This window comes from Duganella qianjiadongensis (assembly GCF_009857915.1).
GTDB classification, from domain to species: domain Bacteria; phylum Pseudomonadota; class Gammaproteobacteria; order Burkholderiales; family Burkholderiaceae_D; genus Rugamonas; species Rugamonas qianjiadongensis.
Genome location: NZ_WWCM01000001.1, coordinates 514,396 through 568,769, shown reverse-complemented (window position 1 = coordinate 568,769; position 54,374 = coordinate 514,396). Strand labels below are relative to the sequence as shown.

The window sequence follows — 54,374 nt, the reverse complement described above, 5'->3', positions numbered from 1 at the left end:
TGCTGGTAGTTGTCCAGATAGCGCAGTGTTTCCACGTTCTGGGCGAGAAACGGCGATTCATAGGTTTCTATCTCGGTGTGGAAATTGGTCAGGCGCGGCTCAAGGCCGCTGGCACTGATGCGGTAGGACAGCGTACGTATGGCTTCCAGCAGGCCGGGCAGCATCAGCTGTTCGGCTGGACCGGCATGGGCGGCGCACAGCACATCGAGCAGGGCCAGCCAGTCTTCGGCCGGCACGGCGGCTATCCACAGCTGGTCGCTGCGGCGCAGCAGGATGCGGTCCAGCGCATCGCTCAGATAGTCCTCGCCCAGTGCCGGTGGCAGTATGCGGTAGGACACGCGCCGTTTGAATTCGCTGAAAAAGCCGTCGTTGGACAGCACACCCGTTTCCGTGTACAGGCTGGCATGGCGGCGGCTACGCAGCAGATTGCAGGCGTACTGGTAGAGCGCGGCAGCGTGGCGCGGGTTGCCTCTGAGTAGCTGGCACAGCGTGCGTACATTGGCCACGGCGCTGGCATGGTCGCTGGCCCGGCGCGGGCGCAGGGTAGCGACCAGCTGCACCATCAGGCCGATGTCGCCGCTATCGCCGTCTAGGCGTTCAAGTATCTCTAGCATGGTCGGGGTAATGGTTGGGGATGCTGCAGTCTAGCTCTCTGCGCCGGCTAAGTATGTTCGCTAGCGAACATAGGCAAGGAGGGGCGGTGGCTGGCTGGCACGGATGGCCGGGTGCCGATCCGTGCTAAATTGTCTCTTTTCAAGATAATCGGGAACGCGTATGTATCTGACTTATTTCAACGGTGGCTGGTCCGAGGGCAATACGCCCCTGTTTGGCGCGATGGATCACAGTGTCTGGCTGGGTTCTTCCGTGTTTGACGGCGCCCGTGCGATCCGTGGCCGCCTGCCGGACTTACGCCTGCATTTGCAGCGTGTAATCAATTCGGCGGAACGGGTAGGGCTGGTGTGTCCGCTGACGGTGGATGAAATGGAGCAGCTGGTGATCGATGGCGTGGCCAAGTTCCCGCCCGATGCGGAATTGTATGTGCGCCCGCTGGTCTTCGGTACCGACGGTCTGCTGGTGCCGGTGCCAGCCAAGAGCGCGTTTGCGCTGACGCTGTTCGATGCGCCCATGCCCAAGTTCCACGGCTTTTCGGCCTGCCTGACGGCCTTGCGCCGGCCCGATCCTTCGATGGCGCCGACCGATGCCAAGGCTTCGGCCCTGTATGCGAATTCCTCGAAAGTGATACGCGAAGCGCAGCAGCGTGGTTTCGATACGGCGGTGGTCTGCGACAGTCTGGGTAATGTGGCGGAGTTTGCATCGGCCAATCTGTTCCTCGTCACGCCCGAGGGCAAGGTGGTGACGCCGGTAGCGAATGGTACTTTCCTGTCCGGCATCACGCGGGCGCGTGTGATCGCTTTACTGGCACAGGAGGGGATAGCGGTGGAAGAGCGTACCGTGCGGCCGGATGAGCTGGAGACGGCGGTGGAAATTTTCAATACGGGTAACTACGGCAAGGTGTCGCCATGTACCCGTTATGAAAACCGCCCGCTGGCCATAGGCCCGATGGCATCGCTGGCGCACGCCCGTTACATGGCGTTTGCCGGTCTGGCCTGAGGCCGCGGCGCGTCACCCTAAGGGGGGGCGGAAAGTCTAGAGCCCCCGTCCGTTAATCAGGCGCAGCAGCACCATGATGATGGCGATCACCAGCAACACATGGATGAAACCACCGATGGTGTAGGACGTTACCAGTCCCAGCAGCCAGAGTATGATGAGTACGACGGCAATGGTGTAGAGCATAGCGTTCTCCTTATTCAAGTGAGGCCGCCGGTGGCAGTGCTGCCGTGGCGACGCTTGCCTGCATTCTCTCTAGCGCAGCGGTGGGTGTCCGTACGCTAGCGTACTTAATTAGCGCGCAACTGGCCGTTGACGATGCGCACGGCATCGCCTTCGCGCCACTGCGGCTGGGCCTGCTGGTGCAGCACGCGGCGCGCACCGTTATCCATCTGCACCGTGATCTCCCAGCGCTGGGTGGTCTTCATATTGCCTTCGACCTGATTGCCCGCTACCGCACCGCCCACGGCGCCGGCCACGGTGGCGAGCTGGCGGCCATGGCCGCTGCCGATCTGGTTGCCCAGCAGGCCGCCCAGGATGGCGCCGCCTGCGGCACCGACACCTGTGCCCTGGCCACGCTGCTCGACGCTGCGGACGCTGCTGATCACGCCGCAGCTATTGCAGACGGCGGCGGCTGGCCGTTCCGCAGTCTGGCCGGGCGCGGCGCTACGCGTGCCATCGACCGCAGCGTAACGCACGGGAGCGGTGTCTGTTGCGGGACGTGGCGCGTTATCGCCGCTGGCAGCCTGTAGCGTTACGCTGTCGCGGGCGTGGGTATCGGGCAGCCAGCCCATGATGGCCGCGCTGCCCACGCCGCAGAACAGCACCACGGCAACGGCGGCGCTGAGGAGCATGGGATGCAGGGATTTGCCGGAAGCTGTGCTGTGAGTGTCCATGATGAACTCCTTGAAAGGTGAAAGATGGGCTGATTTTCCGCTAGGACATCTTTTGCTTCCGTGCGTCAGCGTACATACAGCACATCATTGCGCCACTACGCTGCTGGTATGCTTACCTACGCCGCCACCGACGAACAGCACGGCGCAGCGCGCCTGCCGCAGAACCTGCTGCTGGCTGCGCTGCCCGAACCTGAACGTGCGCAGATGCTGGCCCAGTGCGACAGCGTGCGGGTACAGGCAGGGCAGGCGCTATTCGAGCCGGGGCAGATGCCGGGTTGCATGTATTTTCCGATCGATACGCTGGTGTCGCTGCTGGCCGTAGCAGATGGCCGCATGATGCTGGAAGTGGGCGTGGTGGGGCGTGAAGGCATGCTCGGTGCTTCCGTTATACGGCCAGACCGGCCTGTGCAACTGCGTGCCGTGGTGCAGCGAGCAGGGCGTCTGCTACGGGTGGATGCGGCCTGCTTCGGTCGTCTGTTCGAGGAAATGCCCGTGCTGCAGCAACTGCTGCAGCGCTATACCGATGCCTTGCTGGCGCAGGTGATACAGATCGCCGTGTGTAGCCGCTTTCACATGCTGGAGGCGCGGCTGGCGCGCTCCCTGCTGATTACACGCGACCGTCTTCAGTCGGAGAAATTTCATCTGACCCACGAATCGCTGGCCCAGATGCTGGGGGTGCGGCGGGTAGGGGTAACGAAGGCGGCCAGCGCCCTGCAGGAGAAAAAGCTGATCGGTTACAGCCGCGGCAATATCGAAATTCTCGACGGCGGGGGGCTGGAGCAGGTTTCCTGCCGTTGCTATGGTTTGGTGCGCGATGATGGCGTGCTGGGGCTAGGGCAGGTGCTGCGCTAGTTCCTGCACGCCAACAGAGTGGTGGCGGGGCGGGAAAATTAGCGCGGTGGCTTGTTGACCTGATTGCCGATGACGCCGCCCACAGCGGCACCCCCTACCGTACCGGCCGCACTGCCGCCCGTCAGCACGGAGCCAGCCACGGCGCCCAGACCGGCGCCTATCGCCGTGTTCTGGTCGCGTGCCGACATATTGCTGCAGGCGCCCAGCGTCATGCAGGCAGCCATCAGGGCGCTCAGGCCCAGTATGCGGGTGTAGTGTTGCATCTTGTTCTCCTTGATCTGGTCAGCCCTATGGGCAAAGTATGGTGGGAGCGCCAGAATGCGGCGTAGTCCGCCCACCAGCTTGCTGCCAGATTAGTCCGAGTATCGACTTAGCTCTGTTCGCTAGCGCACCTTGCGCGCCGGATCAGGGGGCGTGCTGTGTTGCCCTGCCTTGGCCAGCAGGGCAACACAGCCGGCATCGTCGCTACTACCTGCCGTCATCAGCGGCAGGATGGCGGTGATGGGTGCAACGGCCGCCAGCGCGAGCGCGCCGCCCGCACGCAGGGCCAGCACTTGCTTGTCGATGCTGATGTCCGGCTGTTTAAAGCTGCCACGCAGATAGATGGGGGCACGCAGGGAAATGATGCGCACACCCTTGGCCTGGGGACGCAGGGTCAGGTCCAGCTGCTCCTTGCGCAGGCTGACCTGTCCGCTGACATCGATGCGCGCGTCGGTGGTGTCGGCAGCGAATAGGCGCGTCTGCATCAGACCGTTGGTAACGCTGAAGTCGCTGATCAGGCAATTCAGTTGCACCTGCTTGTCGCCCACCAGCCGGGTCAGCACCACGCTGCCCAGATTCAGTCCCATTTCTTCCAGCAGCAGCTTGCTGATGCTGCCTTTGCTGACCACGCCACGCAGCTCGCCATTCGAGGCGCCCAGCAATTCCGCGACGGAATTGCCCTGTGCGTTCAAGGCGATCTCGGCATTGATTTCGCCTACCGTGGCCTGCATGGCTTCGATACGGGGGAAGAGCTGCTTCAGATGCAGGTGGCGCGCGCGAGCCTTGAGGCTGGCGGCTATGGCGTCCGGCAACTGGTGGCCACTGCCATCGAGTTTGACGCTGGCATCGAAGCTGCCGCCCGCGATCTGGAATTGCAGCGGTTCAAGGCTGAGGATCCCGTCGCGCAGCAGGATGCGGCTATCGACCTGTGTGATGGGCAATTCCTGCTCCCGCGTAATGCGCGCCGCGCTGAAACGGACGTCGGCATCCAGTGCCGTCCAGCGTGTCTTGCGGAAGGCTTCCACCGGCAGCACCTTGTTCTCTGGCTGCACGGCTGGCATGCCGCGTGCCTGTTTGCTGCGGTTGGAATCGGCCCCTATCAGCGGCCCCAGATCGCTCAGACGCAATAGCTGCGCCTGCACGGCGCCCGATAGCTGGGGGCGCTTGAGTGCCCGGCCATAGCGGTATTCGAGATTGCCGCCGATATCGGACTGGCCTACCCGCCCCATGAAGTTCTGGTATTGCCAGCGGCTGGACTGCTCGCCCAGCTCGCCATGCAGGTGACCGGTCGTGCTGAAGGCAGGCGTTTCCGGCAGCAGCACGCCGGTCAGGCCATACAGCCTTGCCATGCTGGCGCCGGACAGGCTGAGCTGCAGATCGAGGCTGGTAAGACGGGCAGGCCGGGTCAGCGTGCCGTTGATGACGATGCGGCTGCCGCCGACATCGAGCAGTGCTTCCAGCGGATAGGGCCGGGTCTGTTCCTGCAGGCCCAGCACGGCGCCGGCCTTGCCCTGTCCCTGTACGGGCTGCTGCTTCCAGTGACCCTGCAGCTGCCATGCTACGCCGTACAGTGGATCGCCCTTGAGCGTCTGCATGCTGGCGGCTAGTTCCAGTTGCTGCACGGCGTCGCGCAGCTGCACCTGGCCGTTAGCGAGTTCCAGCGTGTGCAGTTCCAGTTTCCATGTGCCCGGCTGGCGCGGCGGCGTCCATTCCCAGTTGCTACGTCCGTCCGCGCGGCGCATGAGCAGGATTTTCGGCTGCTCCAGCCGTAGCAGGGGGATGGATAGGCGGTTCTCTAGCAGCGGCAGCAATTCGATTTCGATCAGGGCGCTGTCGATGTGCGCCAGTTCGCCCTGTTCCGTCATGAGGGCGGGATGGGCCAGATGCAGGTCGCGCGCCAGTAGGCGCGGCATCGGCAGGTAGGCGCGCCAGCCCTGCTGTCCCGCGCGGCTGGCGGACCACGACCAGTGCAGCGTTAGATCGCCCCGTATCGCAAACGGACGCTGCAGGGCTACGCTGATCTTGTCATTCAGCCATGGACGGGCGCGGTTCCAGTCGGCGTGAGTCAGCAGCAGGACGATGCCGGCCAGCAGTGCGGCCAGTATGCCCGGCACTGCCAGCAGGAAGACGGTACGGCGGCGTAGCGGCATGGTGGCATTCCTCGCTCAGGTCAGTGGCGCTAGCTTACACCGTTGCTGGCGCGATCGCAGTGTGCTGTCGCACGGACCGTAGCAGGCGAGGCTTGCGTGCGTCAGCGAACTGAAACTGTTGCGCCACAGGCCTATAACGTCTAGCTATCGACAGGCTTTTCAAGGAGAGAGAGATGAAGCGATCCGAAAACAATAGGCCCCGCCGTCTGGCACTGGCATGGGCGATGGCACTGGCGGGACTGGCTGGCTGTGCGAGCGAGAAAACGCCCGCGACGGCCGATGTGGCGGTGTCGCGTGCGGCGGTCGATGCCGCCGCCAGTGCCGGTGCGGCGGAAGTGGCGCCCGCTGAAATGCAGTCTGCGCGGGACAAGCTGATGCGGGCCAATCAGGCGCTGGCCTCGCGCGACTATCAGGCTGCGGCCGACTGGGCCAATCAGGCCGAGGCCGATGCCCGGCTGGCTCAGAGCAAAGCCAATTCGGCCAAGGCGACGCTGGCAGCGGAGGAAGTTCAGCGCAGCATACAGGCGCTGCGCGACGAGCTGTCACGGAATACCTCATCTGTCACCCGCTAGGAGGGACTATCATGTACATCAAGAAAACATCCTGCACGCCCGCTACGGCCTTGCTTTCAGTACAGCCGCCAGAACGCCTGCCAGCCCAGCTGCTGGCATTTCTGCTGGCCTTGCTGCTGGTATTCTGGCTGGCTGCCTGCAGCACCACGCCCATCAGTACCAGTCTGCTGGAGCAGACCCGCAATGACTATCAGGCAGCGCTGAACGATCCCTTGGTGGCAAGCTACGCTGCGGCGGAATTCAAGGATGCCGGCGCCGCACTGGACCGCGCTAATGACGCGGCCGGACGGCGCGACAGCAGCGAGCAGATCGATAAGCTGGCCTATCTGGCTCGGCAGAAGATCGCTACGGCGCAGGAAGTGGCGCGTCAGAAACATGCCGAAGCCAGCGTGGCCCAGGCGGGACGCGAACGTGACCAGCTGCGCCTGCAGCAGCGCACGGCGGAAGCCGATCAGGCCCGCAGCGCGGCCCAGCGTGCCCAAGCGCAGGCCGATGTGGCAGCCAGCAGCGCGCGCGAGGCGCAGGCGCGCAACGCAGCGCTCCAGCAGCAGCTCACCGACCTGCAGGCAAAGCAGACCGACAGGGGCATCGTCATCACGCTCAGCGATGTGCTGTTTCAGGTGGACCGGGCCGAACTGAGTACGGACGGTATGCGTACGGCACAGAAACTGGCCGATGTGCTGATGCAATCACCCCAGAGTGTGGTGCTGATCGAAGGCTTTACCGATAGCACGGGTTCGGCCGACCACAATCTGCAACTGTCCCAGCGCCGTGCCGAAGCCGTGCGCAGTGCGCTGATAGCACTGGGCGTGGGCCAGGACAAAATCACGACGCGCGGCTATGGCGAGGCCTATCCGGTGGCCAGCAATGCCGATGCAGCCAGCCGCCAGCTGAATCGCCGCGTTGAAATCGTGCTGTCGCAGAACGGCGCACCCATCGCCAGCCGGCGCTAACAGCCAGCAATAAGCAAGGAGAACATCATGTCCGAACATTCGCTATCTCATGCGGGCGGTATCGACGTTGCTGCCATTCGCGCTGCGGCGCGCAATCTCAAGGATGGTCCCGTCACGGCCGGCTATCAGGGCGACCGGCAGGCTGTACTGGCCATGCTCAACGATGCACTGGCCACGGAGCTGGTCTGCATACTGCGCTACAAGCGCCATTACTATACGGTGACGGGGCGCGAGCATGCGTCCATCAAGGCCGAGTTTCTCGAACATGCGCTGCAGGAGCAGGAGCATGCCGACTGGCTGGCCGAGCGCATTGTCCAGCTCAATGGCGAGCCTGATTTCAATCCAGCAACATTGCTCGCCCGTAGCCATGCCGAGTATGATGTCTGTGTAGACGTGCAAGCGATGGTGCGCGCCAATCTGGTTGCCGAGCGGGTAGCGATAGAATCCTACCGGCAGATGGTGGCGCAGATAGGCGATAGCGATCCGACGACACGGCATTTGTTGATTCGTATCATGGCCGTGGAGGAGGAACATGCTGATGATATGCGCGATCTGCTCGAATAAAATGTTGTACAGTTAAGACTTATCCCACCAGAACAGGAGCTTAATCATGCTGGAACAAAACTTCAGTACCGTGAACAACGATGTGAAAACGCTGGTGAAAGATGCGCAGGCATTGTTCACGGCCGCCACGGCGCTGACTGGCGAAAAAGCCGAAGAACTGCGCGGCCGCGGCATGCGTGCGCTCGATACCGCACTGGCCAAAGCACAGGAAGCCCAGCAGAGCGCTATTGCTGCCAGCAAGGAAGTGGCGAAACAGGCGGATGAATACGTCAAGGAAAACCCATGGCGTTCGATCGCTGCGGCAGCCGGCATAGGCCTGCTGATCGGTGTGATCATTGGCCGCAAGTAAGCCATCGTGACGGATACTCCGCAACGCCCGCCCGGTCTGATTGCATCGCTGGGCAATATCGCCCGCAATAGCATAGGGCTGATTCTGACGCGGCTGGAACTGGCCGCGCTGGAATTATCCGAGGTGCGCAATCACCTGCTGCAGCTGGTGCTGGCGTTTGCACTGGCTGTGGTGGCGGGCTGTTTCGCGCTGGCCTATGCCACTGTGACCATCGTCTATCTGGCGTGGAATGCCATGGGCTGGCTGATACTGCCGCTGATGACAGCCGTGTTTGTAGCGCTGGCGCTGGGCCTGATGGTCTATGCACGGCGGCTGATCCGTAGCGGCAAGCTGTCCATGCCTGCCACGATGGCCGAGCTCAAGGCCGACCGTGACATGCTGCTGTAAGGAGGGCGACGATGAGTAAAGAAGCTGAACGCGCCGCCCTCGAAGCGGATAAACAGCGGCTGATACGCGAAGGCGAGCTATACCGGATCAAGGTAGTGCATGCCAAGGCTCTGGTCGGTAATGCGCTGCAGCCCGATGCACTGGTGCAGGGCGTGGTGGAACATGCCGTGGGGCTGGCCCAGTCGCGGCTCGGTGGTTTGCTGCAGCCCGGTGGCCTGCAGGGCATGGACGTAAAATGGCTGATGCCGTATGCCGTGACAGTCGGTTCCTTTCTGATGCGCAAGCGTATGTTCAAGCCTATGCTGGTGCTGGTGGCTGCGGCGGGCCTGGGCGCGGCGTGGCTGCGGCGCCGCCGAACTGTAGAAACCGAGCAGGAATGATGCCCTGAACGCCGCACCTTGCGGCGTTTTTTACTTGGGAGTAGATGGATGAGCAAGCTGGGACAGAATCTGAATCCGGCGCGCATGCGCGTGGTGCTGGTGCTGCAGGGCGGCGGTGCGCTGGGCGCCTATCAGGCAGGCGTATTTCAGGCCATGCACGAACATGGTCTGGCACCGGAGTGGATAGTGGGCACCTCGATCGGTGCCATCAATGCGGCTATTTTGGCCGGCAATCCCCATGAAACGCGGCTGGAGCATCTGCGCGCCTTCTGGCAGGGCATCGCCCATCGCGACAGCTACGATATGCGCCGCGTGCCGGATATGCAGCGGCGCTCGAATGTTCTGCTGCAAACCTGGGACACCTTGCTGCGCGGCGTACCCGGCTTCTTCCGGCCGCGCTGGCCCAGCGCATTTCCGCTCGGCATAGCGGTGGCGCCGGAGCAGGCCAGTTTCTACGATACCAGCGAGCTGGAAACTACGCTGAACCGGCTGATCGACTGGGAATACCTGAACCAGCCGGGCGGCATGCGCCTGACTGTGAATGCGCTCAAGGTCACCTGCGGCACGCTGCGCAGTTTCGACAATCGCCAGCAGACCATCAGCGCCGACCATATCCGTGCCAGCGGCGCCTTGCCACCGGGCTTCCCGCCGGTGCGCATCGACGGCGATCTGTACTGGGATGGCGGGCTGTATTCGAATACGCCGCTGGAAACTGTGCTCGACGATAACGAGCATATCGATACCTTATGCTTCATGGTGGACCTGTGGAGTGCCGACGGGCGCGAACCAAGCACGCTGGACGAAGTGCAGACGCGGCAGAAGGATGTGACTTTTGCCTCGCGTTCCCAGCGCCATCTCGATGATTACGTCAAGCGCCACCGCATGCAGCAAAAAATCCGCGATCTGTATCTGGCCTTGCCCGAACACGCAAAGAGCGAGCAGGGGGCACGCGATCTGGCCGAGCTGGGCTGCGGTTCCACGCTGCACGTGGTGCGCCTGCCGTATGCAGGCCGCGACTGGAATATGGCGGCCAAGGATATCAATTTTTCCCAGGGTTCGATCGAATGGCGCTGGCAGCAGGGTTATCAGGATGCCTTGCGCGCCATCGAGGTAGCGGGCTGGCTCAGCCAGGTGAGCGAGGATACCCCGCTGGTGGTGCATGAACTGCCACCTCTTCCGCACGGCGCCGATAGCCGCGCTGCATGAAGCGCGGCTATCGGCCAGACCTCGTCAGTCCGGCGCTGCAATACGGGTATCAGCGCTGCGCTAGCCGCACTACTCAATAGCGATACACGCGCCCATCGATCAGGCGCACGCGGTTGCCCACGCGCAGATCGTCGAGCACATCCTGATTGATGATGCGGTAGTCGCCATTGTCCATGCGCACGCTGATCTGGTATTGCTGGCGCGACTGGGCCTTGCGCTGGCTTTCGATATTGTTGCCGACCAGGGCGCCGCCTACCGCGCCGGCGACCGTGGCGGCGGTGCGTCCGCTACCGGAACCCACCTGATTGCCCAGCAAAGCACCGACTACGCCACCCGCCACGGCACCGGTACCGCTGTTGCTATCGTTCACGGCAACCATCTTGATGGCATCGATGGTGCCAAAACTGGCCGACTCTGCAGGGTTGCTGTAATAGCCTTGCTGGGCGGGCGGACGGTTGCTGGCGCAGCCGCCCAGCAGGGCGGCAGAGGCGAGCAGGACGCTGATAGTCGTAGTCATGGTGCGCATGGTATTCCTCCTTAAATAATGTCCACAGGGTAAGCCGAGCGCTGAGCAAGGTCTGTGCGCTGCTGCACCCATGAGGGAAACGCCGCTTTCGTACGCTAGCGTACGGAGTACAGTCGGGATAGAGCGTAAAACGTCAGACAACGGTGATCGCACAGATCGCCGGATAGCAAGTGACAACTGATCCGACATCACAACATCACAAGGAGAATGCCATGAAACTGACCCGACATATTGCGACTGCTTTATTCACCGTAACCCTGCTGTCTGCGGCCGGTTGTGCGCCCACGCCCACGCGCGAGGGCACAGGTGAATATGTCGACGATTCCGTCATCACCACCAAGGTAAAAGCGGGCATCTTCAATGAGCCTAGCCTGAAGTCCACCGAGATCAATGTCGAGACCTTCAAGGGCACCGTGCAGCTGAGCGGCTTTGTGGCTCAGCCTGACGATATGGCCAAGGCGGCCGAAATTGCCCGCAGTGTGAAAGGGGTAAAAGCCGTCAAGAATGATATCCACGTGAAGTAAGCGGCCACCCCGGCATCGTCCTGTTGCGTCATGACTTGTCTAGTGCCGAAACTTGGCTAAGATGGGAGCATGGGCTCGCGTCAGCATGGGGCTGGCCGGCTATTGCAACAGGGGGATGCCATGGAACCCGAACACGAAAGACGCCAGCCGTGGCAGGACGGAGCAGAAGCTGCGGGCTGGCAGTCGCTCGAGCATATCGTGCGTCAGGCACTCACGATGCAGCGGGATCTGGGCACGGCCCATGCCGTGGAATTTCTGCGCACGATAGGCGTCAGCCCTGCCGTGATTGCGCGTGTGCTAGCGCCCGATGCGCGCCTGCGTGAAGCGGACCAGCTGGCGCTGGCCAGCAGCGTGCCCGTGGCCGATCTGCCCGTTGCATCGGCTGGCCACTACTGGCGCTGCCGCCAGCAATAGTGCGTCTAAGCTGCATAGCCTCGGACCTGACGCAAGCTGCCGTACTGCAAGGCATACTGGCGCGTGAACTCGGCACCGAGAAAGAATATCTGTGCCGAGTAGTACACCCACAGCAGCAGTGCCACCATGGCGCTGGCAGCGCCATAGCTGTCGGCCAGTGCACTGTGACCGATATACACCCCGATCAGATGCTTGCCCAGTGTGAATAGTGCCGCCGTGCCGAGCGCACCGGTCAGCACGTCACGCCAGGCCAGCCGCACCTGGGGCAGCCACTTGAAGATTGCAGCGAACAATGCGCTGATGACGAGATAGGCGAACAGTGAATTGAACAGTCCCAGCACCGCCGCCAGATAGCGGTTATCGGCGGCGCCTAGCTGGTCTAGCACGCTCAGGGCAGCGCTTAGCGCCAGCGATACCAGCAGCAGAAACGCCAGCACCAGTATCATGCCGAATGACAGCAGGCGGGTACGCAACATGGCCAGCAGTGCGTTATCGCGTACCGGCGTGATGTGCCAGATTTCGTCGAGGCTAGCTTTCAGTTCCGCAAAGACAGTCGTCGCGCCGACCAGCAGGATGGCCGCTGCCAGCGCTGTCGCCCAGCGTCCGGCTGCAGGGTTACGCGCACCGGCCAGCAATAGTTCTATGGCCTGCGCGCCATCCTTGCCGAGCAGGCTGCGCAGTTCACCGAACAGCTGACCGCGCGCCGCCGCTTCGCCATACAGGCTGCCGGCTATGGCCAGCACCAGCAGCAGTACGGGGGCCAGCGAGAACAGCGTGTAGAAAGCCAGCGCCGCGCCCTTGCTGGCAGCGCGGTGCGTCAGCCAGTCGTTGCAAGTGGCATGCAGCAGCCGGTAAAGTGAGTTCTGCATACCAGCCTCCGCTGTCGCCGGCGCGTTTATTGAACGCGGCGTTCGACCGTGATCTGCTCGACTTCCACGCGGCGGTTAGGTGCGAGGCAGGCGATCAGTGCACTGCGCTGCTTCTGCTTGCACTGGGCGACGGGGTCGGCTGCGCCTTTGCCCACGGCCCGCAGGCGCTGGTCAGCGACGCCTTTGCCGACCAGATAGTCCTTTACGGCCTGAGCGCGCCGTTCCGATAGCTTCTGGTTGTAGCCTGCGTTGCCCAGCCGGTCCGTGTGGCCCGTAATCACCACCTGTTCGATGGAAGGATGGGACGTCAGCAGATTGGCGATCTCGTCCAGTTTGGGCTGGCCATCCTGCAATTGTGCGCTATCAAAAGCAAACAGTTCGGTGGCCGACATGGTGATTTTTTCGAAGCGCGCCGGTGGTGGCGGTGTCGGAACGGGCGCTGGTGGCGGCGGCGGTGGTTCGGCCGCGACGGGAGGAGGTGGCGGTGGCGGCGCTACCGGCGCTGGCCTGGGCGGCGCGTTGAAGGCGATATTCAGACCGACGGTGGCGTAGTAATTATTGCTCTTGCTGCTGGGGAAGGCATCACCGCGCAAAAAGCCATGCACATTGCGCAGGTCGGCCTGCACGCTGACCTGATCGCTCAGATCGGCCTGAAAGCCGAAGCCGGCGCTCAGATAGGGCGACGTCTTGCTGCGTTCTGCCAGTAGCGGCAGATTGCTCTTGTCCCGCTCCGCCCCCGCACCGATCAGCAGGAAGGGACGGAAAGACTGGCGCGAAAACAGATACAGCCCATCAATGCCGAGCGTGTTCTGCTGGTAGCGCCGTCCGTTATCGCGCGAGCGCGCATAGCTGGTGCCCAGTTGTACATCCCATGCCTCGCTGACGGGTTTGCCGATACGCAAGCCTAGCCCGTAACCGCGCTGGCTGGTGCCGAAATCGCTATCGGGCTTGAGCGCGTTGAGGCTGGGCTGAAGATACCACGATGGGTTGATCACGGGATCCTGCGCCTGTGCCAGACAGGGTAGGCACAGTGCGGTGGCGATGGGCAGGGCTAGATGGGTGTATTTCACAGTGTCGCTCCGTTTCTTGATGGGGGAGTAGGCCGGCACCGATGGCCGGAAACCGTTATTGGAGTGGAGATTAGGCCGATAGTTGAGGCTCATCCGTACGCTGACGCACGAAAGCTTGAGCTATCTCAATCGCGCCACATTCGCTGCAACTTCCCGCATTGCCACGGGTCACATAGGTAAGCACAGCTTCTGTGAGCAATGTTCGCTGCCGCACAGACCGAAACGCTGCCTGCCGTCATCCTTGACGCCAGAGTAGCGCGTACGCTGCGAGCAGATCGGGCAATAGAGATAAGGAGTGTATCCATGTATGCAGAGCGACCAACCCAGTCGGGGCCGGACATCATGCCAGTATCAGCCGCCCCTCATAAATCCTCCGGACTGATAGAGCGTCCGGCCCCACCTATCGACCGCAAGCCGGGCCTGTGCATGGCCTCTATCGAGCGCGTGCGCTCTACCTCGGCCACCATGCGCCGCATCGAAAACATGCAGAAGCTGATAGGCGAACTGCAACTGCATGAAATGCTGGCCGACGAGATTGCGTGGTTTCTCAAGTTTTCGCCATCCGGTGCACGCAAATACATACGCGACCTGCGCGAGGCCGGCGTGATCGAACTGGCGCGCTATGTCGAGGGCACGGCCACCTATCTGGGCAAAGCCGTGTACCAGCTGACGCCCGATCCGGAACGGGTGCGTGCATTTCTGGCCGCCATCGTCCAGCCCAAACGCGAAGGCGCGCCTGCGCGCAAGGAGCGTCCCGGTCTGCGCGAACAGGCCATGGCCGGTGCCGGCCGCCACTTCCACATTCTGGCCGACGATACCCACTATGCGATCCGGGTTAATCGCAGCCCTGTCATGCGCGATCCGCTCGTGGCGGCCCTGTTCGGTACAGCACCGGCGCAGCAGAAAGAGCACGGCATGTGAGCCTGTGGCCGGAGCAGGTATGATGAACAGCCGGCATGTCCGGCTGTTTGCATATTGAAAAGCCGCTGCAACGCCCCATGTAGGCTGGACTTGAACTCTGACGGATGCGCGACGGATGGATGCACTGCTCTGGATAGCTTTGACGGCGCTGCTGATAGCGTTGCCGCTGTATTACCCGCGCTGGCGCTTGCGCCGCGTGCTGGCCCAGCCTTTGCCCGCCGCTGCGCAGGCGACGCTGGCGCACTATCTGCCAGTCTACCGGCGTATGCCGGCGGAATTGCAGCAGCAGTTGCAGCGGCTGATAAGGCAGTTCCTGCACGAGAAGAAATTCATCGGCTGCGAAGGGCTGGAAGTGAGCGACGACATGGCCGTGCTGATTGCTGCGCAAGCCTGCATGCTGTTACTGAACCGCCCCAGCAAGGTGTATCCGGCGCTGCACACGATATTGCTGTATCCCACAGAATTTGTCGCGCCGCGTGCCCATGTGGGCCCCGCTGGCGTGGTGACGCCTGGCCATCAGAGCATGCTGGGCGAATCATGGGATGACGGGCGGGTAGTGCTGGCATGGGATGCCGTGCTGCGCGGCATGTCCGACTGGAGCGACGGCCATAATGTGGTGCTGCATGAGTTTGCCCATCAGCTCGACAGCGAATCGGGCCGCGCCAACGGCGCGCCCTATCTGGGTAATCCGGCCAGCTACCGTGTATGGTCCGAAGTGCTATCGCGCGACTACCACGATCTGCGCCTGCATGCCCTGTACCGGCAGCACACGGTAATCGACCCCTACGGTGCCAGCAGTCCCGCCGAATTTTTTGCCGTGGCGACGGAAACCTTTTTCGAAAAACCGCATCAGATGGCAGAACATCACGCTGCACTGTATGCCGAGCTGAGCAAGTACTACCGCGTCGATCCGCGCCAGTGGACGAGCGCACCGCCAGCCATGGCCTCTTCCAGCTACGCGGCGCCAGCCTACTGGTAAGCGCTTTGGCAGGCAATCATGCTGTTTCGGCACTGTTGTTGCCTGATTGTTGCTTATGCGAGACGCCACCTGCACGCCGCCCTTTTTTCGGTATGATAGGCGCATCAGGTTATCAATCAGCAGCCGTTGCAACCGCGCGTTCTGATAGGAGATGCGTCAATGACACAGGCATGGCTAGAGCTTACGCGCCCCGATGGCCGCGATGTGCGGGCACCGTCCGAAGCCCAGATGGCGGCAGCGCTGGCGGACGTGTATAGCGGCAAGGTGGCAAATCCCGATGGCGGCCCCGGCAGTGCCGTGCTGCGTTTCGGCTATGATGACGGGCTGATGTATGAAGTGGAAGTGTCCGGCGGCGGCGATGTGCGCTTCGCCGAATGGTCGGACCGCGATTGCGAAATTGCGCTGGCTACGCCGCGTACCATGCAGGCGCTGAAACAGGCGGATGCTCTGCAGCTGTGGCGGTTGCTGGCGCAACGGCAGGTCGCCAAGATCCGTAGCCAGCCATGGCGCGATTAAAGCGCTGAACTGGCCGATACCCTGCTGTCCCGCCTAGGCCAGTCGGCCGCGCCCCTGCTGTTCGGCACGGGTCTGGCAGGCGATGCACAAGCGTGCATCGGGCCGCGCCTGCAGGCGCGAGTAGCCGATAGGATCTCCGCAGTTTTCACACAGCCCATAGCTGGCTTCGGCAAACTTGGCCAGCGCATGGCGCACACTCTGCAACTGCTGCAGCGTGTGGGCGGCTGCCTCCATGTTCTGGGCTTCCAGGTTGCGCTGACTTGCATTGTCGGCCGGCGAAGCCTGCGTTTCGTGCGGCAGGGGGCGGCGCAGGGCTGCGGTATGCAGGGTTTCATCGGCAAGCTGGGCCAGCAGGCTGGCATAGTTCTGCCGCAGATTTTCCTGCAAGTTCAGTAATTGCTGTGATTCCAGTCCGTTCATCGCGCTGCTCCCTGTTGCCTTTTCTTAGACCGGGCTTGCGCCGATTTGTTCAGCCTTCAGGGGGCGCATGGCCCAGTGCGGCTAGCTGGTGCTTGAGGTTTTCCAGCGGCCTGAGCAGGTGTTCCGGCTTACCGCTGGCGATGGCCGCGCCCAGTGCCAGCAGCTCGGCGCTGAAATCGAATACATCCTTGATGTGCTGTATCCGCTCCAGCGTTAGCTGTGCCCGGGCCGTCACGGCTAGCACCTGCTGACGGGCCGGATCGAGCCCGCTGGCCGCCAGCCGGGCGGCATCGAGGTACAGGCCGTTGGCGCAGGAGCGCAGGGCTACTTCCCGGCCGAACAGGGCCTGTATCTGTGCCTGCGCTGCGGCCGGCGGACGCATGGCCTGCAGAATGCGGCGGTGCAGGGCATTGGCGCAGTCGCTGAGCTGGCCGGCGAGTGTTTCGATGTCAGTGGCGCTGTTCATGGTCGCTCCTGTGGTGCAGGCGCGGCAGGCAGCTGTGCCAGCAGGGCCTGATGGCGTTCGGCGATGGTTGCCAGATGCTGGCGGGCCAGCGTGCTACGCAGGCCGAACAGATGGTATTCCTGGCGTTTTTCCTGTTGTAGCACGCCGGCCAGTGCGCGCAGCAGGCGCTGGCGCTGCGGATCGGCATAGGGCAATTCGGTTTCCAGCATGCCCAGTACGATGGCCTGTTCGTTCTCGCTGCTGCGCTGGTACAGACGCAGCAGGTTCTGCATGGCGTCCAGCAGCTGCTGCACGGCTGGCGCGGCAGCGCGCAACAGGTCCTGCAGTGCCGTTTGCTGCGCGGGGGCAGTCACGCTGCGTGCCAGCAGGCGGGTCAGACCGGCAAAGGCGTTCACATGGCGCTCGTCCAGTCCTTTATCGGGCCAGGCGCGGATACCGCCGGCCATGCCTTTGACCTGATCTTCCAGATCATACTGCTTGTCGCCTGCCAGCCGGCCCAGTGCCTGCATATAGGCCAGTACGCCGCTCTGCAGCTTGACGAAATCATTGCAGGCCTGCTGGCGTTCTCTGTCCTGCTGGCGTTCGCTCGCATCGGCGGCAGCATCGAGAAATGGCTGTTCGCGCTGATAGGTATAGCGGTAGCGTTCGGTGAGTTCGTGATAGCTTTGCAGCTTGGGCGCCAGTGCGGCAAAGTCGCGCACGGCAGCGGTTTGCGGCGTGCTGCTGGCACATCCGCCCAGCAGCACGATGCAGCTGGCTGCACAGCACAGCAATGCTGTATAGGAATACTGACGCATGGGCTCTCCTGCATGGGAAACACCCAGTTTGGGCGGCCCGGCAGACGCCGTCTTGCGCTAGCTCAAAGTGGCGTCAAGCGTGCAAGCGCCTGCCCGCGCGTTTCATTCTGCCAGAGCAGTGCGCCAGCCTAGTCCTGCCAGCGTGTCGCCGGCTGGCAGATATTCGCAGCCCAGCCAGCCATCGTAGCCTAGCTGGTCGATGTGACGGAACAGGAAGGCGTAGTTGATTTCGCCCGTGCCCGGTTCATGCCGACCCGGCGTGTCGGCGATCTGCATGTGGCGGATCAGCGGCAGGCGTGCGCGGATAGTGTTGGCCAGTTCGCCTTCCATGCGCTGCATGTGGTAGATGTCGTACTGCAGGAACAGGTTGGGGCAGCCTGCTGCGGCAATGATATCGGCTGCCTGCGCGCTGGTATTGAGCAGATAGCCGGGCATGTCGTAGTGGTTGATCGGTTCGATCAGCAGGCTGATGTTATGCGGCGCCAGCTTATCCGCTGCGTAGCGCAGGTTATCGATGTAGGTGGCGCGTGCCCGTTCCAGCGCCAGTCCGGCAGGCAGTTTGCCGGCCATGCAGTGCAACTGGCTGACGCCCAGTTCCAGCGCATATTCGAGGGCCGTATCGACCCCGCTGCGGAATTCGTCCAGCCGGCGCGGATCGCAGGCCATGCCGCGGTCGCCCGCATTCCAGTCGCCGCAGGGCAGGTTGAACAGCACCAGCTGCAGCTGATGGCGGCGCAGGCGTTCGGCTAGCTGCTGCGCCTCGTAGGCATAGGGGAACAGAAATTCCACGCCATCGAAGCCGGCCTCGCGCGCCAGTGCAAAGCGGTCGAGGAAGGGGACTTCATTGAACAGCATGGTGAGATTGGCGGCGAACTTGGGCATGGCAATTCCGGCGGATAGGTGGAAGCGCTATCCTAGCCCAAAATCTGTCTGACCTGAAAGTTGCTGATCGTCCACAGCGGCCCCGCCAGTGCGGCCATAGGGACGGGGAAAGGGAGCATACGGGCGCAGCGGGCGGCGGGCAGCGCCGCCGTGCGCCCGCTAGCGGGCAGTTAGCGGCCGCGCCCGCCAGAGCGGTGCTGGGCGGCAGCGCGCGGAGCGTTGCCATTGCCGCGTGGGCCGGCGGCGTTGCTGCGTGGACCGTTACCGCCATTGCCGCGTGGTGCATTGCCGCTGGCGTTGCGGCCAGCCTGATTGCCGCCGCCATTGCCACTTGCATTGCCGCCGCCTGCGCTGCGCTGGCCGTTGCCATTGCTGCGCGGCTTGTTGCCATTGCGGTTAGGTCCATTGCGGTGGCCGGGACCGCCGCTGCGCAGCTGGATGGGCTGGGCGCGCGCGGTTGGATCCGGTTCGAAACCGGCGATCACTTCGCGTGGCAGGGTCTGCTTGATGAGCTTCTCGATGTCTTTCAGCATATCGTGCTCGTCCACGCAGACCAGCGACACGGCCTCGCCGGTGGCGCCGGCACGGCCAGTACGGCCGATACGGTGCACATAGTCTTCCGGCACGTTAGGCAGATCGTAGTTGACCACGTGCGGCAGCTGGTCGATGTCGATGCCGCGGGCGGCGATGTCGGTCGCTACCAGTACCTGCAGCGTACCATCCTTGAATTCGGACAGGGCGCGGGTACGGGCCGACTGGCTCTTGTTGCCGTGGATGGCCATGGCGCCGATGCCATCGGCACCGAGCTGGTCCACCAGCTTGTTGGCGCCGTGCTTGGTGCGGGTGAATACCAGCACCTGGGTCCAGTTATGCGCCTTGATCAGGTAGGACAGCATAGGGTGCTTCTTGTCGCGGTCCACCGGGTGGATTTTCTGCGCAATGATTTCCACCGTGGAGTTGCGGCGTGCCACTTCGATGGTGGCCGGCTTGTCCAGCAGGCCATCGGCCAGGGCCTTGATCTCGTCCGAGAAAGTGGCTGAGAACAGCAGGTTCTGGCGCTTCGGCGGCAGCGCTGCCAGCACTTTGCGGATATCGCGGATAAAGCCCATATCGAGCATGCGGTCGGCTTCGTCGAGGATCAGAATTTCGATCTGTTCCAGCTTGACGGTGCCCTGATCCATGTGATCGAGCAGGCGGCCCGGGGTGGCCACCAGAATATCGACGCCATGCTTGAGCTGCTTGATCTGCGGGTTGATGCCCACGCCGCCGAAAATCACGGTGGAGTTGAGCTTGGTGTATTTGCCGTACACGCGCACGCTCTCTTCCACCTGTGCCGCTAGTTCGCGGGTCGGGGTCAGAATCAGGGCGCGGATAGGACGCGGCGAGGTGGAATTGGTCAGTGCCAGGCCGCGCGCGTCGGTGGACAGGCGGTGCAGCACGGGCAGGGTAAAGCCGGCGGTCTTGCCGGTGCCGGTCTGTGCGCCTGCCAGCAGGTCGCCGCCATTGAGCACGGCCGGAATGGCTTGCTGCTGGATGGGCGTGGGCGCGGTGTAGCCCGCTTCGGTAACAGCGCGGACGATGGCATCGGACAAACCGAGGGAAGTAAAGGACATGGTAACTCTAAGTGAGGAGAGGCCTGTCGCCAGTTGCTGGCGCCAGTCGCAGGCAATCTAGGTGGATGATACTGCGGCAGAGGACTGGTCAAAGGAGCCGCAGCACAGAGTATAACAGCTTCATCCGGATATTGTTTCAATACGGAAATTAAAAAGAGAGCGGACGCTCTCTTTTTTGTAACAAAGTTCAGCAATGAAACATTTGGGCAGGACTGTCCTGCCCGCAGGCTTATTCCGCTGCCGTTGCTGCAGCAGGCACAGCGTGGAACGGGGTCAGCAGACCGACCATCTGGCCGAAGATTTTCGGGCTGGCGGCAATGATGTCGCCTTTGTACAGGTAGTCCGACTCACCGTTGAACTCGCCAACGATACCGCCCGCTTCCGTTACCATCAGCGAACCGGCTGCGATGTCCCACGGCTTCAGGCCTTTTTCGTAGAAACCATCGAGACGGCCCGAAGCCACGTAAGCCAGATCCAGTGCGGCGCTGCCCGGACGGCGCACGCCGTGGCAGCGCTCGGCCATGATGCCGTACATCTTCAGGTATTCGTCCAGCGCCTTGGCATTGCCGGCGACGTAGCCAGTCGACAGCAGGGCGTTGGCAATGCGGTCCAGTTTGGTGACGCGGATACGCTTGTCGTTCAGGTAAGCGCCGCCGCCTTTGGTGGCAGTGAACAGGTCGTTGCGCACCGGGTCGTAGATCACGGCCTGGGTGATCACGCCGCGCTGGGCCAGCGCGATCGAGATCGAGTACTGCGGGAAACCGTGCATGAAGTTGGTGGTGCCATCGAGCGGGTCGATGATCCAGGTGTATTCACTCTCGTCGTGGGCGTTGGCGGAAGCGCCCGATTCTTCGGCCAGAAAAGCGTGGTCAGGATAGGCTTTGGACAGCACTTCGATGATGGCCTGCTCGGCAGCCTGATCGACATCGGTGACGAAATCCTTGTGGTTTTTTTCGTTGACGATCAGACGGTCCAGATCGAACGAAGCGCGGTTGATGACCGCGGCGGCGCGGCGGGCGGCCTTCACCGCCGTGTTGAGCATAGGATGCATGGTAGCTTTTTCCGTTAAAAGAACGCTAACGCCCAGCGGGGGCCTCAGCCTGCCCGGCAGCACGATAGAGTACAAGAGTGAATTAAAGAGCGGAGCGGCGCCGACAGGGTAAAATTCCGGAAAATCTTAGTATCGACACTGCGCAATAGCGCTATTTTAAATGAACCTGCCCGAAATCAACACGAATCTTTTCAAACGGCTGCGATTTATTCTGGTAGAAACTAGCCGTGCAGGCAATATTGGTGCTGTGGCAAGAGCCATGAAAACCATGGGTTTCACCGATCTGGTCCTGGTCAGCCCCCGCTTCGAAGGGGCGCTGGACGACCCCGAAGCCATCGCTTTTGCCAGCGGCGCCGGCGATATTCTGGCGGCGGCACGGGTGGTGGACAACATGGCCGAAGCACTGCAAGGCATTCATTTTGCCGCCGCCGTCTCGGCCCGCCTGCGCGAATATTCGCCGCCCGTACTGACGCCGCGCATGCTGGCAGGGCAGTTGCTGGCCCAGCCCGAACTGCATGCGGCCTTGATATTTGGCAATGAGCGCTTTGGCCTGCCCAACCAGATCGTGGAACAGTGCAATGTGCTGATCAATATTCCGGCCAATCCCGATTATTCCTCGCTCAACCTGTCGCAGGCGGCGCAGGTGCTGGCCTACGAATGCCGCATGGCTGCGCTGGACGGCACACCCAGCGTGCGCCAGCCGGGCGGCGATGCCAATGACATCGGTTTTCAGGGCGCCGCGGCCAGCGTGGCCCAGATCGAAGGCATGTACCAGCATCTGGAGCAGGCGCTGGTTGCCATCGGCTTCCTCGATGCCGGCAACCCGCGCAAGCTGATGCCGCGCCTCAAGCGCATGTTTGCCCGCGCCCACCTGGAGCAGGAGGAAGTGAATATTCTGCGCGGCATCGCGCGTCACATGGCAGGCCGGCGCCCCGCTGCAGGCGATAACTAGAACGATCACTCTATTTTTGCTGACTCTGCGGTTAGTTGATTCACGTACACTAGTTAGATAACAAAATAACCAGTAGGACGGAGACATGAGCAACCGCAGATCTTTTCTGAAGATAGGCGCTGCCGCGGCCATTACTTTGGCGGCGGGCGGGGCCATCTATCGCATGGTGACCCCGTCACCATTGCCCCATCCCTTTGCCCTTGACGGCCAGGCCAGAGCGGCCCTGAATGCCATTATTCCGGCGCTGCTGGGGCCCTTGCTGCCCGCCGATGCGGCGACGCGTGGGCCAGCGCTGGAGGCCGCGCTGGCCCGCACCCATGGCGCCATCCTGGGGCTGCCGCTGAATACCCAGAAAGAAATCCAGGACCTGTTCGGCCTGCTGGCGCTGGCACCGGCGCGGCGCCTGCTGGCGGGCGTGAGCGACAGCTGGGAACAGGCCCGGCCTGCCGAGGTGGCGGACTTTCTGCAAAGCTGGCGCAATCACCGCCTGGCCATGCTGCAGATCGCCTATCTGGCGCTGCATGATCTGGTGCTCGGTTCGTGGTATGCCGATCCGTCTTCCTGGGCCGCCATCGGCTATCCCGGTCCGCGCAAGGAGTTGCTGAAATGAGCCGCACGAATATACCTATCAATCAGACCCAGGCGCTGATACCCGACCCGGTACAGGCTGGCCTGGCCAGTGGCTGGCAGGTCACCGATGCCAGCCGCCTGAGCGCCGACCTGACGCTGGAAGCGGACGTGGTGGTGGTGGGCAGCGGTGCCGGAGGCGGCGTCACGGCGGAAATTCTGGCCCTGTCCGGCCTGCGCGTGCTGATCGTGGAAGAGGGAGCGTTGCATTCTTCCAACGATTTCAACATGAACGAGGCGCAAGCCTATCCCCAGCTGTATCAGGAATCGGCGGCCCGCAAAACCCGCGACAAGGCCATCAATATTCTGCAGGGCCGTACCGTGGGCGGCAGCACCACCGTCAACTGGACCAGCAGCTTCCGCACGCCGGATAGCACGCTGGGCTACTGGCAGCACAAGTTCGGCCTGCACACCTACAATACGGCTGCGCTGGCGCCATGGTTCGAACTGATGGAGCAGCGCCTCAACATCAGCGACTGGAATGTGCCGCCTAACGAGAACAACGATATCCTGCGGCGCGGCGCCAGCAAGCTCGGCATACCTACTGCGCTGATCCGGCGCAACGTCAACGGCTGCTGGAACCTCGGCTATTGCGGCATGGGCTGTCCTACCAATGCCAAGCAGTCGATGCTGATTACCACCATTCCGTCGGCGCTCAATCACGGCGCCATGCTGCTCACGCGCGCCCGCGCGCAGCGGCTGGTGCTGCAGGGCGATAAGGCGGTGCAGCTGGACTGCCTGGCACTCGATGCAGCGGGCCTCGCACCCACCGGACGCAAGCTGACGCTGAAGGCGCGCCATTTTGTGGTGGCAGGCGGCGCCATCAATTCACCGGCCCTGCTGATGCGCTCCGCCGCACCGGACCCGCACGGTTTGCTAGGCCAGCGCACTTTCCTGCATCCGGTGGTGGTGTCAGCCGCTACTTTCGCGCAGCCCGTGAACAGTTTTTCCGGCGCGCCGCAAACCGTCTATTCCGACCACTTCCTGCACACCCAGGCGATCGACGGCCCGATAGGCTACAAGCTGGAAGTGCCGCCGCTGCATCCGCTGCTGCTGGCGACGACCAAGGCCGGCTTCGGCGCGGCCCATGCCGCCGATATGGCGCAGTTCCCCTACAAGCAGGCCACGTTGGCGCTGCTGCGCGACGGCTTCCATGCCGATGCGGCGGGCGGCAGCGTGATCCTCGGCAGCGATGGCGCGCCCGTGCTCGACTATCCGATCAGCGATTACATCTGGGACGGCGCGCGCCGCGCCTTGCTGACCATGGCCGAAATCCAGTTCGCCGCCGGGGCGAAAGATGTCGCGCCCGTGCATGAGGCCACGCCGCTGTACAAGAGCTGGGCCGAGGCGCAGGCCGGCATCAGGGCGCTGCCGATGAAACAGCTGGCCATGCGTGTGGTGTCGGCCCACGTGATGGGCGGCTGTGCCATGGCCGACGATGCGCGTCAGGGCGTGACGGCGGCCGATGGTCGCTATCATGGTCTAAGCAACGTTTCCGTGCATGACGGTTCGCTGTTCCCTACCTCGATAGGCGCCAATCCCCAGCTATCGATCTATGGCATCGTGGCGCGGCTGGCCAGCACGCTGGCCGAACAGCTGACGGGCCAGCCTGCTGCACGTCCCGTACGAAGCTGACGCTACGCAAATTTTTTAGTCGGGTTATGATGGCTGCATGATCCGACGCGTGGTGTTCCTCTTACTGGGTTTGCAGCTGGCGACGGCACTGATCGTCGCTGCGACGCTGCATCGCTACTGGCAACCGGCAGGCCCGCTGTACTGGCAGGCGCTGCTGGAGCTGTTCTATCTGCTGTGCGGCGGGGTGCTGGTGCTGACGCTGCGCCTGCTTATCTCGGCCAATAATTTCCGCCTCAGTCTGCGCGGCCAGCCCGCTGCGCCAGCGCTGTCGCTGCCGCGGCTATGCATGTTGCTGGCGCATGAATACTGCTCCAATCTGAAAACCACCAGCTACGACATGCTGCATCCCGTCGGCCTGCAACTGCCGGCCGGGCAGCATGGCCTGCCGGTGCTGCTGATTCATGGCTATGGCTGCAATAGCGGTTACTGGCGTCCGCTGAGCGGCCTGCTCAATCAGGCTGGCGTGGCCCATCTCGGCGTCGATCTGGAACCACCGGGCGCTTCGATCGACGACTTTACTCCGCAGGTGCACGCTGCCATCGCGCAGTTGTGCGCCGCCACAGGCCAGCAGCGCGTGGTGATCGTCGGGCACAGCATGGGCGGGCTGGTGGCACGGGCCTATTTGCGCCGTTATGGTGCGGCGGCAGTCGCGCGCGTGATCACGCTGGGTACGCCGCATCAGGGTACGGCACTGTCGCTGGCCAAGTTCGGCATCGGTCAGAACGTCCGGCAGATGCTGTACAACAGCGAATGGCTGCGCGGACTGGCCGCAGGTGAGGCGAATCTGCAACGGGAACTGTTCAGCACAATCTATACCTTGCATGACAATATAGTCGCGCCGGCGCAATCGGCCCAGCTGGCCGGTGCGCGCCAGCTGGCATTCGAGGGCGTCGGCCATGTGGCGTTAGGTCGGCATGCGGAAACATTGCCGCGTGTCATGGACGAAATTTTGGCAGCGACCCACGCGTGACATTGTGTGAGTATTTTCGTTGACGGTTGCTGTATGTTGGATAAGCTATAGCTAGCAGACTATGCAAGGTGCCACCATGCCCACTGATTTTGGTAGCTTGATACTCAATGAAACACCGGATGCCGTCATCGTCACCACGCTCGAGGGCGTGGTGGAATGCTGGACCAATGGCGCGCAGGCAGTGTTCGGCTATAGCCGCGAAGAAGCACTGGGACGCCGCCTGGCCGAGCTGATTGTGCCGGCCGGTCTGCTGGAGGAAGAGGCCGGCGTGATTGCCCAGACGCTCGCTAGCGGCTCGGCCAATTATGAATCGATGCGCCAGTCCAAAGACGGCGCGCTGGTGTATGTGGACAGCAGTTCCAAACTGGTGCGCGATGCCCGGGGCCAGCCCGAGCACATCCTGTGGAGCAAAAAGGATGTGACCGCGCTCAAGGTGCTGCGCGACGCCAAACTGGTGGAAGCGCGCTTCGACGGCCTGCTCGAATCGATGCCCGATGCCATCCTGCTGGCCAATTCGGGCGGTCGGGTAGTGCTGGCCAATCGTCAGGCTCATGCGCTGTTCGGTTATCCGCAAGGTGCCATGCGCGGGCTGCCGCTCGAGCAGCTGATGCCGCAGCGCTTCCGCGGCTCCCATCTGCAGCACCGCAGCGAATACATGAAGCAGCCGCAAGTGCGGCCGATGGGATCGGGGCGCGATCTGTATGGCCTGCGCAGCGATGGCATGGAGTTTCCCGTCGAGATCAGCCTGAGTCCCATCGCGACGGAAGAGGGCACGCTGATCATGAGTGCCATCCGCGATAACACGGAGCGCAAACGTATCGAGCGCACGCTGCAGGAACAGAACACGGAACTGGCCCGCGCCAGCGCCGCCAAGGATCGCTTTTTAGCGGGCATGTCGCATGAGCTGCGCACGCCCCTGAATGCCATCATAGGCTTTACCGGCACCATGCTGATGAAGCTGCCGGGGCCGATCAACGAAGAACAGGAAAAGCATCTGCGTACGGTGCAGAGCAGTGCGCGCCATCTGCTTTCGCTGATCAACGATCTGCTCGACCTGACCAAGATCGAAGCGGGCAAGCTGGAGCTGGAACTGGCGCCGCTGCAATGCCGCCAGCTGATCGACGAAGTGCTGCTGCTGTTCCGCCCGCAGGCCCGCCAGAAAGGGCTGGAACTGGAGTTCGTCAGTGCCGAGGATGACCTGACAGTGATGGCGGACCGCCGCGCCCTGCAGCAGATTCTGATGAATCTGGTACATAACGCCATCAAGTTCACCGAGCATGGTAAGGTGCAGGTGAACCTCGATACGGCGCAGGTGAGCGAGCGCGCTTGCGTTACCATCAGCATCCGCGATACCGGCATCGGCATCGAAGCCGAGGACCGCGGCGCGCTGTTCCAGGCCTTTTCCCAGCTTGATGCCGGCAATGTGCGCCAGTTCGAAGGCACCGGGCTGGGCCTGCACCTGAGCCAGCGCCTGGCCTCGCTGCTGCAGGGCGAAATACTGTTCGATAGCGAATACGGGGTTGGCAGCACGTTCACGCTGGCTCTGCCGAGAGAATAAATCAGGAGGGCGCACTGTGGCGGCACGGATCCTCATCATCGAAGATAACGCGACCAATCTGGAACTGATGGTTTACCTGCTGCGCGCCTATGGCCACAGCACCATCAGCGCCGGCGATGGCGAGAGCGGGGTGGCGCAGGCGCGCCAGCACCGGCCCGATCTGATCCTGTGCGATGTGCATCTGCCCAAGCTCGATGGCTATGGCGTGGTGGCGGCGCTCAAGGGCGATGCCACCATGCGGCATATTCCGCTGCTGGCCGTGACGGCGCTGGCCATGCTGGGCGACCGCGAAAAGCTGCTGGCAGCAGGCTTTGATGGCTATATCGGCAAGCCGGTGGAGCCCGAGCGTTTTGTCGGCCAGATCGAGGCCTATCTAAAGCCGCACGAAATGACCGCGGCCACCATCCTGATCGTGGATGACCATGTGCTGAACCGCGAATTTCTGATGACGCTGCTGGGCTATGACGGCCACCGCCTGCTGGAGGCGGCCAACGGCGCCGAAGCGTTGCGCATGGTGGAGGCCGAACAGCCCGATCTGGTAATTTCGGACATCCTCATGCCCAGCATGGATGGCTATGAATTCGTCACCCGCCTGCATGCCAATCCGGCCACGGCGCAAGTGCCGGTGATCTTCTATACCGCCATCTACCGCGAGCGCGAAGCCATGGCGCTGGCCCAGAGCTGCGGCGTGCGCTGGGTGCTGCCCAAGCCGTCCGATCCCGAAGTGATACGCCGCACGGTGCAGGAAGCGCTGGGCATGCAGTCCGAACTGGCACCGGCGCGCCATGTGCCGGAGCCGCCGCTCGATGGCCGCTTTCACCATTTCGACGACAAGGTGGCCGAATATCTCGATGAACTGGAAAACAGCAGCCGCCAGCTGTCGCGCATTGCCGACCAGACCGGCGAGACTGGCGGCGCGGCCAGCGAACATCTGGAGCGCATGACGCAGCGCCTTACCAGTTCGCTCTCCAGTCTGCAGGCAGTGAGCTTGCGCCTGACCGCGCTGATCGAACTGGGCATCGAGCTCGGTGCCGAACGCGATCCCGCTGCGCTGATCGAAATCGGTTGCCGGGTGGCGCAGAACATCTGCGTATCGAAATATGCGTGCATCGGCATGCTCGATAGCGAGACCCGGGAACTCAACCATATTGCCAGCTGTGGTGCCGGGGTGCCGGCACGCGCGCTGGCTGCCGCCCCCCACGCCGGCGTGCTGCACGGCCTGCTGGAACAGGGACAGGTGTGCCGCCTCAACGATGTGAACGGCGATCCCGTCAGCATCGGCCTGCCGGCCGAGCATCCGGCCGTGCATTCTTTCCTCGGTGTGCCTATTGCTGCGCGCGAGCGCGTGCATGGCTGGCTGTATCTGGTCGATAAACTGGGTTCGGACGGTTTTTCCGAAGTCGATGAGCGGGTGGCCATCACGGTGGCGGCGCAGATTGCGGTGGCCTACGAAAATCTCTCCATGTACGAAGAGATCAAGCAGCACCACGCCCAGCTGACGGCCGACATGAATGCGCGCATCCGGCTCGACGAAGACCTGCGCCGCTTCCGGCTGGCCATGGATGCCACGGCCGACGCCATCTTCCTGCTCGACCGCAGCAGCATGTGTTTTGTCGATGTAAATGCCACGGCGTGCCGCATGCTCGGCTATCCGCGCGAGGACTTCCTGCGCGTGCATCCCGATGGCAGCGGCATCGGTGAACTGGAGCCGCTGGAAGACTTGTTCCGCAAGCTGCTGTCCGGCGAACAGAGCGGCGCCATGAGCGAGCTGCAGCTGCACTGCCAGAACGGCGCGCTGCTGTCGGTGGAGGTACAGCGGCGCACGCTGCGCTCCGGTTCGACCTGGATCATGGTGGCGGTGGCGCGCGACATCACCGAGCGCAAGGAAGCCGAGCAGCGCCTGCTGAAACTGGCCCATTTCGATACCTTGACGGGGCTGCCCAATCGCAGCCAGTTCTACGATTCGCTCGGCCACTCGCTGCATCAGGCGGCCGAGCATGGCTGGTCGCTGGCCGTGCTATTTCTCGATGTGGACCGCTTCAAGAACGTCAACGATACGCTGGGCCACACCATCGGCGATGAACTGCTGCGCCAGTTCTCCAGCCGGCTGGTCGATTGCCTGCGCGTGCGTGACACCATAGGCCGTTTCGGCGGCGACGAGTTTGCCGCCATCCTGATCCTGCCGGAAGGCCCGCAGGCCGCGGTGACGGTGGTGGACAAGATACGCGAATCGCTGCGCCGTCCGTTCGACCTGCGCGGCCATGAAGTGACGCTGACCTCCAGCATAGGCATTTCCGTCTATCCCGATGACGGCGACGATCCCGATACGCTGATCCAGTATGCCGACACGGCCATGTACCGCGCCAAGGAAGCTGGGCGCGATGCCTTCCGCTTCTTCACGGCAGAGATGAATGCCCAGTCGATTGCGCGGCTGGATCTGGAAATCGCCCTGCGCCGCGCCATCGACAATGAGGAATTCGTGCTGCACTTCCAGCCCAAGGTGAATATCGCCACGGGCCGCATCAGCGGCGCCGAGGCGCTGATCCGCTGGCGCCGGCCCGGCCACGGCATGGTGTCGCCGGCCCTGTTCATCCCGCTGCTGGAGGAAACGGGGCTGATCGTACGGGTCGGCAACTGGGTGCTGCGCGAAGCCTGCCGCAAGATCGCCGAATGGGGCAAGTCGGGCGTGGGCGCTGTCCACCTGTCGGTGAATGTGTCGGGCATACAGTTTTTTGTCGGCGGGCTGGAAGAAGAAGTGCTGAAAGTGATGCGCGAATTCGATATCGCGCCGGAGCTGCTGGAACTGGAGCTGACGGAAAGCTCGCTGATGTCCAATGCCGAGGAAACCATCACCGTGCTGCAGCATCTGAAGGCGCTCGGCGTACAGATATCCATCGATGATTTCGGTACCGGCTATTCCTCGCTGGCCTATCTGAAGCGCTTCCCCATCGATAAACTCAAGATCGATATCGCCTTTGTGCGCGAAGTGACCAGCAATCCCGACGATGCGGCCATCGTGCTGGCCATTATTAATATGGCGCACAGCATGCAGCTGGAAGTGATCGCGGAAGGGGTGGAGAAGGATGCCCAGCTGGCCTATCTGCGCCGGCATAGTTGCGACGAGATGCAGGGCTATCTGTTCAGCCGCCCCCTGCCCGAGGACGAATTCGAGCAGATGCTGCGTCAGGGCCATTTCCTGCAGGCGCCGCCGGAAGCGGGGCTGGTGGGGCAGCCTACGCTGCTGATCGTGGACGACGATGTGTTCATGCTTGAAATGCTGTCCGATTTTCTGGCGCAGGACGGCTACCGCATCCTGACCGCGCAGACGGCGGACGAGGGCTTCGATCTGCTGGCGCACAACCAGGTGCATGTGATCCTGTGCGACCAGTGCATGCCGTCCATGAGCGGCACGGAATTCATGGAGCGGGTGAAGAATCTGGCGCCCGATACTTTCCGCATCATGCTGTCGGCCTACACCGATCTGTCGCCCATCATGGAGGCCATCAATCACGGCGCCATCGACCGCTTCTACACCAAGCCGTGGCAGGGTTCCGTTTTGCGGGAGAATATACGCGAAGGCTTCCGCCTGCAGACCCAGATGCATGGCAGCGTGCTGCTGGCAGCGCATTAGACCCAAGGCTCTAGTTTTGCTCATTACAATAAAAAAATAATAACGCAAAACAATATGGGACACGCCATGATCAAGAAGTTGAAGCGGGAAGACGATGACCAGCGTATGGCAGACGCCATGCACATGTCGTCGCAGGAAATCTGGCAGGCTGGCCTGCACGCTTTTGCCCAAGCACAGGAAGAGGGCGGCAAGATGTTTTCTATGCAAGTTTTCGAGGAGCGTGTGCTGCGTGCCCTCAGTGCCATCGGTGTGCCGACGGCGGCCGAAGTGGCGCGCCTGCAGGCGCGGGTCGATGAGCTGAGCGGTGAACTGGCGGCGCTCAAGGCGCAGCAGGGTGTACGCTCGCCCTTACTCTGACAGAAATTTTTAACTTCGCGGTAACGGTGTTATGCTTGCAGGAGAATAAACAGAGGTTTCCTTGCTATGCTACAAAAAGCACCCCGCCGTACCCGCGAACGCATATTAGAGCTGTCGCTGCGCTTATTTAATGAATTTGGCGAGCCTAACATCACGACCACCGTGATCGCCGAAGAAATGAATATCTCGCCGGGGAATCTGTACTACCATTTCCGCAACAAGGACGACATCGTTAATTCCATCTTCGTGCAGTTCGAGGCGGAGATCAACCGCATCCTGACCGTACCCGATGGCCGCCGCTCGAATATCGAAGACGTGTGGCTGTATCTGCACCTGATGTTCGAACTGATCTGGCGCTACCGTTTCTTCTACCGCGATCTCAACGATCTGCTGTCGCGCAACCGCAAGCTGGAGCTGCACTTCAAGCAGATACTGGCGCACAAGATCAAGGTGGCCAAACAGCTGTGCGAAGACCTGCGCAGCGAAAAATCGCTGGAAGCCTCGGACACGGCCATCGACGCCATGGCCACCAATATGGTGGTGGTGGCGACCTACTGGCTGTCCTACGAATATGTGCGCAATCCGCGCAAATACAGCGAGCAGCAATCGATGGCCGATGCGCTGGCGCGCGGCTGCTATCAGGTGCTATCGCAGATCGGGCCGTATCTGCGCAATGAAACCAGTTTGCTGTTCCAGAAACTGTCCGAAGAATATCTGAAGAAGCTCAAGTAGGACTACCGCTATGGCGTGGACTCCTTTCCCGTATCCCGATCCCGCCTACGTGCAGACGCCGGAAAGTCTGGCGCGCCTGTGGCCCCGTCTGCACGCGGGTGACCGCGAGCCATGGCCCGACAATCCCAAGCTGGTGCAGGCGTGGATCGCTTTCCATGCAGGCGAATTCGAACATGCGGCACGCATCGGGCTGGACGTGGGCGTGCCCGGTTACTCGGTGGCGCACAAGGCGATCTGCATCTATGCCCAGTATCTTGAACCCAGTCTGCTGAAAAAGCTGGCCACCTTCGAATGCGTGGCCGAGCGCTGCGAACGCCAGCAGCAGGAACAGCCTGATAATCCGGCCGGCTTCTACTGGCATGCGTACGCGCTGGGCCAGTATGCGCAAGGCATTTCCGTGGTCAAGGCGCTGGCGCAGGGGCTGGGCGCCAAGGTGCGCGGCAGTCTGGAAACCACTCTGAGTCTGGCGCCGGAGCGGGCCGACGCGCAGGTGGCACTGGGCATCTATCACGCGGAAATACTCGACAAGGTAGGCGCGCTGCTGGGTGGCCTGACCTATGGCGTCAAAAAGGAAGAAAGCTATGCCGCGTTTGAAAAAGCGCTGGCACTGACGCCGGAATCGGCCATCGTCAAGGTGCGCTATGCGCGCGCCATGCAGATGCTGGACGGGAAACGTAAACAAGATGAGGCGCGCGCCCTGTATCAGGCTGCTGCGCGCTGTGTCGCACTGGACGCGCTGGAACGGCTCGATGCCGATCTGGTCAGGCGTCAACTGGAAGAGGAAGAACAGATTTGAAAGCGATTTGCGTGTATTGCGGTGCCAATCCCGGCCATGATCCACAGTATGCCGAGGCAGCGCGTGCGCTGGGCCGCGCACTGGTAGCGCAGAATCTGGCGCTGGTGTACGGCGGCGGCAATGTCGGTCTGATGGGCGTGATTGCCGACGAAGTGCTCCAGCACGGCGGCGAAGTGACGGGGGTGATTCCTACCGCGCTGGTGGAGCGTGAAGTGGGCCACAACGGCCTGACGCGCCAGTTCATCGTCAAGGATATGCACGAGCGCAAAGCCATGATGGCCAGTCTGGCCGACGGCTTCATCGCCATGCCCGGCGGCATGGGCACGCTGGAAGAACTGTTCGAAATGCTGACCTGGTCCCAGCTGGGCATACATCGCAAGCCGGTGGGACTGCTCAACGTGGCAGGCTTCTACGACCATCTGGCCGGCTTCATCCGGCACGCCAGTGCGCAAGGTTTTATCCGTGCCGAACATGTGGCGCTGATGCAGCTGGAAGCGGAACCGGAACGCCTGCTGCAGCGTCTGAAAAGCGCTGGCGCCTGAGCGGCTGACCGCGTCAGCGCGGCATCAGTTCCACAATTTTTCGCCCTGGTTATCCAGGTGCGTCAGGTAGAGGCGCAGGTCGAATTCGTACTGGTGATAGTTCGGTTCCATGTGCGTGCAGAGCTGGTAGAACGCCTTGTCGTGCTGCTTTTCCTTCAGGTGGGCCAGTTCGTGCACAGCGATCATGGTGAGGAATTCCATCGGCACGGCCTTGAACATGGTGGCAACGCGGATTTCATGTTTGGCCTTGAGCTTGCCGCCCTGTACCCGCGCAATGGCAGTGTGCAGCCCCAGCGCGTGGTTGATGACGTGAATCTTGCTGTCGTATTCGACCTTGTTGATGGGCTCCGCATTGCGCAGATAGGTGCTCCTGAGCTCCTGCACATACTGGTATAGCGCCTTGTCGGTGCGGTAATCGTGGGCTTTGCCATAGCGGCTATTGAGCACGGCGGCCAGCTTGTCCTGCGCCATCAGCTGCGCAACCTGGGTCTGGGTTTGTTCGGAGTAGGCACTCAGGTACTTCAGGCGGGACATGGGGCGGGACAGAATTTTATCGAGGCGTGAATGTACCACAGCCGGGCCGTATGGCGCTAAAAGCACGGTTTTTCCAACCGCTATATAATCGACTACATGACGAATTTTGCGATGAGGAAATATATGTCCGGCCAAGCGGTAAAACACACTGTTCTCGCGCTATCGGTGCTAGTTGTGAGCATGGCGCTGGCGCCCGCCCGTGCTGCCGAATTGACGGTCTCGGCAGCCGCCAGCCTGAGCAACGCGTTCAAGGAAATCGCTGCGGCCTACGAAAAGCAGCATGGCGGTGACAAGGTCCAGTTCAATTTTGCTGCCTCGGATGCGCTGCTGCAGCAGATCGCCAAGGGGGCGCCAGTGGATGTGTTTGCTTCCGCCGATCAGGAAACCATGGACAAGGCCGAAGGCATGAAGCTGCTGGCGGCAGGCAGCCGCACTAATTTCGCCAGCAATACGCTGGTGCTGATCAAGCCTGCCGACAGCAAATATGGGGTGGGGGCGCTGCGTGATCTGGCGCAGGCGGGCGTGCAGCGTATTGCCATCGGCAATCCGGCCAGCGTGCCGGCCGGACGCTATGCGCGCCAGGCCATGGAGCAGGCGGGACTGTGGAATGGCGTGCTCAACAAGCTGATCTACGCGACCTCGGTGCGCCAGTCGCTTGATTATGTGGCCCGTGGCGAGGTCGATGCCGGTTTCGTGTATGCCACCGATGCCGCGCTGTTCAAGGACAAGGTGCAGCTGGTGGCCACGGTGCCGACCGCAACCCCGGTGACCTATCCTATTGCCGTGGTGGCCAGCAGCACGCAGGCACAGGCGGCACGCCAGTTCAGCGCATTTGTGCAATCGGCTGCGGCGCAGACGATCCTGGCCCGCTACGGTTTCGGGCGGCCATAAGTGCTGGAATCACTGACCGCCGAACCGGCGTGGATCGCGCTGCGCCTGTCGCTCAAGGTGGCGCTGTGGGCCACCCTGATCGATCTGCTGCTCGGTGTCGGCTTTGGCTACCTGCTGGCACGCAAGCGCTTTATCGGACGCGAAGTGCTCGATGCACTGCTGACGCTGCCGATGGTGATGCCACCCACCGTGCTGGGCTACTATCTGCTGGTGCTGATAGGGCGCCATGGCCCCATAGGCGCATGGCTGCAGCAGCATTTCGGCATACAGCTGATCTTCAGCTGGCAGGCTGCCGTGCTGGCCGCCGCGGTGGTGGCTTTCCCGCTGGTGCTGAAGGGCGCGCGCGCCGCGTTCGAAGCGGTCGATACGCAGCTGGAACAGGCGGCCTATGTGCTGGGGCTGTCGCCATGGGCAGTGTTTCTGCGTGTGAGCCTGCCGCTGGCATGGCGCGGCGTGCTGGGCGGAACGCTGCTGGCATTTGCCCGCTCCATGGGCGAGTTCGGCGCTACGCTGATGGTGGCAGGCAGCATACCGGGCAAGACCCAGACCCTGTCGATCGCCGTGTACGAAGCGGTGCAAGCCGGGCAGGACGACACGGCCAATCTGCTGGTGATGATTACCTCGCTGGTGTGTATGGCGGTGCTGGTCAGTGCCAACAAGCTCACGCCGCACCGTCCGTTACAGGTGTGACATGACGCTTAAAGTTGATCTACGCAAGACACTGGCAGCAGCTGGCCGGCACTTTACGCTGGAGGCCAATTTCACTTCGGACAGCCAGCGCATCGTGATATACGGCGAGTCCGGTGCCGGCAAGAGCATGCTGCTGAAAGCGCTGGCAGGCTTGCTGACGCCCGATCAGGGCCGCATCGAATTGGCCGGGCGCTGCCTGTACGGACATGCCGAACGCATCAATCTGGCGCCGCAGCAGCGCCAGCTGGCCTATCTGTTTCAGGATTATGCGCTGTTCCCCCACCTGAATGTGCGGCAGAATATCGCTTTCGGCCTGCAAGGTGGCTGGCGCAATCCGCCGCGCGATGTTGCGCACGAAACCGTGCGTCACTGGCTGGACCGGCTGGAACTCGATGGTGTGGCCGGGCAGATGCCGGATCAGCTTTCGGGCGGCCAGCGCCAGCGGGTAGCGCTGGCGCGCGCGCTGGCCGCCGCGCCCCGTGCACTGCTGCTGGACGAGCCGTTTGCCGCGCTCGATCCGGCCCTGCGCCAGCGCATGCGCGCCGAACTGGATAAGCTGCAGCGCCAGCTCGGCATTCCGATGCTGCTGATTACCCACGACAAAGACGATGTCGCCGCTTTTGGCGACCATCTGCTGCGCATGCAGCAGGGGCGCCTGATCGATACCCGCAAGACGGTGCAGGGAGTCATGCATGAACGATAAGACCGACAAGGATCAGGGCGGCATGGCCCTGCAGGGCAGTGTCTGGATGACCATAGGCGGACAGAAGCTGGGCGGGCGCGAACGGATGGATTTGCTGGCCGCTATCGCCGAGCATGGATCGATCACGGCCGCCGCCAAGGCGGTGGGGCTCAGTTATAAAGGCGCGTGGGATGCCATCGAAGCGATGAATAATCTGGCGGGTGAGCCATTGCTGGAACGGCTGGCGGGTGGCAAGGGGGGCGGCGGCACGCGCCTGACGCCACGCGGGCTACAGCTGGTGGAAAATTTTGCCAAAATCGAGGCTGCGCACCGGCGCTTTGTGGCGGCCCTGAGCGGCCAGTCGCAGGCGCTGGCGGACGACCTCTTAGTGATCAGGAACCTCACCATGAAAACCAGCGCACGCAACCAGTTCAGCGGCACCGTTGTAGCGGTCACCCGTGGTGCCGTTAATGATGAAGTGGCACTGGCGATTGCCGGTGGACAGCAGATCATTGCCACCATTACGCGCGATAGTAGCGACAGTCTGGCACTGGCGCCGGGCGTCAGCGCGTGGGCGCTGATCAAAGCCAGCTCGATTATCGTGCTCACCGAGGCGGAAGGCGCGCGCTTTTCGGCGCGTAATCAGCTAGTTGGCACCATCAGCCGGGTGCAGGAAGGCGCAGTGAATACGGAAGTGAGCATTGCGCTGGCGGGCGGCGCCACCGTTGCCGCTATTGTTACGCGCGAAAGCGGCAAGGCGCTGGAACTGGCCGTGGGCATGCCGGCGACCGCGATATTCAAGGCGTCCGCCGTTATTCTCGGTACTTAACCATCAGTGAGAGGCCGCCTTGCTGCTCTGGCGGCTGACGCCTTTGCTGGCCTGTTCCGAGCCGCTCGGGCCCGCTTCGCTGCTTGCCGCCTGCTGCGCTTTGGCACGCGCGGCCGATTGCCGGCTTTCGCCCCCTTTGCGCCCTATGGTGGCCATGTGGGCGCGGTCGCGGCTGACCGCTTCGCCCCCTTTCTGACCGGCCCGACGGGCTTCCTCGCTGTCGAACTCGTGCGCCGTACCCTTCTGGTGGGCGGCCTGGCCGCCTTTGCTGGCGATGCTGCGCTGGGTCGCTTCGTCCATGGCGGCAAAGCCCCGCTTGGCGCTGCCCTTGGGTTTGATGTTTTCGTTGCCGGAATTACTGGCCATATGTCCTCCTTGGTGGTGTGGTGGCGATGCGTCGGATAGTGGGGCAGTGCTCGCTGCCCTGCATGATTAGAGAAGCAAGGTTGACGAAAGTTCCAGTCCGGTGCGGCGATTAGTGGTGCGTACGCGAGGCGGCAACGGTGCTCTGGACGCTGGCGCGGGGCGCGGCATTGCTGGCCCGTTTGCTGGCCTGCTCCAGCTTGCGCTCCATGGCCGTCAGGTGTTCGTGCGCGGTTTGCAGCATGCCGGAATGGGTCATGCTGAGGATGTCGACCAGTTGCTGCTGGTAGTGCTGCCATGGCTGCAGCGGCGGGAGCAGGACGCTGCTCCAGTCGCCGGCCTGCTTGCCGGCGAGCCAGCGGCCATGGCTATCGCCAAGCTCGGCCAGCAGGTCGCGGCCCAGTTGCAGATGCAGTTCGCTCAGGCGCTGCATGGAGGTAATGATGTGCTGTCCCAGTTGCTGGTACAGGTTGATGATCTGTTCATAGGCGGGGGCGGGCAGGGGAGGCTGCGGGTTGCTAGGCATGATGTAAGCTCCTGATTCGGTGACATAGTCCGGCCTGGCCGGTAGGAAGATAGAGGCTGGTTGCTACGAAAAGTTCCCGGCCTTGCGCTGGCAAGTGTTGCATCTAACGGGGGATAGGGGCGCCACGCTGCTGTTGAATTGGGCAGTTCCGGCCCAGCCGTGCGACAATACCGGCCTTGTATGAATTCTAACGATGGTAGAAATGAGCAATCCCGAATACATTCTGACTCTCTCTTGCCTCGATCAGCGCGGTATCGTGCATCGCGTGTCGGGCTTCCTGGCCGAGCATGGCTGCAACATCATCGATTCGGCCCAGTTCGGGGATAGCCAGTCGCAGCTGTTCTTCATGCGCGTGCACTTCGCGCTCGAAGATAGCGGCCTCGGCGATGCGGCCCTGCGCGCCGATTTCGCCACGCTGGCCGCCAGCATGGGGCTGGACTGGGAGTTGCGCGATGCCCACTACAAGCCGCGCGTGATGCTGATGGTGTCGAAGATCGGCCATTGCCTCAACGATCTGCTGTTCCGCTACAAGAGCGGTCTGCTGCCGGTGGAAATTCCCGCCATCGTGTCCAATCACATGGATTTCTACCAGCTGGCCGCCAGCTACAATATTCCGTTCCACTATCTGCCGCTGGCGACCGGTGCGTCGGACGAAGTGAAACTGGCGCAGGAAGCCAGGATTATCGAGCTGATCAACTCGCACCAGATCGATCTGGTGGTGCTGGCGCGCTACATGCAGATCCTGTCGCCCAGCCTGTGCACAGCGCTCAAGGGCAAGGCTATCAACATCCACCATTCCTTCCTGCCCAGCTTCAAGGGCGCCAAGCCTTATGCGCAGGCGCACCAGCGCGGCGTCAAGCTGATCGGCGCCACCGCCCACTTCGTCACTGGCGATCTGGACGAAGGCCCTATCATCGAGCAGGATGTGGAACGGGTCGATCACTCGATGGATGCCGACACCCTGTCCGCCATCGGCCGCGATGTCGAATGCGTGGTGCTGGCGCGTGCCGTGAAATGGTTTGTCGAGCACCGCGTTTTACAGAATGGCGACAAGACCGTCGTCTTCAAATAACACTAAAGAGTAGTCCTGATGGCCCTTAAAGCAACAATTTACAAAGCCGATCTATCGATTGCGGACATGGACCGCAATTATTACGCGTCGCCCGCGCTGACCATGGCGCGCCATCCGTCCGAAACGGATGAGCGCATGATGGTGCGGCTGGTGGCCTATGCCATCCATGCCAACGAAGCGCTGAGCTTTACCAAAGGTCTGTTCGATGTGGAAGAGCCGGATCTGTGGCAGAAAGACCTGACCGGCGCCATCGAGCTGTGGATAGAAGTGGGCCAGCCCGACGAGAAAGTACTGCTCAAGGCCTGTGGCCGTTCCGAGCATGTGGTGGTGTACAGCTATGCGGCTACCAGCCACATCTGGTGGAAAGGGCTGGCGAACAAGGTAGAGCGCTGCAAGAACCTGAGTGTGATCAATCTGAATGCCGATGCCACCGAGCAGCTGGGCCGCATGGCCCAGCGCACCATGCAGCTGCAATGCACCATACAGGATGGCCAGATCTGGCTGACCGATGGCACCACGACAGTGGAAGTCGGCCGCGAAATCCTGAAAAGCGAACGCGATTAAGCTGGCCGGTCCGGGCCGGTTTGGCCGGTCCGGGCCGGTTTGGCCCGGACTGTCTTGCGCCCCGCCTATCTGACCACGGCGCCGCCTTTCATCACCCACTGCACGCGCTCCAGCGTGGTCACATCTTTCAGTGGATCGCCATCGACGGCGATGATGTCGGCAAATTTCCCTGCTTCGATACTGCCCACGCGGTCAGCCCAGCCCAGCAGCTCGCTGGCGTTGACGGTGGCGCTGCGGATGGCCTGCAGCGGCGTCATGCCCAGTTTCACCAGCACGGCAAACTCGCGCCCGTTCAGACCGTGCGGATACACGGCAGCATCGGTGCCGAAGGCAACCGGCACGCCCGCCTTGATGGCGCGGGCGATATTCTGCCGCGCCGTCGGCAGCACCACCTTGGCCTTTTCCAGCAGCGGTGCCGGCAGCTTGATGGCTTCGGCATTGGCGATCAGCCAGTCGCCCAGATACAGGGTAGGCACCAGCCAGGTCTTGTGTTCCTTCATCAGCTTGATGCCTTCATCATCGATGTAGGAACCATGCTCGATCGAATCCACCCCGGCCAGCACGGCCAGCTTGATGCCGTCGCCACCGTGGGCATGCGCGGCCACTTTGCGGCCCAGCCGGTGCGCGTCGCTGATGATGGCTTTGAGTTCTTCCAGCGTGTACTGGGACGTGCGCGGGTCGTCGCCGAACGACAGCACGCCGCCGGTGGCGCAGATCTTGATGACGTCGGCGCCGTATTTGATATTGCGGCGGGTAACCTTGAGTGCTTCGTCGACGCCATCGGCCACGCCCAGACTGACGCTCTTGTATTCGGGCGCATGCATGGTGTCGTCGCAGTGGCCGCCGGTAATGCCCATGGCAGGGCCGGACGCAGCGATGCGCGGGCCCGGCATTTCGCCATCGTTGATGGCGTCGCGCAGGCCGATGTCGGTATAGGCTTCGGCGCCCAGATTGCGCACCGTGGTGAAGCCGGCCTGCACGGTCAGGCGGGCATTCTTGGCGCCAGTCATGGTCATCCGCGGCACGGATTTGGCAACCACGGAATAGCCGGCATCCTGCGGATCGCCGGTCAGGTGGGTGTGCATGTCGATCAGGCCGGGCAGCAGGGTCTTGTTGCCCAGATCGATCACCTGGGCGCCGGCCGGTATCGCCAGCTTGCTGCCGGCGGCCGTAATGCGCTCGCCGTCGATGAGAATGACGGCAGAGTCCATCATCGTGCCGCTGCGTACATCGAGCATGTGGGCGGCCTTGATGGCGGTGATCGCGGCGCTGGCGTGGCTGCTCAGGCCGAGGCCTAGCAGGGCCAGACTGAGGGCGCTCAGAGCGCTCCAGCGTGGGTAGTCGAGTTTCAAATCATTCTCCCCTGAGATAGCTACTTGGTTGGCCTACACTTAGTTGCCTACATTTAGTTGCCTACACTTAGGCATGCAGCTAGCGTAACTGTCCCGCTGGGGCGGCGCCATCATATTGTTGATGTGTGCCGATCTACAACAGCTGGCTGGGGCGGGCGATGCGGTATCATGCGGCCTTGAAACGATATACCGACGCTGCAATGCAGCAGAAACTGGACTTACATGCTGATCATCACCATCAAACAGGGCAAGGAAAAGAGCTTGCTGGCCGGCGACCCGTGGATCTACCCCACCGCCATAGAACGGGTGGATGGCAAGCCGCAGGAAAAATCGAAACCGGGCTCGACGGCCATCGTGCAGACTTCGTCGCGCCAGTTTATCGGCCGCGCTGCCTATAACGCCCATTCGCAGATCCGTGCCCGCATGTGGAGCTACAAGGAAGACGAGCCGGTCGATCACGCCATGATCAAGCGGCGCGTCAAGGCGGCCGTGGCCAAGCGCCTGCCGGCGCTGCGCGCGGCCGGGCCGAATGCGCTGCTGCCGCTGGTGCTGGGCGAGGAAGATGGCCTGTCCGGCCTGCTGGTGCATAGCTGGAGCGGGCAGGATGGTTATCTGATCTGCCAGTTCAATTCCGGCGGCGTGGAAGCGTGGAAGGTGGCGATCGTACAGGCTTTGCTGGCCGAGACCGGCTGCCCCAATGTGTACCAGCGTTCCGATGAGCTGATCCGCAAGGGAGAAGGCCTGCCGTTTATCTCGCGGGTGCTGGCCGGTGAAGAACCGCCTGATCATGTATTGGTGATTGAGGGCAATCAGCGTTACAGTATGGATCTGTGCACGGGCTTCAAATTCCCGAAATTGCGCAGTTAAATACCTGCTTTAACTTTTTGCCTCGCGGAGACTACTGAGCTGATGGACCAATATCAATCGTCGCAAATTCGTACCCTGACCTATATCGAGAACGAAGACCATCCGGTGTTCGGTACGCTGGTCGAACAGATACTCCACCTGCTCAATACCAAGCTGATTTTCAGCGACATCCTGATCCACCAGAACAGCCCGCTGCTGCTGCGCCAGCCTAGCGGGCTGGTGGCGGTGACGGATACGCCCATCACACGGGAAGAGCTGCAGGAATTCTTCGAAGTGGTCGAGCCCAACTGGGCCGAGCGCATACAGGACCGGGCTTTCGACCGTGCCGTCGATCTGCACACGGCGCGCATCCGCGCCAACTGCTTCAGCTTCCAGGGCAAGAAGCGGCTCGGTTGCGTGATCCGCCGCTTCCCGCGCGAACCCATGCCGCTGGCGCAGCTGGGCCTGCGCCAGGCCGAGCAGAACTTCGCCAAACTCACCAGCGGGCTGGTGCTGATCATCGGCGATACCTGTCAGGGCAAGTCCACCACCATTGCGGCCATGCTGGACGAGATCAACAAGCACCGCTCGGGCCACATCATCACCATCGAAGATCCGGTGGAAACGCTGATCCCGCAGCGCCAGTGCGTGATCACCCAGCGCGAGGTAGGCTATGACGGCGACGTCGAGAGCTTCTATCTGGGCGCGCTCGATGCACTGCGCGAGCGTCCCGACGTCATCGTGATCGGCGAAATCCGCGATGCCCAGACGGCGCAGGAAGCGCTGGCGCTGGCCGAATCGGGCCCGCTGGTGCTGGCCTCGCTGCATGCGCGTTCCACCGAACTGGGGCTGCAGAAGATGCTGCGCCTGCTGGGCAATACCGAGCCGCAGGCACAGGCGCTGGCCCACGCGCTGCGCGGCGTGCTGTGTCAGGCGCTGCTGCCGTCGGTGGACGGTGAGCGCTATTATCTGGCTACCGAATGCCTGACCTCGAATCCGGAGGTGGTGAACATGATTGCCGGCGGCCAGATCGGCGCTTTGCGTAGCTGGATGGAGAGCAAGCCGCAGCAAGGCTGCCACACCATGAACGACTCGCTGCGCAAGCTGCTGGCCGCCGGTAAAGTGAAGCTGGACGATGCGCGCAATGCCACCACCGACCGGCTGGGCTTTGCTGCGCAGACCTGATCGCTGGTCAGTCAGCACCTGATCCGGCGCGCTGCTGCCAGCGCGCCGCCGTGAGCGCAGCGGTGCTGATACTGTCTAGTCGAGCGGCACGCTGCGGTACTGGTTCACCTCGCTGGCGCTGACCGGCGCGGCCTGATTGCCCCAGCTGGCGCGCACATAGGTCAGCACCTGTGCCACTTCCATATCGCTGAGCACAGGGCCGAAAGGCGGCATGCTGTAGGGCCGCGGGTTGCCTGCCGTGGCCGGCGCAAAGCCGCCGTTCAGCACCATGCGGATAGGGTTGACGGTCGCCGTCATCGTCAGCGCGCGATTGCCGGCTAGTGCCGGATAGGCCGGCGCCTGTCCGCGCCCCGTGCTGCCATGGCAATCGGCGCAATGCTGTGTATAGAGTTTTTCTCCCGCCGCCAGAAACGCTGGCAGAACCACGCTGCTGCCGCCATCTTTCGGCGCGGCGCTGGCACTGGCCGGCAGCGATTGCAGATACTGCGCCATGGCGCGCAGATCGGCATCGTCCAGATGCTGCAGGCTGCGGCTCACCACTTCCGCCATCGGCCCGCTCACGCTGGCGTCCCCGCTGACCCCGGTTTTCAGTAACTGCACGATGTGCTCCTGCGGCCAGCGCTGCAGGCCCGCTTGATCGGCTGCAGTCAGCGACGGCGCATACCAGCCCTGCATGGACAGCATTGCGCCAGCCAGTGATTCGCCTTCGCTGGCGCCCAGCCAGTTGCGCGGGCTATGGCATGCGCTGCAATGTGCCGGTCCCTGCACCAGATAGGCGCCACGGTTCCATTCGGCCGATTTAGCCGCATCGGCGCGGTACACGCCGGGGCGGAAGTACAGCGCGCGCCAGCCGGCCAGCAAGATCTGCTGGTTGTAGGGGAAACGCAGCTGGTGCGGCGCATTGGCGGCTTGGATGGCTGGCAGCGACTGCAGATAGGCATACAGTGCATCGCTGTCTTCGCGCGGCATGCGCGTGTAGCTGGTGTAGGGGAAGGCCGGATAGAGCAGGCGCCCATCCTTGCTGACGCCGTTATGCAGGGCGCGCCAGAAATCGTCCGCGCTCCAGCTGCCGAGGCCGGTGGCGCGGTCGGGCGTGATATTCGGCGTGTGCATGGCGCCGAACGGCGTGGCCAGCAGGCGGCCACCGGCAAAGGCTGCGCCACCGCGCGCCGTGTGGCAGGCCATGCAGTCGCCAGCCAGCGCCAGATACGCGCCACGGCTGCGCTGCTGTTCCGTGCTGAAGGCGCCCGTACGGGCCGGCGGGCCGGGATCATCGCGTCCCGCCAGTGCCAGCCAGCCGGCCAGCAGCAGGAGCAGCAGTAAGAGCGCAAAGAGGGCAAGTAGCAAGCGGCGGCGCATAGCTGAGGCCTAGGGGCGTTGGGCGCTGTCCGCCATGCTGCCGCAGGCGAGCGGCAGAGGACGGGCAGGGCGGGCGGCAGGGTGGACATCGGCCGGCACGGGCTGGCGGCTCAGCCACTGGGAAATGGCTGCCACGTCGGTGACGGACAGGCGCTCGGCAATGCCGGCCATGCAATCGGGTGCTGCCGCGTGGCGGGTGTGGTTGCGCCATGCGCCGAACTGGGCGTTGATGTAGTCGCCGGGCAGACCGAGCAAGCCCGGGATGGCAGGCTGCACGCCGCCCAGCGTGGCGCCATGGCAGGCGGTGCAGGCCGGTATCTTGCGCTCGGCGTCGCCCTGTTCGACCAGTGTCTGGCCGCGTGCCAGCTGGGCCTGGGTGGCGCTGGCGCTCTGACCCGCCAGCGGCGGATAGCTGGGCGCGAGGCGGGAAAAATAGTCGGCCATTTCGGCCAGATAGGCATCGCTCTGATGCGCCACCATATAGGTCATCAAAGGGTAGTTGCGCCGGCCTGCGCGGAAGTTGAGCAGCTGGTTATACAGATAGCCTGCCGGCTTGCCGGCGATGCGGGGGAAATAGGCGTCGCGCTTTTCTTCTCTGGCGTGGCAGCTGATGCAGGCAGCCAGGCGCTGCGCCAGCGTATCAGGCACGGTGGCAGCGCGCGCAGGCAGGCCGGCGCAGGCCAGCAGAATGGCGAGCAGTGCGCTAGGTCTTACGGCAGGGAATGTCGGCATGCCTATCCTTGACTAAAAAACATGTTCAAGGATACCAGAAGCTGGGCAGTGGCGTGACCATCACGAGCAGCCGCTTGCATGGCTGCTGCTTACGCGGCTGGCTGGGGCGGTTTGGGGAATTTGATCGGCTTCACTGGCGGCAGCTTGCGGCCTATGGCTTGAACGTGCAGGTAGATGCGCAGTGCCACCTGGGCGTCGTCGGCAGCATACAGAATCTGCTTGTCGTTCAGTTGCGGCAAGGCCCAGTTGGTGACCGAAATCTTTTTGGATTTCTGCAGTGTCTGGCCAAAGAATTTGGCGACTGCCGTTTTGGCGCCCAGATCGTTGCGCTGGCCCGGTTCGCGCAGCGCCACCGACAGGTCGACGATGCCGCCGCAGCGGATATCGAGTTTGGCGTGCAGGCGCTTCACATCATCGGACAGGCCGAAACCGATTTTCAGTGGCGCCACCGGTTCCAGTATCGCTTTCAGTATCGCCAGCATGGGTTCGGCCGTGTGGCTGCCGATCTGGAACAGATAGGCATGCTCGCTGGTGGCAAACTGGATCAGATGGGGGCCGGTAGAGACTTCGCCCTTGGTGAAAGTGGGCTTGGATTCCGTGTCGAAGCCGATGGCGGCGCAGGCCAGCAAGGCATCGCGCGCCGCCATGGCCTGCTCTAGCGAGCGGACCATGGTGACGGCGCTGATCCGTATGCCGGGGTAGGGCGGTAATTCTGCAGCCTCGTCGGCCGCTGGCAGTGCCTGCTCCAACTTAGCCTTTGCGCGAGAATTTCGCCGCCAGCTGGCTCAGTTTTTCTGCGTGCACGCGGGCCGCTTCGGCCGCTGCCGCTGCTTCGCGTTCCGCTTTTTTGCGTTCGGCTTCTTTCTTGTGGCGCTCTTTCAGCACCTGGGTGGCATGGGCGCGGTGCTCGTCGGTGACTTCGGCGCCCGGTTTGCCATCGAGATCGTGCCGCTGTTTGGCTTTTTCCATCACTTTCAGGTAGCGCAGCGAACCTGTATGGATGCCCAGCGCAGCGCGCATGGTTTTGCGGTCCAGTTCGGGCAGGGCCGCCAGCACCTGCTTATCGATACCGATAGACAGTGGCAGGAAATCGCGGAAAGCCGGGAATTGCGTCTGTAATTGCTTGAGCAGGCTGCGCGGGGTCAGGGCAGCTTTGGCCGGCGCAGGCGTAGCTGCTGGCGTGTCGGCTGGTGGCGTTGGGGTAGTGCTAGTGTTCATCGACTTCATAATTTAAAGCAAGAGGCGTGAGCATATCATGGGCACCTGTGGATTGCAGTGCATTTTGGTTTATCATAGCAAATTGATCACGTCCGTTGCACACTGCAGAGACGCAGAGGAAGTGGCGGCACAGGTGCGCGCGTGGCCTAAACCGTGTATAATAGCCGACGCACTAATGCAGGACAGTGCGATTCAGTTTGGTACAGGATGCGATGTGAACGGTTAGACGGGGTGGCTGATAGACGGTTGCCCTTGTTATATGGTTTTAAGATATCGGGTTGTAATATTAGCCTTTAGCCCGGTGTTTCGCTATACGGCACAGTTTTGCCCTCTCCCTATTCTTCACTGAAAAGAGAAATCAGCCCGTAGCAGGACGCGGGCTTTTTTTATTCCGTTAGTTATTCCGTTAGAACCTCGTCAGCAAACTACAACACCCGCTATGCGCGCACCGGGTCACCGGCAGCGCCAGCCATGGCAATGTAATTTCTGGCGTAAGCGCAAGAGAGATTTTTAATGACGAAAACGCCGAAAACTTTAACGCTGTCCGGTAAAGCCGCCCGCACCAGCTCCGCGACGCTGGTGGTGCCGAAAACGACTTTATCGTACGTGATCGATAGTGCGCAAGAGGCAGCAAGTAAAGTTACGGTGGTCAAAAAGAAAACCCGTCTGAGCGCCGCTGCGGAAGCGGCCAATATCGATGCACCTGCTGCCACCCAGGCTGCCGTGAGCACCGATGCGCCGGTGAAAGCCGTACGCGTGAGCCGCAAGGCCGCTGCGGTGCCGGCCGCCGATGGCGACGTTGCTGCGGCAGCGGCACCGGCGGTAAGCGTCAAGGCCAAATCCAAACTGGTGAAGGCCGCCAAGGCCGAACCGGCACCGGTGATCATCACCACCGCCGGCCCGGTAGTCAGTCAGGTGACCGATGCCGCCACGCTGGCCTCGATCGACACCTCGGGCTACCTGCTGCCTAGCGTGAAAGTGCCGGGCCGCCGTGGCCGCAAGCCGTCCGAGTTCACCCCGGAAAACGATGAAGTCGCTGCACTCAATGCGGTGGAACGCGCCGAACTGAAAGCCGTTTCCAAAGCCCGCGAGCGTAAAGCCAAGGGCGCAGCCGATCTGATGGGCATGGATCCTAAGAGCTCGGCAGAAGATCTGGAGCGCCGGCGCAACCAGATCAAGAACCTGATCAATATGGGTAAGGAGCGTGGCTTCCTGACCTATGCCGAGATCAATGACCAGCTGCCGGAAAATATTATCGATCCGGAAGCCATCGAAGGCATCATCGCCACCTTCAACGACATGGGCATCGCCATCTACGAGCGCGCGCCTGATGCCGAATCGCTGCTGCTGAGCGATAGCGTGGCGACCGTGACCTCGGACGATGAAGTGGAAGCCGCTGCTGCCACGGCACTGTCGACGGTGGATTCGGATTTCGGCCGTACCACCGATCCGGTGCGTATGTATATGCGCGAAATGGGCGCCGTGGCACTGCTGACGCGCGAAGGCGAGATCGAGATCGCCAAGCGTATCGAAGGCGGCCTGAAAGACATGATCCAGGCGATTTCGGCCTGCCCGACCACCATCGCGGAAATCATCGCGCTGGCCCGCAAGATCGAAGCGGACGAGCTGAAAGTGGACGAAGTGGTTGATGGCTTCGTTGACCTTAACGAAGCTAGCGCCGCTCCGGCTGCCGCCGCCAGCAGCACCGTGGCGGGCGACGAGGACGACGAAGAGGAAGTGGAAGTCGAGGAAGAAGACGGTGACGCCGGCGGCGGCGCTGCTGGCTTCTCGACCGAGCAGCTGGCGCAGCTGAAAAAGTCGGCGCTGGAAAAGTTCGAACTGATCTCGGCCCAGTACGACAAGATGCGCAAAGCCACGGGTGGCTATGGTTCGAAAGGCTATATGGCAGCGCAGGAAGCCATTTCGGCCGAACTGCTGGGCATACGTTTCACCGCCAAAGTGGTGGAAAAGCTGTGCGATACCCTGCGTGGCCAGATGGAAGAAGTACGCCACATCGAGCGCGCCGTGCTGGAACTGTGCGTCAACAAATGCGGCATGCCGCGCGCCCACTTCATCAAGGTTTTCCCCGGCAATGAATGCGATCTGGACTGGGTGGACGGCGAAGTCGATAGCGGCTATCCGTACAGCGCCATTCTGGGCCGTAACGTGCCGGCGGTAAAAGAGCTGCAGAAAAAGATGATAGACCTGCAGGCCCGCGTGGCACTGCCGCTGGCTGATCTGCGCAAGATCAATAAGCAGATGGCCGCCGGCGAGAAACGCGCCCGTCAGGCCAAGCGCGAAATGACGGTCGCCAACTTGCGTCTGGTGATTTCCATCGCCAAGAAATACATCAACCGCGGTCTGCAATTCCTTGATCTGATTCAGGAAGGCAACATCGGTCTGCTCAAGGCGGTGGACAAGTTCGAATACCGCCGCGGCTACAAGTTCTCGACTTATGCCACGTGGTGGATCCGTCAGGCGATTACCCGTTCCATCGCCGACATGGCCCGTACCATCCGCGTGCCGGTGCACATGATCGAGACCATCAACAAGATGAACCGCATCTCGCGCCAGATCATGCAGGAAACGGGTAGCGAGCCGGATCTGGCCACGCTGGCCGTGAAGATGGAAATGCCGGAAAATAAAGTGCGTGAAATCATGAAGATCGCCAAAGAGCCGATCTCGATGGAAACGCCGATGGGTGAAGACGGTGATTCGCAACTGGGCGACTTCATCGAAGACAACACCACGCTGGCCCCGCTGGACGCGGCGCTGCACGCGTCGATGCGCAACGTCATCAAGGAAGTGCTGGATTCGCTGACCCCGCGCGAAGCCAAGGTGCTGCGCATGCGCTATGGCGTGGAAATGTCGAACGACCACACGCTGGAAGAAGTGGGCAAGCAGTTCGACGTGACGCGCGAGCGTATCCGCCAGATCGAAGCCAAGGCCATGAGCAAGCTGCGCCAGCCTTCGCGCTCGGACAAGCTGAAAACCTTCCTGACGCAAAACTAAACACCGACACCTGCATCAGCAGAAAAAAACAGGGGCAGCCGAGGCTGCCCCTGTTTACTTTGCTGCGCTGGTTTAGCCGGTGTTGCGCAGGCCCGCTGCCACGCCGTTGATGGACAGGTGGATGCCGCGGTGGACCCGCGCATCTGCCTTGCCCGGTTCGCTCGACAGCGCGCGGTGGCGCTTGATCAGTTCAACCTGCAAGTGGTTGAGCGGATCGAGGTAGGCGAAGCGGTTCTGGATAGAACGGGCCAGCAATGGGTTGCCGGCCAGCCGTTCTGTCGCGCCGGTGATGCTTTGCAGGATGGTCAGCGTATTCGCATGTTCTTCCGTGATGCGGTTGAAGATGCGCTCGCGCAGTTCCTTGTCCTGCACCAGCTCGGCATAACGCGAAGCGATCGCCAGATCGGTCTTGGCCAGCACCATGTCCATATTCGACAGCAGGGTGGCGAAGAACGGCCATTGGCGGAACATGGCTTGCAGCTGGTTCAGGCGCTCGGCCTGATCGCCCTCCGCCACCCATGCGCCGATGGCGCTACCGAAGCCGTACCAGCCCGGCAGCAGCAAACGGCACTGGCCCCACGAGAAGCCCCATGGAATGGCGCGCAGGTCTTCGATACGCTTGGTCGACTTGCGCGACGCCGGGCGCGAACCGAGATTGAGTTCGGCGATTTCGGCGATCGGCGTGGCCGAGAAGAAGTAGTCGGTGAAGCCCGGGGTTTCATACACCAGATTGCGGTAGGCCTTGTAGGCGCGGTCGGAAATCTCGGCCATGATGGCTTCGAACTGGCGCAGCTGCTGGACCTGTGCCGCATCTTCGGTGGCAGGCATCAGGCTCGCTTCCAGCGTGGCCGCTACCAGCAGTTCCAGATTGCGCCGGCCGATGTCCTTGTTGGAGAACTTGGACGCGATGATCTCGCCCTGTTCGGTCAGGCGGATCTGGCCGTTCACGGTGCCATGGGGCTGGGCCAGAATTGCTTCGTAGCTCGGGCCGCCGCCGCGGCCTACCGTACCGCCACGGCCGTGGAACAGGCGCAGCTTGACGCCGGCTTTTTCGAATACTTTGACCAGATGGGTCTCGGCCTTGTACAGCTCCCAGTTGGAAGTGAGGAAGCCGCCATCCTTGTTGGAGTCCGAATAACCGAGCATGACTTCCTGGATCTGGCCCTGCTTGGCGATCAGGGCTTGCACCAGCGGGATGGCCATCACGGCTTCCATGATGCCGGCCGCGCGCTGCAGGTCGGGGATGGTTTCGAACAGCGGGATCACCATCAGGTCGAGTTCCTGTTCGGCGATGCGCAGCAGGCCCATTTCCTTTTGCAGCAGCAGCACTTCCAGCAGGTCGGACACGGTTTCCGTGTGCGAGATGATGTAGTTGCGGATGGCGCGCGAGCCATAGCGGGCACGGATTTCACGCGCTGCACGCAGCACGCCCAGTTCCGAATCGGTTTCGGCCGAGTAGCTGATGTAGGGCGAGTACAGCAGCCGCGGCTGGGCCAGTTCGCCCAGCAGGAAAGCCACTTTGGCGTCTTCGTCCAGTGCCGAGTAGTCGGCCTGGGCGCCGGCTTTGGCCATCATTTCGGCCAGCACGCGCTCGTGGATGTCGGACGACTGGCGCATGTCCAGCGAAGCGAGGTGGAAGCCGAAGATGTCGGCTGCGCGCTTGAGGGTGGACAGGCGCGGCTGCACCAGCACGGCGCCATGGTTGGCGTTGAGCGAGGCGATCAGCACTTGCAGATCGGCGCCGAACTCGGCGGCATTGGCATACGGCTCGGCGTGGCCGACTTCCTTGCGCAGGATGTTGGTCGCACCCAGTGCACGGGCCGTGCTGGCCAGACGGGCATAGATGCCGATCAGGGCGCGGCGATACGGTTCGTCGGCGCGGTGGTCGGACGTATCGGGCGAACGGTCGGCCAGTGCCTGCAGTTCCGGGCTGCAGGCGATCATCAGGGTGGAGACCGACAGCTCGGAACCCAGCGTGTGGGCTTCTTCCAGATAGAAGTCGAGGATGGTGGTGGCCTGACGGGTCAGCGCATGTTCCATGGTGCTGCCGTTGACATTGGGGTTGCCGTCACGGTCGCCGCCTATCCAGCTGCCCATCTGCACATACGGTGCATCGACTGCCTGCCGTTCGCCGTAGTGGCTGGCGATATCGGCTTCGATGTCGTCGTACAGGCCCGGCAGCTCGCGCAGGAAGGTAATGCGGTAGTAGGACAGGGCGTTTTCGATCTCGTCGGCCACGGTCAGCTTGGAGTAGCGCAGCATGCGGGTCTGCCACAGGGTGGCAATGCGGGCGCGCAGCAGGTGCAGATTGGCGGCCTGTTCCTTCGGCGTGAGCGGCAGATCGCGCTCGGCCAGCAGGCGGGCGATATCGTGTTCCGCATCAAGAATCGACTTGCGCTGGACTTCCGTCGGGTGGGCCGTCAGCACGGGCGAAATCAGCGCCTGCTGGAAGAATTCGCCCACGGTTTCAGCTTGCACACCGGCTTTTTTCAGCTTATCGAGCGCAAAGATAACGCTACCTTGCTGGGGCGCAGAACCGGCCAGCAGGTGTGCGCGGCGGCGCCGGATGTGGTGTTGATCTTCGGCAATATTAGCCAGATGGGAGAAGTAGGAAAACGCCCGTACCACGGAAATGGTCTGTTCGCGGGTCAGGATCTTGAGCATGCCATCGAGTTCTTTGGCCGCGCCGGCATCGGCCTCGCGGCGGAAACGCACAGCCGTCTGGCGGATGGTTTCGACCACGGCGTATACCTCTTCGCCTTCCTGGTCACGCAGCACGTCGCCCAGCAGGCGACCTAATAAACGTATGTCTTCTTTGAGTGGAGCATCCTTGTCTGGATTTACTTCTACGCGTGGTACTTCGTCGTTTGCACTAAGTTGTTTTGCCATGTGATAAGCCGCAAAGATATGAAATGTCGGTGCAAAGGCTTGTGGCCCGGTTCTGCAAGAAGGTGAGCATGCTAGAATTTGTGGTCCTTAACATGCGCGAATTAACTGGCCTGCGCCGGTTAGCGTCAGCTACAGCGAAAGAACTGGTTTTGAAAACATCCGAATTGGTCCCAACTCCCCCGTCCCAATTGGTAATCGCCTCGCGCGAGAGCCGTCTTGCCATGTGGCAAGCCGAACACGTTCGCGTGCGCTTGCAGCAATTATATCCTCAGTGCGATGTCAAAATTCTAGGAATGACGACCCGAGGTGATCAAATTTTGGATCGCACCCTGTCCAAAGTGGGTGGCAAGGGCCTGTTTGTGAAAGAGCTCGAGGTCGCCATGGCCGAAGGCCGCGCCGATCTGGCCGTGCATTCGCTCAAGGATGTGCCGATGGAACTGCCCGAGGGTTTCGCGCTGGCCGCCGTGCTGGAACGCGAAGATCCGCGCGACGCTTTCGTCTCCAACGACTACGACTCGCTCGATGCGCTGCCAGCCGGCGCCGTGCTGGGCACCAGCAGTCTGCGCCGTCAGGCCCTGATCGCTGCGCGCTACCCCCATCTGGTGATCAAGCCGCTGCGCGGCAACCTCGATACCCGTCTGGGCAAGCTCGATCGCGGTGAATATGCGGCCATCATACTGGCTGCCGCCGGCCTGAAACGTCTGGGTCTGGCCCAGCGTATCCGGGCCGTGCTGGCGCCGGAAGCCAGTCTGCCAGCTGCAGGGCAGGGCGCCATGGCGATAGAAATCGCCGAACGTGCGGACGGACTGGATCTGCAGGCGCTGCTGGCGCCGCTGAACCACCTGCCGACAGCACAAGCTGTGGCAGCCGAACGCAAGGTGTCGAAAGTCTTCGGCGGCAGCTGTCAGGTGCCGCTGGCGGCGTATGCCACCGTCGATGGTGAGCAGATGCATCTGCGCGCCATGGTGGCGACGCCCGATGGTCTGCGCATGGCCAGTGCCGAAGTCAGTGGTGCTGCCGCCGCGCCGGAAGCACTGGGCCTGCAGGTGGCCGAGCTGCTGAAGGCGCAGGATGCCGTGGATATTCTGTCGTCCTGCCTGAGCGAAGCAGCGCAAGCCGAGGCCGACGCCCGCTCCGCCACGCTGGCGGCACCGGACGCCTGATCCTTCGATGAACGCTACTGTCGCCGGGCCGGGCGACGCCAGCCCGGCTGCCACGTCCGGCGCCACCGTGGTGATCACCCGTCCTGCCGCGCAGGCGCAGCCGCTGGCGTCGCACATCGCCGCGCTGGGCCGGCCGGTGGTCGAATTGCCGCTGCTGGAAATCAGTCCCTTGGCGGAACCGGCAGCCTTGCTGGCGGCGCTGGCGCGCCTGAAGGCGCCCACGCCCGGCTACGCGCTGGTGGCTTTTGTGTCGCCCAATGCCATCGATGCTGCGTTTGCCCATCTCGATCACTGGCCCGCCGGCGTCAGGCTGGCCGTGCTGGGAGAGGGCAGCCGCGCGGCGCTGGCAAAACATGGCATCCGGCCCGGCGAAGTAGATATTGTCAGCCCGGCGGCGGATGTGCCTAGCGATACCGAACACCTGCTGCAGGCGCTCGATCTGCCCGCCCTGCAAGGCCAGCCCGTGCTGATCGTCCGTGGCGAAAGCGGACGCGAACTGATGGCCGACGGCCTGCGCGCAGCCGGTGCCGTGGTGGATGTGGTGCCGGCCTACCGCCGCCAGCTGCCCCAGCTCACGCCCGCGCTGGCTGCGCTGCTGCGCCAGCTGCTGGCCCGACCGTGCGACTGGATCATTACCAGCTCGGAAGCGCTGCGCGGCCTGCTGTCGCTGCTGGCCGAGCTGGACTTGCGCTACCCTGATGCGATGCAGCAGAATGCTGTTGTGTCAATGCAACAACAACATCTGATCATTCCGCATGCCCGAATTGCCGAGACGGCAAAAAATTTGGGTTTTACCCGACTTACGCTGACAGGTTCAGGCGACGAACGTCTGCTGGCCGCGTTACAATCACGCCTATGAACGAAACGCCTACACTCCCCGATCCCGTCGTCCCCGCCGCGCCAGTGGCCGAGACCCCGAACGCGGCGCCGCCGCAGCCTGAGCCTAGCCTGCTCGAAACCGTGCAGCAGCCGCAGACGCTGCTGGTCGGTATCGTGGTGCTGGCCATCCTGCTGGCCGGCCAGACTTGGTCGTCGCACAATCAGGTGCGCAGCCTGCGTGAAGAAATGGCGCGCCGCCTGCAGAAGGGGGATGCCAGCAACGCCGAAACGGGCGCGCTGGTGCGCACCGTGCAGGAAACCAGCAAGGAACTGCAGGCCAAAGTCAGTCTGCTGGAAAGCAAACAGCAGGAAGCCCAGAGCCAGCAACTGGCACTGGAACAGCTGTATCAGGATCTGTCCAAGAACCGCGACGAGTGGGCCCTGACCGAAATCGAACAGGTGCTGTCCACCGCCAGCCAGCAGCTGCAGCTGGCCGGTAACGTGCCGGGCGCGCTGATCGCGCTGCAGAATGCCGACCGCAGCCTGTCGCGCTCCGATAAGCCGCAGTTCATCAGCATCCGCCGCGCCATCGCCAAGGATACCGAGCGCCTGAAAGCGCTGC

Annotated in this window: 59 protein-coding genes (2 of these 59 only partly in view); 36 read left to right on the top strand and 23 right to left on the bottom strand. The window is 62.5% G+C overall.

Annotated features, from left to right (window positions below; all coding sequences use genetic code 11):
* Positions 1–614 carry the beginning of a site-specific recombinase gene (locus GTP27_RS02620; protein ID WP_161037594.1) on the bottom strand. Its footprint begins 1,372 nt before the window's first position, so only the first 614 of its 1,986 coding nucleotides appear in the window; its start codon is at positions 612–614; its stop codon lies beyond the left edge, outside the window.
* Between the two features lie 160 nt (positions 615–774).
* On the opposite strand from GTP27_RS02620, the gene GTP27_RS02615 reads away from it, so the two are divergent.
* A complete protein-coding gene (locus GTP27_RS02615; RefSeq protein WP_161037593.1) occupies positions 775–1,611 on the top strand; it encodes a branched-chain amino acid aminotransferase in 837 nt (278 codons plus the stop codon).
* A gap of 36 nt (positions 1,612–1,647) precedes the next feature.
* Here GTP27_RS02615 and GTP27_RS02610 read toward each other — a convergent pair whose 3' ends face one another.
* Both GTP27_RS02610 and GTP27_RS02605 read right to left on the bottom strand, forming a co-directional pair.
* Positions 1,648–1,794: a lmo0937 family membrane protein gene (locus GTP27_RS02610; protein ID WP_155434136.1), complete on the bottom strand. Its 147-nt coding sequence runs from the start codon at positions 1,792–1,794 to the stop codon at positions 1,648–1,650.
* Positions 1,795–1,898: 104 nt separating this feature from the next.
* A complete protein-coding gene (locus GTP27_RS02605; RefSeq protein WP_161037592.1) occupies positions 1,899–2,504 on the bottom strand; it encodes a glycine zipper 2TM domain-containing protein in 606 nt (201 codons plus the stop codon).
* A 108-nt stretch (positions 2,505–2,612) separates the two neighbouring features.
* On the opposite strand from GTP27_RS02605, the gene GTP27_RS02600 reads away from it, so the two are divergent.
* Positions 2,613–3,356 carry a Crp/Fnr family transcriptional regulator gene (locus GTP27_RS02600; RefSeq protein WP_161037591.1) on the top strand — a complete coding sequence of 248 codons (744 nt, stop codon included), beginning with the start codon at positions 2,613–2,615 and terminating at the stop codon, positions 3,354–3,356.
* 38 nt (positions 3,357–3,394) lie between these two features.
* On the opposite strand, the gene GTP27_RS02595 is transcribed toward GTP27_RS02600, so the two are convergent.
* Entirely contained in the window at positions 3,395–3,580 is a 186-nt protein-coding gene (locus GTP27_RS02595; protein ID WP_503826529.1) for a YMGG-like glycine zipper-containing protein, read from the bottom strand.
* A 159-nt stretch (positions 3,581–3,739) separates the two neighbouring features.
* A complete protein-coding gene (locus GTP27_RS02590) occupies positions 3,740–5,767 on the bottom strand; it encodes an AsmA family protein (protein ID WP_161037589.1) in 2,028 nt (675 codons plus the stop codon).
* A 173-nt stretch (positions 5,768–5,940) separates the two neighbouring features.
* On the opposite strand from GTP27_RS02590, the gene GTP27_RS02585 reads away from it, so the two are divergent.
* Genes GTP27_RS02585 through GTP27_RS02555 form a run of 7 tightly spaced genes read left to right on the top strand, consistent with a single transcriptional unit; the run spans position 5,941 to position 10,178 of the window.
* Complete coding sequence (locus GTP27_RS02585; RefSeq protein ID WP_161037588.1) at positions 5,941–6,339, top strand: DUF4398 domain-containing protein; 399 nt, start codon at positions 5,941–5,943, stop codon at positions 6,337–6,339.
* A gap of 11 nt (positions 6,340–6,350) precedes the next feature.
* The gene (locus tag GTP27_RS02580) at positions 6,351–7,292 is read left to right on the top strand and encodes an OmpA family protein (protein ID WP_161037587.1); all 942 of its coding nucleotides are present in this window, start codon (positions 6,351–6,353) and stop codon (positions 7,290–7,292) included.
* A 27-nt stretch (positions 7,293–7,319) separates the two neighbouring features.
* The gene (locus tag GTP27_RS02575) at positions 7,320–7,856 is read left to right on the top strand and encodes a ferritin-like domain-containing protein (protein ID WP_161037586.1); all 537 of its coding nucleotides are present in this window, start codon (positions 7,320–7,322) and stop codon (positions 7,854–7,856) included.
* 46 nt (positions 7,857–7,902) lie between these two features.
* Complete coding sequence (locus GTP27_RS02570; protein ID WP_155433514.1) at positions 7,903–8,205, top strand: ElaB/YgaM/YqjD family protein; 303 nt, start codon at positions 7,903–7,905, stop codon at positions 8,203–8,205.
* A 6-nt stretch (positions 8,206–8,211) separates the two neighbouring features.
* Positions 8,212–8,592 (top strand): phage holin family protein, encoded by a 381-nt coding sequence (locus GTP27_RS02565; RefSeq protein WP_161037585.1) that lies wholly within the window; start codon positions 8,212–8,214, stop codon positions 8,590–8,592.
* A gap of 11 nt (positions 8,593–8,603) precedes the next feature.
* Positions 8,604–8,972: a hypothetical protein gene (locus tag GTP27_RS02560; protein ID WP_161037584.1), complete on the top strand. Its 369-nt coding sequence runs from the start codon at positions 8,604–8,606 to the stop codon at positions 8,970–8,972.
* A gap of 48 nt (positions 8,973–9,020) precedes the next feature.
* Complete coding sequence (locus GTP27_RS02555; protein ID WP_229633328.1) at positions 9,021–10,178, top strand: patatin-like phospholipase family protein; 1,158 nt, start codon at positions 9,021–9,023, stop codon at positions 10,176–10,178.
* Positions 10,179–10,251: 73 nt separating this feature from the next.
* Here GTP27_RS02555 and GTP27_RS02550 read toward each other — a convergent pair whose 3' ends face one another.
* Positions 10,252–10,704: an outer membrane lipoprotein gene (locus tag GTP27_RS02550; RefSeq protein WP_161037583.1), complete on the bottom strand. Its 453-nt coding sequence runs from the start codon at positions 10,702–10,704 to the stop codon at positions 10,252–10,254.
* A gap of 212 nt (positions 10,705–10,916) precedes the next feature.
* Here GTP27_RS02550 and GTP27_RS02545 point away from each other — a divergent pair, with 212 nt between their 5' ends.
* Positions 10,917–11,228 carry a BON domain-containing protein gene (locus tag GTP27_RS02545; RefSeq protein WP_161037582.1) on the top strand — a complete coding sequence of 104 codons (312 nt, stop codon included), beginning with the start codon at positions 10,917–10,919 and terminating at the stop codon, positions 11,226–11,228.
* 120 nt (positions 11,229–11,348) lie between these two features.
* The gene (locus tag GTP27_RS02540; RefSeq protein ID WP_161037581.1) at positions 11,349–11,642 is read left to right on the top strand and encodes a hypothetical protein; all 294 of its coding nucleotides are present in this window, start codon (positions 11,349–11,351) and stop codon (positions 11,640–11,642) included.
* A gap of 5 nt (positions 11,643–11,647) precedes the next feature.
* On the opposite strand, the gene GTP27_RS02535 is transcribed toward GTP27_RS02540, so the two are convergent.
* Together GTP27_RS02535 and GTP27_RS02530 are read right to left on the bottom strand one after the other, a co-directional pair.
* Positions 11,648–12,511: a YihY/virulence factor BrkB family protein gene (locus GTP27_RS02535; RefSeq protein WP_161037580.1), complete on the bottom strand. Its 864-nt coding sequence runs from the start codon at positions 12,509–12,511 to the stop codon at positions 11,648–11,650.
* 26 nt (positions 12,512–12,537) lie between these two features.
* The gene (locus GTP27_RS02530; protein WP_371865881.1) at positions 12,538–13,581 is read right to left on the bottom strand and encodes an OmpA family protein; all 1,044 of its coding nucleotides are present in this window, start codon (positions 13,579–13,581) and stop codon (positions 12,538–12,540) included.
* A 342-nt stretch (positions 13,582–13,923) separates the two neighbouring features.
* On the opposite strand from GTP27_RS02530, the gene GTP27_RS02525 reads away from it, so the two are divergent.
* The 3 genes from GTP27_RS02525 (at position 13,924) to GTP27_RS02515 (ending at position 15,997) form a co-directional block, all read left to right on the top strand.
* Positions 13,924–14,502 carry a winged helix-turn-helix domain-containing protein gene (locus tag GTP27_RS02525; RefSeq protein WP_229633356.1) on the top strand — a complete coding sequence of 193 codons (579 nt, stop codon included), beginning with the start codon at positions 13,924–13,926 and terminating at the stop codon, positions 14,500–14,502.
* A 115-nt stretch (positions 14,503–14,617) separates the two neighbouring features.
* Entirely contained in the window at positions 14,618–15,481 is an 864-nt protein-coding gene (locus tag GTP27_RS02520) for a M90 family metallopeptidase (RefSeq protein WP_161037578.1), read from the top strand.
* A 159-nt stretch (positions 15,482–15,640) separates the two neighbouring features.
* Positions 15,641–15,997, top strand: a complete 357-nt coding sequence (locus GTP27_RS02515; RefSeq protein WP_161037577.1) for a hypothetical protein — start codon at positions 15,641–15,643, stop codon at positions 15,995–15,997.
* 33 nt (positions 15,998–16,030) lie between these two features.
* Here the strand turns inward: GTP27_RS02515 and GTP27_RS02510 are convergent, their stop codons facing one another.
* The 6 genes from GTP27_RS02510 to GTP27_RS02485 all read right to left on the bottom strand — a co-directional run bounded on the left by GTP27_RS02510 (position 16,031) and on the right by GTP27_RS02485 (position 21,217).
* A complete protein-coding gene (locus GTP27_RS02510) occupies positions 16,031–16,417 on the bottom strand; it encodes a TraR/DksA family transcriptional regulator (RefSeq protein WP_161037576.1) in 387 nt (128 codons plus the stop codon).
* Between the two features lie 49 nt (positions 16,418–16,466).
* Positions 16,467–16,883: a hypothetical protein gene (locus GTP27_RS02505; protein WP_161037575.1), complete on the bottom strand. Its 417-nt coding sequence runs from the start codon at positions 16,881–16,883 to the stop codon at positions 16,467–16,469.
* On the bottom strand, positions 16,880–17,680 hold the full coding sequence (locus GTP27_RS02500) for a hypothetical protein (protein WP_161037574.1): 801 nt from the start codon (positions 17,678–17,680) through the stop codon (positions 16,880–16,882). Before GTP27_RS02500 ends, GTP27_RS02505 begins: the two co-directional genes overlap by 4 nt.
* A 102-nt stretch (positions 17,681–17,782) precedes the next feature.
* Positions 17,783–18,562, bottom strand: a complete 780-nt coding sequence (gene otnI, locus GTP27_RS02495) for a 2-oxo-tetronate isomerase (protein ID WP_161037573.1) — start codon at positions 18,560–18,562, stop codon at positions 17,783–17,785.
* Positions 18,563–18,732: 170 nt separating this feature from the next.
* Positions 18,733–20,175 (bottom strand): DEAD/DEAH box helicase, encoded by a 1,443-nt coding sequence (locus GTP27_RS02490; protein WP_161037572.1) that lies wholly within the window; start codon positions 20,173–20,175, stop codon positions 18,733–18,735.
* Between the two features lie 229 nt (positions 20,176–20,404).
* Positions 20,405–21,217, bottom strand: coding sequence for an inositol monophosphatase family protein (locus tag GTP27_RS02485; RefSeq protein ID WP_161037706.1), 813 nt, complete (start codon positions 21,215–21,217; stop codon positions 20,405–20,407).
* Between the two features lie 169 nt (positions 21,218–21,386).
* Between GTP27_RS02485 and GTP27_RS02480 the strand changes: the two genes are divergently transcribed.
* The 10 genes from GTP27_RS02480 to GTP27_RS02435 all read left to right on the top strand — a co-directional run bounded on the left by GTP27_RS02480 (position 21,387) and on the right by GTP27_RS02435 (position 33,026).
* Entirely contained in the window at positions 21,387–22,178 is a 792-nt protein-coding gene (locus tag GTP27_RS02480; RefSeq protein WP_161037571.1) for an RNA methyltransferase, read from the top strand.
* An 85-nt stretch (positions 22,179–22,263) separates the two neighbouring features.
* On the top strand, positions 22,264–22,788 hold the full coding sequence (locus GTP27_RS02475) for a twin-arginine translocation signal domain-containing protein (protein ID WP_161037570.1): 525 nt from the start codon (positions 22,264–22,266) through the stop codon (positions 22,786–22,788).
* The gene (locus GTP27_RS02470) at positions 22,785–24,440 is read left to right on the top strand and encodes a GMC family oxidoreductase N-terminal domain-containing protein (RefSeq protein ID WP_161037569.1); all 1,656 of its coding nucleotides are present in this window, start codon (positions 22,785–22,787) and stop codon (positions 24,438–24,440) included. Before GTP27_RS02475 ends, GTP27_RS02470 begins: the two co-directional genes overlap by 4 nt.
* Positions 24,441–24,477: 37 nt before the next feature.
* Positions 24,478–25,410 carry an esterase/lipase family protein gene (locus tag GTP27_RS02465; protein ID WP_161037568.1) on the top strand — a complete coding sequence of 311 codons (933 nt, stop codon included), beginning with the start codon at positions 24,478–24,480 and terminating at the stop codon, positions 25,408–25,410.
* A 76-nt stretch (positions 25,411–25,486) separates the two neighbouring features.
* A complete protein-coding gene (locus tag GTP27_RS02460; RefSeq protein ID WP_161037567.1) occupies positions 25,487–26,968 on the top strand; it encodes a PAS domain-containing sensor histidine kinase in 1,482 nt (493 codons plus the stop codon).
* A 16-nt stretch (positions 26,969–26,984) separates the two neighbouring features.
* A complete protein-coding gene (locus GTP27_RS02455) occupies positions 26,985–30,599 on the top strand; it encodes an EAL domain-containing protein (RefSeq protein ID WP_161037566.1) in 3,615 nt (1,204 codons plus the stop codon).
* 66 nt (positions 30,600–30,665) lie between these two features.
* Positions 30,666–30,956, top strand: a complete 291-nt coding sequence (locus GTP27_RS02450; RefSeq protein WP_161037565.1) for a phasin family protein — start codon at positions 30,666–30,668, stop codon at positions 30,954–30,956.
* A 66-nt stretch (positions 30,957–31,022) separates the two neighbouring features.
* Positions 31,023–31,688, top strand: a complete 666-nt coding sequence (locus GTP27_RS02445) for a TetR/AcrR family transcriptional regulator (RefSeq protein ID WP_155433533.1) — start codon at positions 31,023–31,025, stop codon at positions 31,686–31,688.
* A 10-nt stretch (positions 31,689–31,698) separates the two neighbouring features.
* Positions 31,699–32,484: a tetratricopeptide repeat protein gene (locus GTP27_RS02440; RefSeq protein ID WP_161037564.1), complete on the top strand. Its 786-nt coding sequence runs from the start codon at positions 31,699–31,701 to the stop codon at positions 32,482–32,484.
* On the top strand, positions 32,481–33,026 hold the full coding sequence (locus GTP27_RS02435; RefSeq protein ID WP_161037563.1) for an LOG family protein: 546 nt from the start codon (positions 32,481–32,483) through the stop codon (positions 33,024–33,026). Before GTP27_RS02440 ends, GTP27_RS02435 begins: the two co-directional genes overlap by 4 nt.
* A 24-nt stretch (positions 33,027–33,050) precedes the next feature.
* On the opposite strand, the gene GTP27_RS02430 is transcribed toward GTP27_RS02435, so the two are convergent.
* A complete protein-coding gene (locus GTP27_RS02430) occupies positions 33,051–33,560 on the bottom strand; it encodes a M48 family metallopeptidase (RefSeq protein ID WP_161037562.1) in 510 nt (169 codons plus the stop codon).
* A gap of 123 nt (positions 33,561–33,683) precedes the next feature.
* Between GTP27_RS02430 and modA the strand changes: the two genes are divergently transcribed.
* The 4 genes from modA to GTP27_RS02410 are packed head-to-tail and all read left to right on the top strand — an operon-like array spanning position 33,684 to position 36,652.
* On the top strand, positions 33,684–34,451 hold the full coding sequence (modA, locus tag GTP27_RS02425) for a molybdate ABC transporter substrate-binding protein (RefSeq protein WP_161037561.1): 768 nt from the start codon (positions 33,684–33,686) through the stop codon (positions 34,449–34,451).
* A 3-nt stretch (positions 34,452–34,454) separates the two neighbouring features.
* Entirely contained in the window at positions 34,455–35,141 is a 687-nt protein-coding gene (gene modB / locus GTP27_RS02420; protein WP_161037705.1) for a molybdate ABC transporter permease subunit, read from the top strand.
* Position 35,142: 1 nt separating this feature from the next.
* Positions 35,143–35,844, top strand: coding sequence for an ABC transporter ATP-binding protein (locus GTP27_RS02415; protein ID WP_161037560.1), 702 nt, complete (start codon positions 35,143–35,145; stop codon positions 35,842–35,844).
* A complete protein-coding gene (locus tag GTP27_RS02410; protein WP_229633325.1) occupies positions 35,834–36,652 on the top strand; it encodes a TOBE domain-containing protein in 819 nt (272 codons plus the stop codon). The genes GTP27_RS02415 and GTP27_RS02410 overlap by 11 nt, the downstream gene beginning before the upstream one ends.
* A gap of 3 nt (positions 36,653–36,655) precedes the next feature.
* On the opposite strand, the gene GTP27_RS02405 is transcribed toward GTP27_RS02410, so the two are convergent.
* Together GTP27_RS02405 and GTP27_RS02400 are read right to left on the bottom strand one after the other, a co-directional pair.
* A complete protein-coding gene (locus GTP27_RS02405) occupies positions 36,656–37,018 on the bottom strand; it encodes a KGG domain-containing protein (protein ID WP_161037559.1) in 363 nt (120 codons plus the stop codon).
* Positions 37,019–37,127: 109 nt separating this feature from the next.
* The gene (locus GTP27_RS02400; protein WP_161037558.1) at positions 37,128–37,541 is read right to left on the bottom strand and encodes a hypothetical protein; all 414 of its coding nucleotides are present in this window, start codon (positions 37,539–37,541) and stop codon (positions 37,128–37,130) included.
* Positions 37,542–37,743: 202 nt separating this feature from the next.
* On the opposite strand from GTP27_RS02400, the gene purU reads away from it, so the two are divergent.
* On the top strand, positions 37,744–38,613 hold the full coding sequence (gene purU / locus GTP27_RS02395) for a formyltetrahydrofolate deformylase (RefSeq protein ID WP_161037557.1): 870 nt from the start codon (positions 37,744–37,746) through the stop codon (positions 38,611–38,613).
* Between the two features lie 18 nt (positions 38,614–38,631).
* Positions 38,632–39,177 carry a YaeQ family protein gene (locus GTP27_RS02390; RefSeq protein WP_161037556.1) on the top strand — a complete coding sequence of 182 codons (546 nt, stop codon included), beginning with the start codon at positions 38,632–38,634 and terminating at the stop codon, positions 39,175–39,177.
* A gap of 65 nt (positions 39,178–39,242) precedes the next feature.
* On the opposite strand, the gene GTP27_RS02385 is transcribed toward GTP27_RS02390, so the two are convergent.
* Positions 39,243–40,529, bottom strand: a complete 1,287-nt coding sequence (locus GTP27_RS02385) for a Xaa-Pro dipeptidase (RefSeq protein WP_229633323.1) — start codon at positions 40,527–40,529, stop codon at positions 39,243–39,245.
* Between the two features lie 222 nt (positions 40,530–40,751).
* On the opposite strand from GTP27_RS02385, the gene GTP27_RS02380 reads away from it, so the two are divergent.
* Both GTP27_RS02380 and GTP27_RS02375 read left to right on the top strand, forming a co-directional pair.
* Positions 40,752–41,396: a class I SAM-dependent rRNA methyltransferase gene (locus GTP27_RS02380; protein WP_161037555.1), complete on the top strand. Its 645-nt coding sequence runs from the start codon at positions 40,752–40,754 to the stop codon at positions 41,394–41,396.
* 42 nt (positions 41,397–41,438) lie between these two features.
* Positions 41,439–42,560 (top strand): type IV pilus twitching motility protein PilT, encoded by a 1,122-nt coding sequence (locus tag GTP27_RS02375; RefSeq protein WP_161037554.1) that lies wholly within the window; start codon positions 41,439–41,441, stop codon positions 42,558–42,560.
* 75 nt (positions 42,561–42,635) lie between these two features.
* Here the strand turns inward: GTP27_RS02375 and GTP27_RS02370 are convergent, their stop codons facing one another.
* The 4 genes from GTP27_RS02370 to GTP27_RS02355 all read right to left on the bottom strand — a co-directional run bounded on the left by GTP27_RS02370 (position 42,636) and on the right by GTP27_RS02355 (position 45,878).
* A complete protein-coding gene (locus GTP27_RS02370) occupies positions 42,636–43,919 on the bottom strand; it encodes a c-type cytochrome (protein WP_161037553.1) in 1,284 nt (427 codons plus the stop codon).
* 9 nt (positions 43,920–43,928) lie between these two features.
* Positions 43,929–44,651, bottom strand: a complete 723-nt coding sequence (locus GTP27_RS02365; RefSeq protein WP_161037552.1) for a c-type cytochrome — start codon at positions 44,649–44,651, stop codon at positions 43,929–43,931.
* Positions 44,652–44,740: 89 nt separating this feature from the next.
* Positions 44,741–45,322, bottom strand: coding sequence for a 3'-5' exonuclease (locus tag GTP27_RS02360; protein WP_161037702.1), 582 nt, complete (start codon positions 45,320–45,322; stop codon positions 44,741–44,743).
* Between the two features lie 79 nt (positions 45,323–45,401).
* Positions 45,402–45,878 (bottom strand): ProQ/FINO family protein, encoded by a 477-nt coding sequence (locus GTP27_RS02355; protein ID WP_161037551.1) that lies wholly within the window; start codon positions 45,876–45,878, stop codon positions 45,402–45,404.
* A gap of 504 nt (positions 45,879–46,382) precedes the next feature.
* On the opposite strand from GTP27_RS02355, the gene rpoD reads away from it, so the two are divergent.
* Positions 46,383–48,881, top strand: coding sequence for an RNA polymerase sigma factor RpoD (rpoD, locus tag GTP27_RS02350; protein ID WP_161037550.1), 2,499 nt, complete (start codon positions 46,383–46,385; stop codon positions 48,879–48,881).
* 72 nt (positions 48,882–48,953) lie between these two features.
* Here the strand turns inward: rpoD and ppc are convergent, their stop codons facing one another.
* Positions 48,954–51,770, bottom strand: coding sequence for a phosphoenolpyruvate carboxylase (gene ppc, locus GTP27_RS02345; protein WP_161037549.1), 2,817 nt, complete (start codon positions 51,768–51,770; stop codon positions 48,954–48,956).
* 149 nt (positions 51,771–51,919) lie between these two features.
* Here ppc and hemC point away from each other — a divergent pair, with 149 nt between their 5' ends.
* The 3 genes in view from hemC to GTP27_RS02330 are tightly spaced (at most 7 nt apart) and all read left to right on the top strand, a layout consistent with a single transcriptional unit that may run on beyond the window.
* Positions 51,920–52,933 carry a hydroxymethylbilane synthase gene (hemC, locus tag GTP27_RS02340; RefSeq protein WP_371865880.1) on the top strand — a complete coding sequence of 338 codons (1,014 nt, stop codon included), beginning with the start codon at positions 51,920–51,922 and terminating at the stop codon, positions 52,931–52,933.
* A 7-nt stretch (positions 52,934–52,940) separates the two neighbouring features.
* Positions 52,941–53,792 carry a uroporphyrinogen-III synthase gene (locus GTP27_RS02335; protein ID WP_161037547.1) on the top strand — a complete coding sequence of 284 codons (852 nt, stop codon included), beginning with the start codon at positions 52,941–52,943 and terminating at the stop codon, positions 53,790–53,792.
* A protein-coding gene (locus tag GTP27_RS02330; RefSeq protein ID WP_161037546.1) for a uroporphyrinogen-III C-methyltransferase crosses the window boundary here: on the top strand, positions 53,789–54,374 show its 5' portion. Its footprint extends 554 nt past the window's final position; the window shows 586 of its 1,140 coding nt (coding positions 1–586); its start codon is at positions 53,789–53,791; its stop codon lies beyond the right edge, outside the window. The genes GTP27_RS02335 and GTP27_RS02330 overlap by 4 nt, the downstream gene beginning before the upstream one ends.

Excerpts from the sequence above, each read along its gene's own strand:
- GTP27_RS02515 (WP_161037577.1), top strand. The coding sequence starts at position 15,641 with ATGACACAGGCATGGCTAGAGCTTACGCGCCCCGATGGCCGCGATGTG.
- GTP27_RS02610 (WP_155434136.1), bottom strand. The coding sequence starts at position 1,794 with ATGCTCTACACCATTGCCGTCGTACTCATCATACTCTGGCTGCTGGGA.
- GTP27_RS02390 (WP_161037556.1), top strand. The coding sequence starts at position 38,632 with ATGGCCCTTAAAGCAACAATTTACAAAGCCGATCTATCGATTGCGGAC.
- GTP27_RS02410 (WP_229633325.1), top strand. The coding sequence starts at position 35,834 with ATGAACGATAAGACCGACAAGGATCAGGGCGGCATGGCCCTGCAGGGC.
- GTP27_RS02605 (WP_161037592.1), bottom strand. The coding sequence starts at position 2,504 with ATGGACACTCACAGCACAGCTTCCGGCAAATCCCTGCATCCCATGCTC.
- GTP27_RS02540 (WP_161037581.1), top strand. The coding sequence starts at position 11,349 with ATGGAACCCGAACACGAAAGACGCCAGCCGTGGCAGGACGGAGCAGAA.
- GTP27_RS02580 (WP_161037587.1), top strand. The coding sequence starts at position 6,351 with ATGTACATCAAGAAAACATCCTGCACGCCCGCTACGGCCTTGCTTTCA.
- GTP27_RS02500 (WP_161037574.1), bottom strand. The coding sequence starts at position 17,680 with ATGCGTCAGTATTCCTATACAGCATTGCTGTGCTGTGCAGCCAGCTGC.
- GTP27_RS02470 (WP_161037569.1), top strand. The coding sequence starts at position 22,785 with ATGAGCCGCACGAATATACCTATCAATCAGACCCAGGCGCTGATACCC.
- GTP27_RS02575 (WP_161037586.1), top strand. The coding sequence starts at position 7,320 with ATGTCCGAACATTCGCTATCTCATGCGGGCGGTATCGACGTTGCTGCC.
- GTP27_RS02550 (WP_161037583.1), bottom strand. The coding sequence starts at position 10,704 with ATGCGCACCATGACTACGACTATCAGCGTCCTGCTCGCCTCTGCCGCC.
- GTP27_RS02380 (WP_161037555.1), top strand. The coding sequence starts at position 40,752 with ATGCTGATCATCACCATCAAACAGGGCAAGGAAAAGAGCTTGCTGGCC.
- GTP27_RS02360 (WP_161037702.1), bottom strand. The coding sequence starts at position 45,322 with ATGGTCCGCTCGCTAGAGCAGGCCATGGCGGCGCGCGATGCCTTGCTG.
- GTP27_RS02615 (WP_161037593.1), top strand. The coding sequence starts at position 775 with ATGTATCTGACTTATTTCAACGGTGGCTGGTCCGAGGGCAATACGCCC.
- GTP27_RS02475 (WP_161037570.1), top strand. The coding sequence starts at position 22,264 with ATGAGCAACCGCAGATCTTTTCTGAAGATAGGCGCTGCCGCGGCCATT.
- GTP27_RS02480 (WP_161037571.1), top strand. The coding sequence starts at position 21,387 with ATGAACCTGCCCGAAATCAACACGAATCTTTTCAAACGGCTGCGATTT.
- GTP27_RS02375 (WP_161037554.1), top strand. The coding sequence starts at position 41,439 with ATGGACCAATATCAATCGTCGCAAATTCGTACCCTGACCTATATCGAG.
- GTP27_RS02535 (WP_161037580.1), bottom strand. The coding sequence starts at position 12,511 with ATGCAGAACTCACTTTACCGGCTGCTGCATGCCACTTGCAACGACTGG.
- GTP27_RS02570 (WP_155433514.1), top strand. The coding sequence starts at position 7,903 with ATGCTGGAACAAAACTTCAGTACCGTGAACAACGATGTGAAAACGCTG.
- GTP27_RS02545 (WP_161037582.1), top strand. The coding sequence starts at position 10,917 with ATGAAACTGACCCGACATATTGCGACTGCTTTATTCACCGTAACCCTG.
- GTP27_RS02555 (WP_229633328.1), top strand. The coding sequence starts at position 9,021 with ATGAGCAAGCTGGGACAGAATCTGAATCCGGCGCGCATGCGCGTGGTG.
- GTP27_RS02370 (WP_161037553.1), bottom strand. The coding sequence starts at position 43,919 with ATGCGCCGCCGCTTGCTACTTGCCCTCTTTGCGCTCTTACTGCTGCTC.
- GTP27_RS02465 (WP_161037568.1), top strand. The coding sequence starts at position 24,478 with ATGATCCGACGCGTGGTGTTCCTCTTACTGGGTTTGCAGCTGGCGACG.
- GTP27_RS02600 (WP_161037591.1), top strand. The coding sequence starts at position 2,613 with ATGCTTACCTACGCCGCCACCGACGAACAGCACGGCGCAGCGCGCCTG.
- GTP27_RS02595 (WP_503826529.1), bottom strand. The coding sequence starts at position 3,580 with ATGGCTGCCTGCATGACGCTGGGCGCCTGCAGCAATATGTCGGCACGC.
- GTP27_RS02490 (WP_161037572.1), bottom strand. The coding sequence starts at position 20,175 with ATGTCCTTTACTTCCCTCGGTTTGTCCGATGCCATCGTCCGCGCTGTT.
- GTP27_RS02525 (WP_229633356.1), top strand. The coding sequence starts at position 13,924 with ATGCCAGTATCAGCCGCCCCTCATAAATCCTCCGGACTGATAGAGCGT.
- GTP27_RS02560 (WP_161037584.1), top strand. The coding sequence starts at position 8,604 with ATGAGTAAAGAAGCTGAACGCGCCGCCCTCGAAGCGGATAAACAGCGG.
- otnI (WP_161037573.1), bottom strand. The coding sequence starts at position 18,562 with ATGCCCAAGTTCGCCGCCAATCTCACCATGCTGTTCAATGAAGTCCCC.
- GTP27_RS02460 (WP_161037567.1), top strand. The coding sequence starts at position 25,487 with ATGCCCACTGATTTTGGTAGCTTGATACTCAATGAAACACCGGATGCC.
- GTP27_RS02440 (WP_161037564.1), top strand. The coding sequence starts at position 31,699 with ATGGCGTGGACTCCTTTCCCGTATCCCGATCCCGCCTACGTGCAGACG.
- GTP27_RS02400 (WP_161037558.1), bottom strand. The coding sequence starts at position 37,541 with ATGCCTAGCAACCCGCAGCCTCCCCTGCCCGCCCCCGCCTATGAACAG.
- GTP27_RS02355 (WP_161037551.1), bottom strand. The coding sequence starts at position 45,878 with ATGAAGTCGATGAACACTAGCACTACCCCAACGCCACCAGCCGACACG.
- GTP27_RS02520 (WP_161037578.1), top strand. The coding sequence starts at position 14,618 with ATGGATGCACTGCTCTGGATAGCTTTGACGGCGCTGCTGATAGCGTTG.
- GTP27_RS02415 (WP_161037560.1), top strand. The coding sequence starts at position 35,143 with ATGACGCTTAAAGTTGATCTACGCAAGACACTGGCAGCAGCTGGCCGG.
- rpoD (WP_161037550.1), top strand. The coding sequence starts at position 46,383 with ATGACGAAAACGCCGAAAACTTTAACGCTGTCCGGTAAAGCCGCCCGC.
- GTP27_RS02590 (WP_161037589.1), bottom strand. The coding sequence starts at position 5,767 with ATGCCGCTACGCCGCCGTACCGTCTTCCTGCTGGCAGTGCCGGGCATA.
- GTP27_RS02450 (WP_161037565.1), top strand. The coding sequence starts at position 30,666 with ATGATCAAGAAGTTGAAGCGGGAAGACGATGACCAGCGTATGGCAGAC.
- GTP27_RS02585 (WP_161037588.1), top strand. The coding sequence starts at position 5,941 with ATGAAGCGATCCGAAAACAATAGGCCCCGCCGTCTGGCACTGGCATGG.
- GTP27_RS02510 (WP_161037576.1), bottom strand. The coding sequence starts at position 16,417 with ATGAACGGACTGGAATCACAGCAATTACTGAACTTGCAGGAAAATCTG.
- GTP27_RS02485 (WP_161037706.1), bottom strand. The coding sequence starts at position 21,217 with ATGCTCAACACGGCGGTGAAGGCCGCCCGCCGCGCCGCCGCGGTCATC.
- GTP27_RS02505 (WP_161037575.1), bottom strand. The coding sequence starts at position 16,883 with ATGAACAGCGCCACTGACATCGAAACACTCGCCGGCCAGCTCAGCGAC.
- GTP27_RS02405 (WP_161037559.1), bottom strand. The coding sequence starts at position 37,018 with ATGGCCAGTAATTCCGGCAACGAAAACATCAAACCCAAGGGCAGCGCC.
- purU (WP_161037557.1), top strand. The coding sequence starts at position 37,744 with ATGAGCAATCCCGAATACATTCTGACTCTCTCTTGCCTCGATCAGCGC.
- GTP27_RS02365 (WP_161037552.1), bottom strand. The coding sequence starts at position 44,651 with ATGCCGACATTCCCTGCCGTAAGACCTAGCGCACTGCTCGCCATTCTG.
- ppc (WP_161037549.1), bottom strand. The coding sequence starts at position 51,770 with ATGGCAAAACAACTTAGTGCAAACGACGAAGTACCACGCGTAGAAGTA.
- GTP27_RS02445 (WP_155433533.1), top strand. The coding sequence starts at position 31,023 with ATGCTACAAAAAGCACCCCGCCGTACCCGCGAACGCATATTAGAGCTG.
- modA (WP_161037561.1), top strand. The coding sequence starts at position 33,684 with ATGTCCGGCCAAGCGGTAAAACACACTGTTCTCGCGCTATCGGTGCTA.
- GTP27_RS02430 (WP_161037562.1), bottom strand. The coding sequence starts at position 33,560 with ATGTCCCGCCTGAAGTACCTGAGTGCCTACTCCGAACAAACCCAGACC.
- GTP27_RS02335 (WP_161037547.1), top strand. The coding sequence starts at position 52,941 with ATGAACGCTACTGTCGCCGGGCCGGGCGACGCCAGCCCGGCTGCCACG.